General features: G+C 56.0%; 50 protein-coding genes (1 of these 50 running past the window's edge). 3 read left to right on the top strand and 47 right to left on the bottom strand.

The features are described 5' to 3' along the window. The 18 genes from NOS26_RS09360 to NOS26_RS09275 all read right to left on the bottom strand — a co-directional run. On the bottom strand, positions 1-436 hold the 5' portion of the coding sequence (locus NOS26_RS09360; RefSeq protein ID WP_014016838.1) for a hypothetical protein. Its footprint begins 125 nt before the window's first position; the window shows 436 of its 561 coding nt (coding positions 1-436); the start codon lies at positions 434-436; its stop codon lies beyond the left edge, outside the window. Between the two features lie 397 nt (positions 437-833). Beyond that, positions 834-2,882 (bottom strand): glycine--tRNA ligase subunit beta, encoded by a 2,049-nt coding sequence (glyS, locus tag NOS26_RS09355; protein ID WP_014016839.1) that lies wholly within the window; start codon positions 2,880-2,882, stop codon positions 834-836. A 1-nt stretch (position 2,883) separates the two neighbouring features. After that, positions 2,884-3,762 (bottom strand): glycine--tRNA ligase subunit alpha, encoded by an 879-nt coding sequence (glyQ, locus tag NOS26_RS09350; protein WP_014016840.1) that lies wholly within the window; start codon positions 3,760-3,762, stop codon positions 2,884-2,886. A 401-nt stretch (positions 3,763-4,163) separates the two neighbouring features. Then, a complete protein-coding gene (locus NOS26_RS09345) occupies positions 4,164-4,586 on the bottom strand; it encodes a F0F1 ATP synthase subunit epsilon (protein ID WP_014016841.1) in 423 nt (140 codons plus the stop codon). A gap of 3 nt (positions 4,587-4,589) precedes the next feature. Next, entirely contained in the window at positions 4,590-6,008 is a 1,419-nt protein-coding gene (atpD, locus tag NOS26_RS09340) for a F0F1 ATP synthase subunit beta (protein WP_014016842.1), read from the bottom strand. Between the two features lie 42 nt (positions 6,009-6,050). Further along, positions 6,051-6,914, bottom strand: a complete 864-nt coding sequence (atpG, locus tag NOS26_RS09335; RefSeq protein WP_014016843.1) for an ATP synthase F1 subunit gamma — start codon at positions 6,912-6,914, stop codon at positions 6,051-6,053. Between the two features lie 3 nt (positions 6,915-6,917). Further along, the gene (gene atpA / locus NOS26_RS09330; protein WP_014016844.1) at positions 6,918-8,453 is read right to left on the bottom strand and encodes a F0F1 ATP synthase subunit alpha; all 1,536 of its coding nucleotides are present in this window, start codon (positions 8,451-8,453) and stop codon (positions 6,918-6,920) included. Further along, positions 8,453-9,019, bottom strand: a complete 567-nt coding sequence (gene atpH, locus NOS26_RS09325) for an ATP synthase F1 subunit delta (protein ID WP_014016845.1) — start codon at positions 9,017-9,019, stop codon at positions 8,453-8,455. Before atpH ends, atpA begins: the two co-directional genes overlap by 1 nt. A gap of 4 nt (positions 9,020-9,023) precedes the next feature. Further along, complete coding sequence (gene atpF, locus NOS26_RS09320) at positions 9,024-9,521, bottom strand: F0F1 ATP synthase subunit B (RefSeq protein WP_014016846.1); 498 nt, start codon at positions 9,519-9,521, stop codon at positions 9,024-9,026. Between the two features lie 38 nt (positions 9,522-9,559). Next, positions 9,560-9,817 (bottom strand): F0F1 ATP synthase subunit C, encoded by a 258-nt coding sequence (gene atpE / locus NOS26_RS09315; protein WP_014016847.1) that lies wholly within the window; start codon positions 9,815-9,817, stop codon positions 9,560-9,562. A 42-nt stretch (positions 9,818-9,859) separates the two neighbouring features. Then, entirely contained in the window at positions 9,860-10,531 is a 672-nt protein-coding gene (gene atpB, locus NOS26_RS09310; protein WP_014016848.1) for a F0F1 ATP synthase subunit A, read from the bottom strand. 19 nt (positions 10,532-10,550) lie between these two features. Further along, complete coding sequence (locus tag NOS26_RS09305) at positions 10,551-10,919, bottom strand: hypothetical protein (RefSeq protein ID WP_014016849.1); 369 nt, start codon at positions 10,917-10,919, stop codon at positions 10,551-10,553. A 19-nt stretch (positions 10,920-10,938) separates the two neighbouring features. Then, positions 10,939-11,214: an AtpZ/AtpI family protein gene (locus tag NOS26_RS09300; protein ID WP_255917615.1), complete on the bottom strand. Its 276-nt coding sequence runs from the start codon at positions 11,212-11,214 to the stop codon at positions 10,939-10,941. A gap of 179 nt (positions 11,215-11,393) precedes the next feature. Further along, positions 11,394-12,542 (bottom strand): non-hydrolyzing UDP-N-acetylglucosamine 2-epimerase, encoded by a 1,149-nt coding sequence (wecB, locus tag NOS26_RS09295; RefSeq protein WP_027895666.1) that lies wholly within the window; start codon positions 12,540-12,542, stop codon positions 11,394-11,396. A 39-nt stretch (positions 12,543-12,581) separates the two neighbouring features. Continuing rightward, positions 12,582-13,619 carry a glycosyltransferase family 4 protein gene (locus NOS26_RS09290; protein WP_255917614.1) on the bottom strand — a complete coding sequence of 346 codons (1,038 nt, stop codon included), beginning with the start codon at positions 13,617-13,619 and terminating at the stop codon, positions 12,582-12,584. A gap of 27 nt (positions 13,620-13,646) precedes the next feature. Further along, entirely contained in the window at positions 13,647-15,005 is a 1,359-nt protein-coding gene (locus tag NOS26_RS09285; RefSeq protein ID WP_014016853.1) for a PFL family protein, read from the bottom strand. An 11-nt stretch (positions 15,006-15,016) separates the two neighbouring features. After that, positions 15,017-15,289: an ACT domain-containing protein gene (locus NOS26_RS09280; RefSeq protein WP_255917613.1), complete on the bottom strand. Its 273-nt coding sequence runs from the start codon at positions 15,287-15,289 to the stop codon at positions 15,017-15,019. A 243-nt stretch (positions 15,290-15,532) separates the two neighbouring features. Next, positions 15,533-17,170 carry a phosphoglucomutase gene (locus NOS26_RS09275; protein ID WP_255917612.1) on the bottom strand — a complete coding sequence of 546 codons (1,638 nt, stop codon included), beginning with the start codon at positions 17,168-17,170 and terminating at the stop codon, positions 15,533-15,535. A 178-nt stretch (positions 17,171-17,348) separates the two neighbouring features. Here NOS26_RS09275 and NOS26_RS09270 point away from each other — a divergent pair, with 178 nt between their 5' ends. After that, positions 17,349-18,104: an exodeoxyribonuclease III gene (locus NOS26_RS09270; protein ID WP_027895667.1), complete on the top strand. Its 756-nt coding sequence runs from the start codon at positions 17,349-17,351 to the stop codon at positions 18,102-18,104. 27 nt (positions 18,105-18,131) lie between these two features. Next, the gene (locus NOS26_RS09265) at positions 18,132-18,635 is read left to right on the top strand and encodes a hypothetical protein (protein WP_027895668.1); all 504 of its coding nucleotides are present in this window, start codon (positions 18,132-18,134) and stop codon (positions 18,633-18,635) included. Positions 18,636-18,719: 84 nt separating this feature from the next. On the opposite strand, the gene NOS26_RS09260 is transcribed toward NOS26_RS09265, so the two are convergent. The 21 genes from NOS26_RS09260 to NOS26_RS09160 form a co-directional block, all read right to left on the bottom strand. Then, complete coding sequence (locus NOS26_RS09260; protein WP_036204100.1) at positions 18,720-20,621, bottom strand: glutamine synthetase; 1,902 nt, start codon at positions 20,619-20,621, stop codon at positions 18,720-18,722. Between the two features lie 164 nt (positions 20,622-20,785). Continuing rightward, the gene (locus NOS26_RS09255) at positions 20,786-21,232 is read right to left on the bottom strand and encodes a GatB/YqeY domain-containing protein (RefSeq protein WP_014016859.1); all 447 of its coding nucleotides are present in this window, start codon (positions 21,230-21,232) and stop codon (positions 20,786-20,788) included. A gap of 26 nt (positions 21,233-21,258) precedes the next feature. Continuing rightward, a complete protein-coding gene (rpsU, locus tag NOS26_RS09250) occupies positions 21,259-21,438 on the bottom strand; it encodes a 30S ribosomal protein S21 (protein ID WP_020311403.1) in 180 nt (59 codons plus the stop codon). Between the two features lie 98 nt (positions 21,439-21,536). Next, entirely contained in the window at positions 21,537-22,661 is a 1,125-nt protein-coding gene (gene hemW, locus NOS26_RS09245; protein ID WP_255917611.1) for a radical SAM family heme chaperone HemW, read from the bottom strand. Next, positions 22,658-24,460 carry a translation elongation factor 4 gene (gene lepA / locus NOS26_RS09240; protein WP_027895671.1) on the bottom strand — a complete coding sequence of 601 codons (1,803 nt, stop codon included), beginning with the start codon at positions 24,458-24,460 and terminating at the stop codon, positions 22,658-22,660. Before lepA ends, hemW begins: the two co-directional genes overlap by 4 nt. Before the next feature lie 18 nt (positions 24,461-24,478). Further along, positions 24,479-25,558 carry a tRNA 2-thiouridine(34) synthase MnmA gene (mnmA, locus tag NOS26_RS09235; protein ID WP_255917610.1) on the bottom strand — a complete coding sequence of 360 codons (1,080 nt, stop codon included), beginning with the start codon at positions 25,556-25,558 and terminating at the stop codon, positions 24,479-24,481. Further along, positions 25,555-26,703 (bottom strand): cysteine desulfurase family protein, encoded by a 1,149-nt coding sequence (locus NOS26_RS09230; RefSeq protein WP_255917609.1) that lies wholly within the window; start codon positions 26,701-26,703, stop codon positions 25,555-25,557. Before NOS26_RS09230 ends, mnmA begins: the two co-directional genes overlap by 4 nt. Before the next feature lie 387 nt (positions 26,704-27,090). Then, a complete protein-coding gene (locus tag NOS26_RS09225) occupies positions 27,091-29,226 on the bottom strand; it encodes a DNA topoisomerase III (RefSeq protein ID WP_255917608.1) in 2,136 nt (711 codons plus the stop codon). A 157-nt stretch (positions 29,227-29,383) separates the two neighbouring features. Continuing rightward, complete coding sequence (locus tag NOS26_RS09220; RefSeq protein WP_255917607.1) at positions 29,384-31,030, bottom strand: ATP-dependent endonuclease; 1,647 nt, start codon at positions 31,028-31,030, stop codon at positions 29,384-29,386. A gap of 127 nt (positions 31,031-31,157) precedes the next feature. Beyond that, a complete protein-coding gene (gene malQ / locus NOS26_RS09215) occupies positions 31,158-34,556 on the bottom strand; it encodes a 4-alpha-glucanotransferase (protein WP_255917606.1) in 3,399 nt (1,132 codons plus the stop codon). 211 nt (positions 34,557-34,767) lie between these two features. Continuing rightward, entirely contained in the window at positions 34,768-36,204 is a 1,437-nt protein-coding gene (gene glgA, locus NOS26_RS09210; protein ID WP_014016910.1) for a glycogen synthase GlgA, read from the bottom strand. A gap of 31 nt (positions 36,205-36,235) precedes the next feature. Then, the gene (gene glgB, locus NOS26_RS09205; RefSeq protein WP_255917605.1) at positions 36,236-38,344 is read right to left on the bottom strand and encodes a 1,4-alpha-glucan branching protein GlgB; all 2,109 of its coding nucleotides are present in this window, start codon (positions 38,342-38,344) and stop codon (positions 36,236-36,238) included. A 22-nt stretch (positions 38,345-38,366) separates the two neighbouring features. Continuing rightward, positions 38,367-40,796 carry a glycogen/starch/alpha-glucan phosphorylase gene (locus NOS26_RS09200; protein WP_027895677.1) on the bottom strand — a complete coding sequence of 810 codons (2,430 nt, stop codon included), beginning with the start codon at positions 40,794-40,796 and terminating at the stop codon, positions 38,367-38,369. Positions 40,797-40,824: 28 nt separating this feature from the next. Next, positions 40,825-41,946 carry a glucose-1-phosphate adenylyltransferase subunit GlgD gene (gene glgD / locus NOS26_RS09195; RefSeq protein ID WP_022497908.1) on the bottom strand — a complete coding sequence of 374 codons (1,122 nt, stop codon included), beginning with the start codon at positions 41,944-41,946 and terminating at the stop codon, positions 40,825-40,827. A 2-nt stretch (positions 41,947-41,948) separates the two neighbouring features. Further along, positions 41,949-43,109, bottom strand: a complete 1,161-nt coding sequence (locus NOS26_RS09190; protein WP_027895679.1) for a glucose-1-phosphate adenylyltransferase — start codon at positions 43,107-43,109, stop codon at positions 41,949-41,951. 355 nt (positions 43,110-43,464) lie between these two features. Next, a complete protein-coding gene (locus NOS26_RS09185; protein WP_014016915.1) occupies positions 43,465-43,707 on the bottom strand; it encodes a DUF4911 domain-containing protein in 243 nt (80 codons plus the stop codon). Further along, the gene (locus NOS26_RS09180; RefSeq protein WP_014016916.1) at positions 43,700-44,938 is read right to left on the bottom strand and encodes a U32 family peptidase; all 1,239 of its coding nucleotides are present in this window, start codon (positions 44,936-44,938) and stop codon (positions 43,700-43,702) included. The genes NOS26_RS09185 and NOS26_RS09180 overlap by 8 nt, the downstream gene beginning before the upstream one ends. Positions 44,939-44,942: 4 nt before the next feature. Continuing rightward, a complete protein-coding gene (locus tag NOS26_RS09175; RefSeq protein ID WP_036220747.1) occupies positions 44,943-45,536 on the bottom strand; it encodes an O-methyltransferase in 594 nt (197 codons plus the stop codon). Next, a complete protein-coding gene (mltG, locus tag NOS26_RS09170; protein ID WP_014016918.1) occupies positions 45,533-46,591 on the bottom strand; it encodes an endolytic transglycosylase MltG in 1,059 nt (352 codons plus the stop codon). The genes NOS26_RS09175 and mltG overlap by 4 nt, the downstream gene beginning before the upstream one ends. Positions 46,592-46,599: 8 nt before the next feature. Next, complete coding sequence (locus NOS26_RS09165) at positions 46,600-48,438, bottom strand: DUF4127 family protein (RefSeq protein ID WP_014016919.1); 1,839 nt, start codon at positions 48,436-48,438, stop codon at positions 46,600-46,602. Positions 48,439-48,582: 144 nt separating this feature from the next. Beyond that, on the bottom strand, positions 48,583-49,245 hold the full coding sequence (locus NOS26_RS09160) for a trimeric intracellular cation channel family protein (RefSeq protein WP_014016920.1): 663 nt from the start codon (positions 49,243-49,245) through the stop codon (positions 48,583-48,585). Between the two features lie 66 nt (positions 49,246-49,311). Here NOS26_RS09160 and tadA point away from each other — a divergent pair, with 66 nt between their 5' ends. Further along, positions 49,312-49,767 carry a tRNA adenosine(34) deaminase TadA gene (gene tadA, locus NOS26_RS09155; protein WP_014016921.1) on the top strand — a complete coding sequence of 152 codons (456 nt, stop codon included), beginning with the start codon at positions 49,312-49,314 and terminating at the stop codon, positions 49,765-49,767. 349 nt (positions 49,768-50,116) lie between these two features. Here tadA and galU read toward each other — a convergent pair whose 3' ends face one another. From galU to NOS26_RS09115, 8 genes are all read right to left on the bottom strand, one after another. Then, on the bottom strand, positions 50,117-50,989 hold the full coding sequence (gene galU / locus NOS26_RS09150) for a UTP--glucose-1-phosphate uridylyltransferase GalU (protein ID WP_014016922.1): 873 nt from the start codon (positions 50,987-50,989) through the stop codon (positions 50,117-50,119). Next, entirely contained in the window at positions 50,970-52,085 is a 1,116-nt protein-coding gene (gene glf, locus NOS26_RS09145) for a UDP-galactopyranose mutase (protein WP_014016923.1), read from the bottom strand. The genes galU and glf overlap by 20 nt, the downstream gene beginning before the upstream one ends. Before the next feature lie 137 nt (positions 52,086-52,222). Then, positions 52,223-53,206, bottom strand: a complete 984-nt coding sequence (locus NOS26_RS09140; protein WP_255917604.1) for a P1 family peptidase — start codon at positions 53,204-53,206, stop codon at positions 52,223-52,225. A gap of 14 nt (positions 53,207-53,220) precedes the next feature. Then, positions 53,221-53,748 (bottom strand): dCTP deaminase, encoded by a 528-nt coding sequence (dcd, locus tag NOS26_RS09135; protein ID WP_014016925.1) that lies wholly within the window; start codon positions 53,746-53,748, stop codon positions 53,221-53,223. Between the two features lie 27 nt (positions 53,749-53,775). Beyond that, complete coding sequence (locus tag NOS26_RS09130) at positions 53,776-55,062, bottom strand: tetratricopeptide repeat protein (protein ID WP_255917603.1); 1,287 nt, start codon at positions 55,060-55,062, stop codon at positions 53,776-53,778. A gap of 172 nt (positions 55,063-55,234) precedes the next feature. Then, on the bottom strand, positions 55,235-56,236 hold the full coding sequence (locus tag NOS26_RS09125; RefSeq protein WP_014016927.1) for an electron transfer flavoprotein subunit alpha/FixB family protein: 1,002 nt from the start codon (positions 56,234-56,236) through the stop codon (positions 55,235-55,237). Between the two features lie 13 nt (positions 56,237-56,249). Beyond that, positions 56,250-57,032: an electron transfer flavoprotein subunit beta/FixA family protein gene (locus NOS26_RS09120; RefSeq protein ID WP_014016928.1), complete on the bottom strand. Its 783-nt coding sequence runs from the start codon at positions 57,030-57,032 to the stop codon at positions 56,250-56,252. Positions 57,033-57,191: 159 nt separating this feature from the next. Next, complete coding sequence (locus tag NOS26_RS09115; protein WP_255411642.1) at positions 57,192-57,632, bottom strand: DUF234 domain-containing protein; 441 nt, start codon at positions 57,630-57,632, stop codon at positions 57,192-57,194. Positions 57,633-57,671 lie beyond the last annotated feature (39 nt).

Genomic DNA, 57,671 nt, shown 5'->3' with positions numbered 1-57,671 from the left:
AGAGTTCGTGGTAATAGGATTTCTTGCCGTCCGTCCAGCCGATGGCATAGCTATTCTTGGTCTTGATGTTGGTCGTCAAGGTCGGCGAACCATTCATGCCCAAAGCCATGTTGTAGAGTTCGTCGATGGTAAAGCCCATGGTGTTCTTGGCAGCATAGGTCATGTAGACGGCATCGTCTTTGGGGTCCTGGAAATAGCAGCCGTCGCCGTCGGCATTCATGTCAGCTGTCGTAGCCGCTCTGGGGATATCGACGGCATACTGATAGGCGCTGTTATAATACTGATAGTACTTCTTGTCTTTTGTCGTCATGACCTGGACGACTTCATAGCTGTCGGCACTGGCACTCTTGATGCTCACTTTTTCTTCAGCCATAACTGTCGAGCCGGCAATGCAGGTAAGGGCAGCAGCCAACATGACGAGATTCTTGAATTTCATAATGATCACTCCTTTATAGTAGGTGCGGAAAAGGAGCTGTCGAGTGAAGACAGCTCCTGCAATACTCCCTATTATTATATCATATTTTTCATTTTTGGCCATGGAATTTCCGCTTTATCACAGGATTCGCGGCGGGTCGTCGAAGGTACAATCAACCTCTCCGGCCCATTGGACCAGCTCTGCTGACTGAGAGTTTGCTTTTTACGAGCCGAGGGTTACTCGAGGCGATGTTGTCCACCTGAGTCTGTCGCCGCGCAGCGCTACATCCGTAGGGGCCGTCCTGTGAAGGCGGCCCGCTACGCGCTGAGGGTATCCCGAAGCGTCGTTGTTCATTTGAATTTGTCGCCGCGCAGCGGCATCTGAGTCCGAGACGAACCACTAGCCACTAACCACGAAATTACGCCAATTTCTTGATGTCGCCTAAGGGCTGGATGAGGCTGTACGTCAAGGCCAGGAGATGGAGGCGGTTTTCTTTGACAGCTTCATCTTTGTGCATGACCAGGACGTTGTCCAAGAAATCGTTGATAGCCGCAATGCCTTCGGAAAGGACTTCGGCTACGCCTTCGTAGTCATAGACAGCGTATTTCTGCGGCAAGTTGACCTGCATAGCCTGGCAGGCGCTGTAGAGGGCTTTTTCTTCTTCTGTTTCGAAGAGGTCCGGGTTGACGCCGGTATTGTCGGCGCCTTTGATCATGTTGCTGACGCGGGTGAAGGCCTGCAAGAGGTCGGTCTTGCCCATGATGTCGGCATCGATGAGGGCCTGGGCACGGCGGGCTTCTTCGTAAGCGTTGAGCGTATCCGAAGCCAGGACGCAGTCGATGATGTGGTAATCCATGCCTTTATCCTGGAAGATGTTCTTCAGGCGCAGCGTGAAGTAATCGTCGAGCTGGCCCATGACTTTGGCTGCGTCTTCCCCTTCTACGCCGAGGAGGCTGAGGACGAAGGCAAAGACTTCATGGCAGTTGAGGTTCCAGCCGGCATCCATGAGGATGTTGAGGATACCGATGGTCTGGCGGCGCAGGGCGAAGGGGTCCTGAGAACCGGTCGGAATGAAGCCGCGGCTGAACATGCCCGTAATGGTATCGAATTTATCGGCAATACCCAAGACCTTGCCCATGTCGGTCTGCGGCAGGACGTCACCGGCAAAACGCGGCTGGTACTGTTCGTTGATGGCTTCGGCAACGCCTTTATCTTCGCCGTCGATGAGGGCATATTCCTTGCCCATGACGCCCTGGAGTTCCGTAAATTCCATGACCATCTGCGTAGCCAGGTCGGCTTTCGCCAGGAGCGAAGCGCGCTGTAATTTGGCATCGTCCAGGCCGAGGTCGAGTTTATGATTGAGGAAGACCGTAATCTTTTCCAGGCGCTGGGCTTTGTCGTAAAGCGTGCCCAGGCCATCCTGGAAGACGATTTTCTTCAGTTTTTCCGTGTAATCGACGAGGTGATGTTTCTTATCTTCTTCAAAGAAGAACTTGGCATCATCCAGGCGGGCGCGGAGGACGCGTTCGTTGCCGTGCTGGACCGTTTCCAGATGGTAATCGTTGCCGTTGCGGACGGTCAGGAAGAGGTTCATGAGCTTGCCGTCTTTATCGCGCATAGGGAAATAACGCTGGTGGTCCTTCATCGGCGTGATGATGGCCGCTTCCGGCAGTTTCAGGTAATCTTCATCAAATTCGCCGCAGAGAGCTGTCGGATATTCGACGAGGTAGACGACTTCTTCCAAGAGGTCGTCGTCCATGATGATGGTACCGCCCTTTTCGTCAGCCAGCTTCTGCAAGCCGTCGAGGATCATCTGTTTGCGGACTTCCGGGTCGACGATGAGGAAGTGTTCTTTGCACGTTTCTTCGTAAGCTGCCGGGCTTTCGATTTCGAAATCACCCGTGCCCAGGAAGCGGTGGCCGCGGCTGACCTTGCCCGACTTGACGTTGGCCAGTTCAAAGGGGATGACGTCTTTATCGAAGAGTGCGACGAACCAGCGGATAGGACGGACGAAGTGGAAGTCCAGGCTGCCCCAGTGCATGCTCTTGGGGAAATTGAGGCCCGTGACGATACCCTTCATAAGGTCCGGCAAGAGGCCGGCTGTGTCAGCGCCGACACTGGTGACGTTGGCATAGACATAGCCGTCTTCGACGACGAGGTCCTTGACGTCGATTTTCTGACCCCGGGCAAAACCCATGGCGGCTTTGGTCGGATTGCCGTCGGCGTCGTAAGCGATCTTGACCGACGGGCCTTTATGTTTAGCCGATACGTCGGCCTGTTTTTCAGCGACGCCCTTCATGATGAGGGCGATGCGGCGCGGCGTACCGAGGGTACGGATCGATTCGTAGGCGATATGGGCTTCGCCAAAGGATTTCCCGGCCAGGTCCTTGACCTGGGACAGGATACTCGGCATATAATGAGCCGGGATTTCTTCAGTACCGATTTCAAGTAACAAATCTTTGCTCATCTTATTTTTCCTCCTTGTTAAGCATCGGGAAGCCTAATTTTTCACGCTGTTCCAAGTACGCTTTGGCGCAGGCCCGGGCCATGTTGCGGACGCGGCCGATGAAAGCAGCTCGTTCGCTGACGCTGATGGCGCCGCGGGCGTCGAGGAGGTTGAACGTGTGCGAGCATTTCAATACGTAGTCATAAGCCGGAAGGACGAAGCCGGCTTTGATGACCCGCATCGCTTCTTTTTCGTATTCATCGAAGAGGTGGAACAAGAGGTCGGCATTGCTCAATTCAAAAGCATACGTCGACTGTTCGACTTCGTTCTGATGGAAGATATCGCCGTAGGTGACGTCTTCATTCCATTTGAGGTCATAGACATTTTCGACGCCCTGGATGTACATAGCCAGGCGTTCCATGCCGTATGTGATTTCCGACGAGACCGGAGCGACGTCGATGCCGCCGACCTGCTGGAAATAGGTGAACTGCGTGACTTCCATGCCGTCGAGCCAGACTTCCCAGCCCAGGCCCCAGGCGCCGAGGGTCGGCGATTCCCAGTTATCTTCGACGAAGCGGATGTCGTGTTCGGCCGGGTTGATGCCCAGTGTTTCCAAACTCTTCAAATAGAGTTCCTGGATGTTGTCCGGCGACGGTTTGCAAATGACCTGGAACTGATGATGCTGGTACAGGCGGTTCGGGTTGTCACCATAACGGCCGTCAGCCGGGCGGCGCGACGGTTCGACGTAAGCGACATGCCACGGTTCCGGTCCGAGCGTGCGCAGGAACGTAGCCGGGTTCATGGTCCCTGCCCCTTTTTCTACATCATACGGTTCATAGATGATACAGCCCTGAGAAGACCAAAAGCTCTTCAATGCAAATATCATGTCTTGAAAATTCATCTTGTTCCCTCCTAAATACAAAAAAGTCCCTGTAACACATGACATGTTACAGGGACGAGTATACTTACCCGCGGTTCCACCCTGGTTGGTCGAAAGACCCGCTTGATTCACCGGCCATACACATCAAAAGACTTCCGGCCGCGGCCTTCAGAGCGCCTTCCGCATCGGCAGCAGGCTCACACTGTCCCTGCTTCGCTGAGGATGATACGTACTTACTCTCCTGCATCGCCTATGTATTTGTACGTCCCCTATCATAGCAGAGATAGAGGAAAAAGTCAATAAAAAGGAGCCGTCTTAAGAGACAGCTCCTTTTTAGGTTTGATGTATGATGTTTGACGTGAGGGCTTTTAAATTTAAAACATTCTTCATCAAACATCAAACTTTCAACATCAAACCTGACTTTATTGCTTGCCGTATTTTTCGGCGACATCCAGGCGGCGCAGGGCTCTTTGCAGGGCCGCTTCGGCGCGGGCCGTGTCGATGTCGGCAGCGTGTGCAGCCAGGCGGTCTTCGGCGCGTTTTTCCGCCGATTTGGCACGGTCTACGTCGATGTCCTCCGGTTTTTCCGAAGCCGGCGTGATGACCGTGACCGTATTGTCATGGACTTCCAGGAAGCCCGACGCTACGGTGACGTACTGGCGCTTTCCGCCTTTGTCATAGCACAAGGGCCAGATCGACAGGGACGCGATGAGCGGCGCATGGTTGGGCATGATGCCCAGGTCACCGTCCAGGGCGCGGACGAGGACGAAATCCACGTCTTCATGGAGTACGGCAGCATCGGGTGTAATGACTTCCAGATGGAGTGTCTTTCCTGCTTCTGCCATAGACTATTCCCCTTTCAGTGTCTTAGCCTTTTCGTATGCTTCTTCGATATTGCCGACCATGTAGAAGGCCTGTTCCGGCATGTCATCGCATTTACCGGACAAGATTTCCTTGAAGCCTTCGATAGTTTCTTTCAGCGGTACATAACGGCCTTTCTGACCGGTGAACTGTTCAGCGACGGCGAAAGGCTGGCTGAGGAAACGCTGTACCTTACGGGCACGGGCAACGGTCAGCTTATCTTCTTCGGACAGTTCGTCGATACCCAGGATGGCGATGATATCCTGCAGGTCTTTATACTTCTGAAGGATTTCCTGGACGGCACGGGCCGTGTTGTAATGGTCGTCGCCGATGACATGGGGGTCGAGGATACGCGACGTCGAATCGAGAGGATCGACGGCCGGGTAAATGCCCAATTCAGCGATTTCACGGGCCAGGACGGTCGTAGCATCCAAATGAGCGAAGGTAGCGGCCGGAGCCGGGTCCGTCAAGTCGTCGGCAGGGACGTAGACGGCCTGGACGGACGTAATGGAGCCGTCTTTGGTCGACGTGATGCGTTCCTGCAGGGCGCCGACGTCGGTGCCCAGGGTCGGCTGGTAACCAACGGCCGACGGGATACGGCCGAGCAGAGCCGAAACTTCGGAGCCAGCCTGGATGAAACGGAAGATGTTATCGATGAACAGCAAGACATCCTTGTGTTCTTTGTCGCGGAAGTATTCTGCCATGGTCAGACCGGTCAGGCCGACGCGCATACGGGCTCCAGGCGGTTCGTTCATCTGGCCATAGACGAGTGCCGTCTTGTCGATGACGCCGGATTCCTTCATTTCGTTCCAAAGGTCATTGCCTTCACGGGTACGTTCACCGACGCCGGTGAAGACGGAATAGCCGCCGTGGCCGGTAGCTACGTTATGGATGAGTTCCATGATGAGGACGGTCTTGCCGACACCGGCACCACCGAAGAGGCCGATCTTGCCGCCTTTGGCATAGGGGCAGATGAGGTCGACGACTTTGATCCCCGTTTCAAAGATTTCCGTTTCCGTCGCCTGGTCCTGGAATTTCGGGACCGGACGATGGATTGGCCAGTAATCATCGGCTTCGACTTTGGCGTCGACTTTATCGACAGTCTGGCCGAGGACGTTGAAGATACGGCCCAGGACCCCTTTACCGACGGGGACCTTGATAGGACCGCCCGTATTTTCAGCAGCCATGCCGCGGACGAGGCCGTCCGTCGAGTCCATGGCAACGCAGCGGACGACGTCGTCGCCCAAGTGCTGCATGACTTCTACAACCAGGTCGATCTTCTGGTCGCCTTCGCCACCGGTGATATGGATGGCGTTGTAAATGGCGGGCAAGTCTGCTTCCGAGGCAAACCGCACGTCGACGACCGGGCCGATGACCTGGACGACTTTCCCAATATTATTACTCATGAAGAGGTTCTCCTCTCTTTCAGAATCGTTGACAGACGGGCCTTACTGCAATGCGTTGGCGCCGCTGACAATTTCCGTCAATTCGTTGGTGATACCAGCCTGACGGACTTTATTGTACGTAACAGTCAGTTTATCGATCAGTTCGCCTGCGTTGTCCGTAGCCGACGTCATGGCCGTCATGCGGGCACCGAGTTCACTGGCAGCGGACTGAAGGAGGCTGTTGTAAATGAACAGATCCAGATACTGCGGCAGCAGGGCATCGAGGACGAGCTTGGCATCTGGCGCGAAGAGATATTCTTCCCGCGGGCCGGATTCTTGCTGGCCTTCCTGCTGGGAAATGGGCAGCATCTTGACGATTTTCGTGTCCTGGGACAAGGCCGATTTGAAGTGCGTATAAATGACGTAGACTTCATCGACTTCGCCAGCCAGGAATTTCTGCGTCGCCAAGTGGGCAATCTGCTGGGCGTGGCTGAACTGGGGCTTATCCGAAAAACCGGACCACTTCTTTTCCGGCACCAGGTGCAAGTGCTTGAGGTACTCAATGGGCTTGCGGCCGGCGACGAGAAGCATCGATGCGTCGCGGGGCTTGTCCTTGAGGACCGAGACCATGGCCTTGTTGACATTGGAATTGAAGGCGCCAGCCAGGCCTTTGTCGGAACCGATGACGATGTAGCAAGTCTTCTTGACTTCGTCATGCGGCGTGAACAAGGGATTGCCAGCGTCAGGCGAAGCCGCAGACAGACGCTGCAGCATGCCTTCCATCTTTTCGGTATACGGGGCGGTAGCCAGTGCCCGATCCTGTGCACGGCGCAGTCGCACGGAAGAAACCATCTTCATGGCCTTAGTGATCTGCTGGGTATTGGTGACGGATTTAATACGTCTGTTTATTTCGCGTGCACTCGGCATAGCTTATTCCTCCTCTTTGATCAGTTCGTGAGAAGCGCCGTACTGCTTAGTGTATTCAGCGATGGCTTTCTGAAGCGTTGCTTCTGCATCTTTGCCGAGTTCCTTCGTCGACTTGATGCTTTCGCCGACTTCGGGATAGTTGCTGTGCATGAATTTAATGAAACCGTCTGCAAACTGCGAGACTTCCTCAACCTGGACGGGCATGAGGTAGTTCTTGACGGCCAAATAAATCTGCATGACCTGGTCTTCGACAGGCATGGGATGGTACTGCGGCTGAATGAGGAGCTGCATCGTCCGTTCACCGGCGTCGATCTGGGCTTTCGTGCTCTTATCCAAGTCGGAACCGAACTGAGCGAAAGCAGCCAGTTCACGGTACTGAGCCAGGCTCAGGCGGAGCGTACCGGCAATCTTCTTCATGGCCTTGATCTGGGCAGACCCGCCGACACGGGATACGGAGAGGCCGACGTTGATAGCCGGGCGGATCCCGGAGTTGAAGGCTTCTGTTTCCAAGAAGATCTGGCCGTCTGTGATGGAAATGACGTTGGTCGGGATATAAGCCGACAAGTCACCGGCCAGGGTTTCGATGATCGGCAAGGCCGTAATCGAACCGCCGCCGAGTTCATCCGACAATTTAGCAGCTCGTTCGAGGAGACGGGAATGTAAGTAGAATACGTCGCCCGGATAAGCTTCACGTCCTGGCGGACGACGGAGGAGCAGACTCATGGCACGGTAAGCCTGAGCGTGTTTGGACAAGTCATCGTAGACGCAGAGGCAGTCCTTGCCCTGGAGCATGAAGTATTCGGCCATGGAAACGCCGGAATACGGAGCCAGGTACTGGAGCGGTGCGCCGTCGGAAGCCGTAGCGGCGACGACGATGGTATAGGCCATGGCGCCGTTTTCTTCCAACGTGCGGACGACACGGGCTACGGTCGAAGCTTTCTGGCCGATAGCGACGTAGACGCAGATGACGCCCGTATCCTTCTGGTTCAGAATCGTATCGATGGCGATGGCCGTCTTGCCGGTACCACGGTCACCGATGATGAGTTCACGCTGGCCACGGCCGATAGGGACCATGGAGTCGATAGCCTTGAGGCCTGTCTGGAGCGGTACCTTGACCGGCTGGCGGTCAGCGATGCCGAAGGCCTTGACTTCAATCAGGCGCGATTCTTTGGTCTTGATTTCCCCTTTGCCGTCGATAGGCATACCCAAGGGGTTGACAACGCGGCCGATCATGGCTTCACCAACAGGGACACGCATGACGCGGCCTGTACGGCGGACCGTGTCGCCTTCCTTGATGAGGGCGTCATCGCCGAGCAATACGGCGCCGACGTTGTCTTCTTCCAGGTTCAGGGCCATGCCGTAAACGCCGTGCGGCAGTTCCAGCAGTTCCCCGGACATGGCTTTGTCCAAACCGTAAATGTGGGCAATGCCGTCCCCGACTTCCAGAACGGTGCCGACATCGTCGACGTTCATTTCCACATTATAATCTTCGATTTGTTTCTTGATTATAGCCGTTATTTCTTCTGGCTTCATTTTCATTATTCGTCCGTCACCCCATTCGTCACGTCAGCCTGGAGCAGTTTATGCTGCATATCGCGCAGCTGCCGCCGGAGGCTGCCGTCTATTAATTTGTCGCCGATCTGGATGACCATGCCGCCGATGAGCGACGGGTCGACGTAGTACAGCGGTTCGATGTGCTGCCCCGTCATGGCTTCCAGGCTGGCAACTAATTTTGTTTCTTCTTTCTTGGACAGCGGTTTGACGACGCGGATCTTGGCCACTTCGATGTGCTGGGCCTTGCGGGCCAAATCGATGAACCCGTCGATGGCAAGCAACAGGGCCGCTTCGCGGCGCCGGTCGATCATGACGTACATGAACTGCAGGACGATCGGCGACAGGCTGTCTTTGAAAATCTTTGCAAGTGTGTCTTTTTTAGACTGCGGCGGTACGAGGGGATGATTCAGGAATTTCCACAAATCGGGATTTTCCTGGAACGTGTCCCGCACGCCTTTCAGTTCTGTTCCGAACTCAGTAAGCTTCTTCTGTTCGCTGGCGATGTCGAACATCGCCTGGCTGTATTTGCTGTAGATCGTTTCGGGTATCATAAGATCAGTTCCCCTTTACGCGGTGCGTCTGGAGCTGGTCGATACAATCGGCTACCAGTTTTGCGTTCATGTCAGGATCCATGTTTTTCTGGAGCAGTTTTTCTGCCACAGCCATAGACAGTGTGACTACTTCATTACGCATTTCCCGGATAGCCGCTTCCCGTTCGTTGGCGATTTCCGTCTGGGCGATCTGTTTTTCCCGGGCGATCTGGGCGCGGATGGCTTCCAGCTGGGCCTGGGCTTCCTTGTCGGCCTGCTTGACAGCTTTGTCGACAATGGCCTGGGCTTCTGCACGGGCATCGCGGATCTGGGCTTCATAATCGGCTTTCATCTTTTCAGCCGTTTCCCGGGCTTTGGCTGCGTTGTCGAGGTCCGACGCAATCTTGTTGCGGCGGTCTTCCAGGACTTTGAGCAGCGGTTTATAGGCGAACTTTGCCAAAATGGCAACTAATACGAAGAAGTTGATGAACTGGAACAGCAAGGTACCATTAATACTAACCAATGTACTTCCCTCCCCGGCTGTAGATTAGAATCCTCGGATTAGAGCAGGCTGACGAACGGATTGGCGAAGACCAATACGATAGCGATGACAGCTGCGATAATCGGCATGGATTCGATCAGGCCGATGGAGATAAGCATGTTTACGAGGAGCTTGCCGCCCATTTCCGGCTGACGGGCTGTACCTTCGAGCATCTTCGAAGCAGCGTGGCCGTCACCGATAGCAGCGCCGAGGGCTGCCAAACCAATACCTAAGCATGCACCAAATGCAGATAATGCCAATACGAGAGCTTTTTCCATAGTAAATAACCTCCTAAGTTGTAACCAGTATCTGAGCTTTCATTATTCTTCCGTAAAGGACGGTGCCAGATACGATGTAGTCAGAATGGTGAAGATGAATGCCTGGATGAGGCCGATGACGAAGCTGAACAGGAGCCAGATCATCGGGACGGCGACAGGCACGAGGAAGTACAGGACTTCCAAGAGGATTTCCCCGGCCAGGATGTTGCCAAAGAGACGGAAGGCCAAGGTCAAGGGCTTGGTGATTTCTTCCATCAGATTGATGATGACAAACGGCGCAAAGGGCTTGAAGAAGTGCTTGAAATGCTTTTTGAACCCCTGGTTCTTCAAGGCCATGAAATGGACCATAAAGGAAGAAACCAGTGCCAGGGCGACAGTCGTATTCAAGTCATTCGTCGGCGAAGCCAGGACATGCGGATTCGGCAGCATGCCCAATTCGTTAGCGAAGAGGATGAACAGGAACATCGTCAGCAAGACCGAGACGACCTGACCGTATTTCGGCCCTAAGGTTTCCTTGAACTGGTCGAGCAATGCTTCGATGACGATTTCCATGGCGTTCTGAAGTCCTGACGGGACGAGGGACCGGCCCCTTGTCGCAGCGACAGTGACGATGATGACCAAAGCTGCGACCAGCCAGGTCATCATGAGCGTATCCAGGTTGACATTCAGACCCAGGAGCTGAACGACCATATGATGCCCTGCATGTAATTCCATACGCAATACCTCCTTTCCTTTACCGTCTGAGACGTGCAGTCAATACATCTGCAAAGACGAGGACGCGGTACGAAAAGATACCGGCCACGGCAGCCCCCAGGGAGATGGACGGGAACTGCAGGATGACGATGACGGCCAGGCAGATGAAGACCAGCCGGAACACGGCACCGCCGCGGATGAATGACGCCGCCTGCGGGGGCGGCAATTTTAAGGCTCGTACCGAACGGCTGCTGAGCATGAAGAAATAAACGATGTTCAAGCCGCTGCCGATACACCAGCCACTCATGTACTGCCACCAGCCGCCGGCAAAAAGGACGGCTGCGACGATACATGTAAAACCAATGAGTTTGTATATTGTTGCCTTTACATATGCATAGAACTCTTCCATAGGCTATCCTCCGTGATGCTCATTTGCCCTGATGCCGGCCATGGCGGTCCTCATCCTGCTGATAGGATAAGGCTTTCTTATACAAGGTCCAGAACCCGGACACGGCACCGATGAGGGAAAAGATGATCAGTCCCCACGGCGACGTCCCGGCATGGACATCGATGAAGCGGCCCATGGCGACGCCGACACAGATACAGACGAAGAGAGACAAGCCCAGGGAACCGGAAATGACGACAATATCCCAAAGCTTCATGTGATTTAATTTGTCATCGTGAGAATCATCATGATGTCTCATATTACATACACTCCTGCTCGGGCGATGGCAGTTTTCCCATAATCGTCAGGTATAGTATGCATATACTGCCTGCAACGATTATTGGCTTATTTTAGCACGGAAAATCGGGAAAAGCAATATAAATTTCAAGAAAATCAAACGTTATAGCTAAAAACAATTCTCAGTATAGCTACAGATAATCAAGACCGGCTGAAATCGTCGGGAAGGCCTTCTTCTCCGGCAAAATCGTGGAGGATGGCCTGGACGATGCGCTGCGAAGCCTTGCCGTCGCCATAGGGATTGACGGCGTTGCTCATGGCATCGTAGGCGGCCTGGTCGGTCAGGAGGCGTTTCGTTTCGGCATAGACGACGTCTTTGTCCGTGCCAATGAGGCGTACCGTACCGGCTTCGACGGCTTCCGGCCGTTCCGTCGTATTGCGCAGGACCAGGACGGGCTTGCCAAGGGACGGCGCTTCTTCCTGGATACCGCCAGAGTCTGTGAGGACGAGGCTGCTCAGGCTCATGAGGTTGGCGAAAGGTTCATATTCCATGGGGTCGATGAGATGGATGCGGTCGACACCGGCCAGTTCTTCTTCGACGACCTTGCGGACCAGCGGATTGCGGTGAACAGGAAAGACGATTTCCGTATCGGGGATCTCTTCGATGATGCGGCGCAGGGCCTTATAGATGTGGCGCATCGGTTCGCCCAGGTTTTCCCGGCGGTGCGTCGTCAAGAGGATGACCCGGTGGTTCTGGAAGTCGACGGATTTCAAGTCGTCGCCGAAGTCATAGTCGCCGGCGACGGTCGTCATCAAGGCGTCGATGACGGTGTTCCCCGTCACATAGATATGAGAAGGGTTCACGTTTTCCTTGAGCAGGTTGGCCTTGGCCGTCGACGTCGGCGCAAAGTGGATGGCCGCGATGGCACCGGTCAGCTTGCGGTTCATTTCTTCCGGGAACGGCGAATAGATGTCCCCTGTCCGCAGACCGGCTTCGACGTGGCCTACCGGGACCTGCTGGTAATACGAAGCCAGGGCGCCGGCGAAGGTCGTCGTCGTATCGCCGTGGACCAGGACCAGGTCCGGTTTTTCCTTGGCCAGGACATCCTTCAGGCCCATAAGGGACTTGGTCGTAATGTCGTACAGTGTCTGTCCCTGGGACATGATATCCAAGTCATAGTCCGGCGTAATCCGGAAGAGATCCAGGACCTGGTCGAGCATCTGGCGATGCTGGGCCGTAACGGCGACGATGGTCTGGATCTTGTCGGCATGTTTCTGTAATTCCAGTACGACAGGCGCCATCTTGATGGCTTCCGGCCGCGTACCGAATACAGTCATTACCTTGATCATAATCAAAAAACCTCCTTATAAGACAACCGATTCCACCCACTACTGCTTGTGGGTAGAATCGGTCGTTGATTTGCGCAATATGCCAATGCGTTTTGCCGAATAGATGATGACGGCAAGAACGACCAGGACAGTCACGATACCCGTCTTATAGTTCACGTTGGCTACAAAGAGGGCTACGATGCCGAGAATCATGCTGACAAAATACATTATTAATACAGCTTGCTTTTGTGTCATGCCCAGGGCCAGCAGGCGATGATGCAGATGGCCCTTGTCAGGCTGGAAAATGGGGACACCGCTCATCTTGCGGCGGATGATAGCAAAGGTCGTATCGAGGATCGGCAGGCCCAGGGCGATGATGGGCACGACGAGGGCTACGGTAGCCGCCGTCTTGACCAGCCCTAATACAGCCGCTACGGACAGGGTATAGCCGAGAAGCATACTGCCCGTATCGCCCATGAAGATCTTGGCCGGGTTGAAATTGTACTGCAAAAAGCCCAGGGCTGCCCCTGCCATGGAGACGATGACCAGGGCCGGCAGGAACTGGTTCAGGTTATAAGCCAAGAGGAACATCGAAATGGATGCGATGAAAGCGACGCCGGCTGCCAGGCCGTCGAGGCCGTCGATGAGGTTCACCGTATTGGTGAAGCCGATAATCCAGAAAATCGTCACGGGAATCGCAATGAGCTCCGGTAAGACGATGATATCACCAAAAGGATTGGTCAGCCATTCGATCTGGATGCCAAAGGCGATGGGTATGCAGGCGGCCAGGATCTGACCGACGAGCTTGACCTTGGCCGGGATATTGCAGATATCGTCCCAGATGCCGACGGCGACGATGGCCGTGCAGCCCAGGAGCATCCCGACCAGTTCATGCTGCAAGGGCACGCAGAACAGGACAGCTGCCATGAAGCCGATATAGATTGCCAGCCCGCCGAGCCGCGGGATGACATGAGTATGTACCTTTCTTGCATTGGGCCGGTCCACGGCGCCGATCTTGATGGCCAATTTCTTGACGCTCGGCGTCAAAGCATAGGAAACGACTAATGCGATTACAAAGGGTACAACATATTGGAGCACAACACACGCCTACTTTCCATTAATCTATCAGTTCGTCAGACTGCGCATGGGCGCCGGGATACGGCCGCCGCGGGCAATGAATTCGTCCGACTTGTATTTATTGACGTTGATGATTGGGCAATGGCCGAGGAGGCCGCCGAATTCAACATTGTCGCCTACGTCCTTGCCCGGTACGGGGATGACGCGGACGGCTGTCGTCTTATTATTGATCATGCCGATAGCCGATTCGTCGGCGATGATGGCCGAAATGGTCGAGGCCGGCGTATTGCCAGGGATGGCAATCATGTCGAGGCCGACCGAGCAGACACAGGTCATGGCTTCCAGTTTTTCCAAGCTCAGGCTGCCACGGCCGACGGCTTCGAGCATGCCCTTGTCTTCACTGACCGGAATGAAAGCGCCCGACAGGCCGCCGACGCGGGACGAAGCCATGAGACCGCCTTTCTTGACGGCGTCGTTGAGCAGGGCCAGGGCTGCCGTCGTACCGCAGGCACCACAGCTTTCCAGGCCCATTTCTTCCAGGATGGAAGCGACGCTGTCGCCGACAGCCGGTGTCGGAGCCAGGGACAGGTCGATGATGCCGAAAGGCATGTTGAGACGCTTCGACGCTTCCATGGCGACGAGCTGGCCGACGCGGGTGATCTTGAAGGCCGTCTTCTTGATGGTTTCGGCGACGACGTCAAAGGGCTGGCCTTTGACCTGTTCCAGGGCGACTTTGACGACGCCCGGGCCGCTGACGCCGACGCTGATGCACGAATCGCCATTGGTGACGCCGTGGAAGGCGCCGGCCATGAAGGGATTGTCTTCGACGGCATTGGAGAAGACGACGAGTTTGGCGCAGCCTAAAGCATCCTGGTCTTTCGTCCGTTCGGCCAGGTCCTTGAAGACGCGTCCCATTTCAGCGACAGCGTCCATGTTGATGCCGGCTTTCGTCGAGCCGACGGCAACGGAACTGCAGACGAGGTCGGTCACAGCCAGGCTTTCGGCGATGGAGTCGATGAGGATGCGGTCGCCTTTGCTCATGCCCCGTTCGACGAGGGCCGAGAAACCGCCGATGAAGTTGATGCCGATTTCCTTGGCCGCTTTGTCGAGGGTCCGGGCGACGTCGACGTAACTCGTCAGGTCGCTGGCCCCGGCGACGAGGCTGATAGGCGTTACGGAAACGCGCTTATTGATGATGGGCACGCCATATTCACGGGAGATGGCTTCCCCCGTTTCAACTAAGTGTTCACCGTATTTCGTAATCTTATCGTAAATATTGTTGCACAAGGTCTTGCCGTCGCTGGCGCAGCAGTCGAGGAGGCTGATGCCCATGGTGATGGTGCGGACGTCAAGGTTGTTCTTCTGAATCATCTGATTCGTTTCAAGTACGTCTTGGATTGTCAGCATATCATATCTCCTTAGCCTACACGATGCATTGCGTCAAAAATAGCCTGGTTCTGCGCCCGGATTTCAACGCCCAGGGCATCGCCCTTCTGTTTGAGCAAATCCTGCAAGGTATCTAAGGTGATGTCGGAATTGTCCATGTCGACGATCATGGCCATGTTAAAAATGCCACCCAAAATGACCTGATTGATCGTAAGGATATTGACTTTATTTTCTGCCATGATCTGGCTGACGGCGGCGATGATACCGGTACGGTCCACGCCAACTACGGTGATTACAACTTTCACAGCTGTCCACTCCTTTTTGTTATTAAATTCCATGCTTCCCTATTATAGCACAGGTAGCGTACTGATTTCCACTGTCTGCATACGAAATGATAGAATTGACGACAAACTGCCCTATACGGGGGCCTATCGCACGAAGGGTCCTGCCATCATGCCGAGTTTGATGTTTGAAGCTTGACGTTTGATGTGACGGTTTCTAATTTCACTCCATCTACATCAAACGTCAAACATATAACACCAAACAGACTATTTATTCAGGGCCTTGCTGATGAGGGCCTTGCCTTCTTCCAGGAGCTTGCCGGCCTGGTCTGGCGAGACGAAGCTTTCGGCATACAATTTGTACAGGTCTTCCGTGCCGGACGGGCGGGCGGCGACCCAGCCGTCATCGGTCGTGATCTTAACGCCGCCAATGGCGAAACCACCGTAGGGGGACTTGGAGAGGACTGCCGTAATGGGACTGCCGCACAACGTCTTTTCTGTGACGTCGTCTTCCGTAAGAGCGCTGATCTTATCTTTTTCTTCCAGCGTAGCTGGCGCATCGCTGCGCATGGTATAAGGCCGGCCCAGTTTTTCGCAGAGGTCATTATAATATTCGATGGGCGACTTGCCCGTAACGGCGCGGATTTCCGCAGCCAAGAGGCACATGATCATGCCGTCCTTATCGGTCGTCCAGACGCTGCGGTCTTTGGCGATGAAGGAACCGCCGGCACTTTCTTCGCCGGAAAAGGCGATTTTGCCCTCCGTATAGAGGGGACCGAAATACTTGAAGCCTACCGGTACTTCATAGAGGGGGATATCGAGGAGCTTGGCTGCCCGGGCCAGCATATCCGTCGTGACGACGGTCTTGGCGATGCCCAGGCCTTCAAAATTTCGATGCGTCATAAGGTAATGAGCGGCGACGGTCAGGAAGGCATTGGCCGAGATCATGCCTTCTGCGCCGGAAACGATACCGAAGCGGTCGTAGTCCGGGTCATTGGCCAGGATGAGGTTGTAATCGGCGGCCTGGCCGGTAACGGCCGACATGACATAGGCCGATGAGCAGTCCATGCGGACCTTGCCGTCGTGGTCGTAATTCATGAACGTGAACTGCGGATCATACGTATCGTTGACGAAGTCCAGGTCGAGACGATACACATCGGAAATCTGGTGCCAGTAATTCATGCCCGACCCGCCCAGGGCATTGACCAGGATGCGCAGCTTGGCATCGCGGATGGCGTCCATGTCGATGATGGATTCCAGTTCTGCCACGTAAAGGCCCTTGTAGTCGTAAGGGACGACGAACGCGCTGTCTTTGGCCTGGTCATAGGCCATCATCCTGACGTCCTGGTTATGGCCTGCCAGGAGACGGTTGGCTTCCGTTTCGATGGCCTTGGTGATGTCCGAGCCGGCCGGCCCGCCGGTAATGGGGTTATACTTGATACCGCCGTGTTCCGGAGGATTATGGGATGGCGTGATGATCAAGCCGTCGGCCAGGCGTTCTTCGCGACGGCGGTTGTAGCGCAGGATGGCCCGCGATACCGACGGCGTCGGTACGAAATCGCCTTCGCTATCGACGTAAGCCGTGACGCCGTTGGCTGCCAGGACGGACAAGACCGTTTCATAAGCCAGTTTCGATAAATAATGGGTGTCTTCGCCGACGAACAGGGGCCCTTCCGCGCCGAACTGTTTGCGGAAGTTGCAGACGGCCTGGGTAATGGCCGCGACGTGGTCCTCGGTAAAGCTGCCGTTGCCGGCCTGGCCGCGATGGCCTGACGTGCCGAAGCGGACCTGCTGATGAGGATCCGTCACATCGGGATGCGTCGAATGATATGCCGCAGCGATGGCGTTCAAATCAATGTAGTCTTCTCTTCTTACTTTAGTACCTGCCAATTCATGTACTGCCATACTATCACCTGCTTCATTGTTTTGACAATCGTACAGCGATTTTATACAATAAGGACGAGTATGCGCGGTTCCACGCCACGCTATTCCATGGCTGTACGTCATCATTGTTATAGTTTACATTCATTATAACAAAAAATGTATCAATATCCTAGATATATAAGGAAGAAAGGTGATTTGCATGACAAAATTTATTTCCTGGAACGTCAACGGCCTGCGGGCCGTCATGAAGAAAGGCTTCCTGGATATCTTCCAGGCCCTCGACGCCGACGTCTTCTGCCTGCAGGAAACGAAGCTCCAGGCCGGCCAGATCGACCTGGACCTGCCCGGGTATGAACAATACTGGAACTACGCCGACCGCAAAGGCTACAGCGGCACGGCCATCTTCACCCGCCTGGCCCCCCTGTCCGTCCGCTACGGCATGGGCATCGACGAACACGACCACGAAGGGCGCCTGATTACCCTGGAATTTCCCGATTATTACTTCGTGACCTGCTATACACCCAATTCCCAGAGCGAGCTGGCCCGCCTGCCGTACCGCATGAAATGGGAAGACGATTTCCGCCAATACCTGCTGGACCTGCACCAGGAAAAACCGGTCATCGTCTGCGGCGACCTCAACGTAGCCCATGAAGAAATCGACCTCAAGAACCCCAAGACGAACCGAAAGAATGCCGGCTTCTCTGACGAAGAACGGCAGAAGATGACCGACCTATTGGCGGCGGGCTTCACCGATACGTGGCGCTACTTCTACCCCGATGTGACCGGCGTGTATTCGTGGTGGAGCTACCGCTTCAAAGCCCGTCAGAACAATGCCGGGTGGCGCATCGACTACTTCCTGACCACGAAAGACCTGGACAGCCGCCTGGCCAAAGCATCCATCTATACCGACATCACCGGCAGCGACCACTGCCCGGTCGGCCTGGAATTGAAATAATCCATCCACCCGAAAGGAGAGATTGTTATGTTAAAGAAATTGACTACTGCCCTGCTGGCCTGCACGGCTTTCGCCCTGCCCCAGGCCTTTGCCTTATCCGTCCTGCCCGAAGCCGGTGTCAGCCTCGGCGTCGGCACGAAAGAACAGTACGCCGAAGCTAAAGTCCTGCCGCGGACGACGATTGGCTACAAACGGGCCGACCGCGACCAGTACGGCAACCAGAACGACATCTATGCCAAATACAACGTCATCGGCTCGAAAGTCCAGCTCCTAGGTGGCTGGCGCAACAACATCGACGAACAGTCGAGTTCGACGTCCTTCTACGGCGGCATCGGCATCGCTGCACCGCACATCCTGGGTCTCCAGCCCTATGCGACTTATGTCAAAGGCTCGCATTTCGCCGAAACCCAGGCCGGCCTCAATTACAACATCGCCTTCGGCTGGGGATTGAACATCAATTACCACAATTATATGCCTGAAGACGGCGACAACGAGCACGGCGTCGGCGCCGGCGTGACCTTCCATTTTTAAAGGGCGCAGGCCGCCGCGGTCCAAAGGGACCGAAAAAAGGAGCTGTCGCATTGCGACAGCTCCTTTTTACATCCAAACGATGTATTAGAAAGCGTTATGAGAATATTCGTAATACATGTCAGTGAGCTGATCCATTTTATCACTCATTTCGACCATGAGGTTCGAAGCGGTATCGTAGTCATCAGCAGCCAGAGCCTGTTTGATCTTGGAGAAGATGGACAGGCTCTTTTCCGTGTCACGGCCTAATTCCGTACGGAGAGCGTTGATCTTGGTCCAGCGTTCGACTTCGAGAGCATTGCTGTCACCGTCAGCATGGAGCTGTTCGGCAGCGATGACTTTCGAAAGGTTTTCCGGAATGATACGGTACTGGAGTTCCAGAGCCCAGCGGCTGAGAGCGCCGAGTTTGAAGGATTCCATGATGCGTTTCTGGAAAGCATCGCAAGCGAGGTCGTCCAATTTTTCTGGATACGTCGAGAGGGCTTTGAAGTTTTCCCAGACCGTGCGCGGAGCTTTGCCGAACATGGCATTGCGTTCTTCGTCGTTGAAGTTTTCGAAGACGTCGACTTCGGAACGATAAGCGCGGTCTTTTTCCAGATAATCGGCATCTTCGCCCGGTTTCTTAGAGAGTTCAGCTAAGAGTTCAGCCGTCGATTTGCCACTGGAGAGTGCATATTTGATACCATCCAAGGCGCCGAGATAGCACATGGCAATGGCAATGAACGTATTGGTGAACGGGTTCGGAGCACGAAGTTCGAAACGCGTAGCTGCCGGGCTGGCAATATCGCGAATGAGGCCGGCCAGGACGGAACGGTTACGAGTCGGAACGTCCGGTGTTTCCCCGCCGAGAGCCGTTACGATGCAAACAGGAGCTTCAAAGCCCGGTTTCAAACGGTTCAAGGAGTCCGTCGTCGACGATACGAAGGGGTTGATGACTTCGTAGTGTTTGAGGATACCCATGATAGCGCCATAACCAAGAGCCGAAAGGAATTCGCTCTTCATGTCGTCCGGGTTGAAGAGGTTGACGAATTTGCCGTTCTTCATGATGGCACCGATACCAAAATGGGTATGTTCGCCAGAACCGGCAACACCGTGGATCGGTTTAGCCTGGAAAGTAACTTCGAGGCCGTTTTCACGGAAGACTTCGCGGACGATGATACGGGCAGCGATTTCGTTATCTGCTGTCTGTACAGGGTCGCTCGTATATTTCCAGTCGACTTCGAGCTGTTCCAGGACGAAGGTCAATTTACCGGAATCATCGATTTGTGCTTTAACGCCGCCGACTTCTTTATGGCCCATTTCCGGAGCAAAGCCGTATTTTTCCAAGCGTTCAACGGTCTGTTCAAGTGCCGTACGGACGACACCGTGTGTACGCTGCCAATACTGTTCCTGCATCTTCTGGGATGCCGAAAGGAGACGAGTAGCGACATCCTGGCTCGGCGTCTTGACCCAGAATTCCAATTCTGTAGCCGTCGTGAAGACGATCTTTTCGATATCGTCCGGATTGATGGACGTGCCTTTAATGCCGTATTTTTTAACAAGAGCCAAAATCTGGTCGCCTACGTAATCGCAGGTATTGCGAAGGATGGAACGAGAATCGATAAAGCCCGTAGCATGGCGGAGGAAGCTCGGAATACGGAGCGTGCCGACAGGTTTGCCCGTTTCTGGATCGATATTGCCGTCATTGTAGTCGATGAACCAGTTGACGCTCGGGTCGGCTTTGATGTCAACACGGGCATTGGACAAGGTAGCAATGCCCGGCAGGACGACGGAAGAACCGTCTGTCTGGAAAGCCGTTGCATTGAAGAATTTATCGTATTCATCGAAGAATACACTAATAGGAATCTTTTCGTCCGTATCGTTGCCGGCGAGGTCGATGCCTACGAGAGATACAAATTTAATTTCCGGGTGCTGTTCGAGTAAGGCCAGCACACCTTCTTTACCATATTGACCTGCAGGGATTACATATACTAAATCATCTTTAGTCATCATGACTCCTCCTTTGGGTGAAAAAAAAGACTCCGCCCCTGTGGTTAAGGTTCGGAGTCTTCTTTGACTCTTGTTTCATGACTTATTTTATTTTCAAATCATGTTAAAATAATACAATCAATCAGTCTATTTGTCAATAGATTTTTTATAAAAATCTAACAAAACTAATTATTTTGTAAAATTTCTCGAACAATCTGTGAAACAAGCTTGCCGTCAGCCTTACCTTTGACTTTCGGCATGACGAGCTTCATGACGTCGCCCATCTTGAGACCGCTCTGACCGGCAACGGCATCGTTGACGATCTGGCGGATTTCATCGGCTGTGAGCTGTTTGGGCATGTACTTTTCCAGTACGGCCATTTCTGCCTTCGTTTCTTCGACGAGGTCGCTGCGGCCTGCCTTTTCAAACTCAGCCAACGATTCCTTGCGCTGTTTCATTTCTTTGGCAATGACGGCGCCGACGCCAGCGTCATCGAGTTCGCATTTGCCGTCGATTTCCGTGTTGCGGATGGCCGAACGGACCATGCGGATGACGGACAAAGCCGTTTTACCAGCTTCTTTGGCTTTCATAGCCGCTTTCATGTCCTGAAGCAGTTCTTCTTTAAGAGACATGCTATCACCCTTCTTACATTTGACGATTATGCTCTGTACTTCCGTTTCCGTGCTGCTTCGGATTTTTTCTTTCTCCGTACACTCGGTTTTTCGTAGTGTTCACGTTTCCGTACTTCGGAAAGAACACCTGCCTTTTGGCAAGAACGTTTGAAGCGGCGAAGTGCGCTGTCTAACGTTTCGTTTTTACCAACTCTGATTTCTGCCATTCTATTATCCCTCCCTCCAAGGTATGATAGGGAGTGCTTTTACTGCACACAATGAAATTATACTCAGATTGGCGTCATTTGTCAACAATTTCTGAAGTTCATCGTATAAATTTACTGAATACATAATTGCCATAGCCTAAACCTTCTTCACTGAGGCAGCAGCCCTGTGCCGTGCGTTCCAGAAGGCCCTGGCGGACGAGCTGGTCGATGACGGGACCGAAGTCGTCTTCGATGGCTTTCCCGAAGCGGCGGGCATAATCGCCGTAGTCGATGCCGGCGCGGCGGCGCAGGGCCAGGAAGCAGTAATCTTCGACGGCCCGCTCGGCGTCGATGGCGACGGACTCGGCGACGACACTCCCCTTCCCGGCCTTTTGGATATAGGCCGGGATGTTGGCCACGTTGGCCCAGCGCATCTTCCCGTCGAAGGAATGGGCCGACACGCCGAAGCCGATGTAGGGCTCATAGGTCCAGTACTTGCTGTTGTGGCGCGACTCGAAGGGGCCTTTGGCATAACTGGAAATCTCGTAGTGATGAAAACCATAACGGTGCATGGCGTCGTGGACCGTCCGGGCCATGGATTCCGTCGCCTCGTCTGGCGGCAGCTGCCAATCCCCTTTCTCCAGGCCGGCTTTGAGCTGCGTCCCCTCTTCGACGATGAGGCTGTAAATGGACGCGTGGACGACGGGCAGCTGAGACAGGCGCTCCACGTCGCGGCGGACATCGGCCAAGGTCTGGCCCGGCAGGCCGTACATGAGGTCCAGGGACAGGTTGTGGATGCCGGCATCGTAAGCCGCCTGGATGGCCCTTTCCCCCTGGGCCGCCGTGTGGACCCGGCCCAGGAAGGACAGCATGGCGTCGGAAAAGGACTGGACGCCCAGACTCAGGCGGTTGACGCCGCAATCGGCCAGGGCTGCCGCCTTGTCATAGCTCAGGCTGTCCGGATTGGCTTCCATGGTAATTTCTGCATCGTCAGCGATGCGGAAGGTCCGCCTCAGCGTCTCCAGGATGCGGCCGATTTCGCCGGCCGCCAGCAGGGACGGCGTACCGCCGCCGATGTAGATCGTATCGGCTTCTTCCCCGGCATAAGGAGACGCGGCGATGTCCCGGCACAGTGCCTGGACGTAGCCGTCGCGATAGCGCTCCAGGCCGGCATAGGACGGAAAGTCGCAGTACAGGCATTTATGGCGGCAGAAAGGGATGTGGACGTACAGGCCCAGCGTCATTCTTCGTCGACTTTGAGGACAGCCATGAAGGCTTCCTGCGGGATTTCGACGGTGCCGAACTGTTTCATGCGCTTCTTGCCTTCCTTCTGTTTTTCCAGGAGCTTGCGCTTACGGGAAATATCGCCGCCATAGCACTTGGCCAGGACGTCCTTGCGCAGGGCTGCCACGTTTTCGCGGGCAATGATCTTATTGCCGACAGCTGCCTGGATGGGGATCTGGAAGAGCTGGCGCGGGATGAGGCTGCGCAGTTTTTCGACCAGGGCGCGGCCGCGGCGGGCGGCAAAGTCCTTGTGGACGATGACGCTCAGGGCATCGACGACGTCGCCATTGATGAGGATGTCCATCTTGACCATGGGCGAAGCCTGGTAGCCGTTGAGCTCGTAATCGAGGGACGCATAGCCGCGGGTCGCCGACTTGAGGACGTCGAAATAGTCGTAAAGGATTTCACACAGCGGCAGGTTGTAGACCAAGGAGACGCGCGTATCGTCAAGGTAATCCATGGTGACGTATTGGCCGCGGCGGTTCTGGGAGATTTCCATGACCGTGCCGACCATGTCCTTGGGGATGATGATCGTCGTCTTGACCAGGGGTTCTTCGATATGGTCGATTTTGGTCATATCCGGCATCTGCGACGGATTGTCCACTTCGACCATCGTCCCGTCCGTGCAGTAGACGTGGTAAATAACCGACGGTGCCGTCGTGATCAGGGACAGGTTGTATTCCCGTTCCAGCCGTTCGCGGACGACATCCATGTGCAAAAGGCCCAGGAAACCGCAGCGGAAGCCAAAGCCCAGGGCCGACGATGTTTCCGGTTCAAAGAGGAGGGCTGCATCATTGAGGTGGAGCTTTTCCAGGGCATCGCGGAGATTGTCATAGTCATTCGTTTCTACCGGATAGAGGCCGCAATAGACCATGGGCACGGCCTTGCGGTAGCCCGGCAGGGCTTCTTTGGCCGGATTGTCGGCCAGGGTGACCGTATCGCCGACGCGGCAGTCGCGGACGTTCTTCATGCTGGCAGCCAGATAGCCGACGCTGCCACATTCCAGGGACGGGACGGGATGCATCTGGGGCAGGAAGACGCCCGTTTCGATGACTTCAAATTCCTTGCCCGACGCCATCATGCGGATGCGCTGGCCCGGCTTGATGCTGCCTTCCATGATGCGGATGTTGGCGATAGCCCCTTTGTAGGCATCGAAATGAGAGTCGAAGATGAGGGCCCGCAAGGGTTTGTCCCCTTCGTCAGCCGGTGCCGGGATGCGCTGGACGATAGCTTCCAGGACCTTGTCGACGCCGTAGCCCGTCTTGGCGCTGATCATGATGGCGTCCGACGCGTCGAGGCCGATGACGTCTTCGATTTCCTTGCAGACCCGGTCGGGGTCGGCACTGGGCAAGTCGACCTTATTGATGATGGGAATGATTTCCAGATCGTGTTCCAAGGCTAAATAGACATTGGCCAGGGTCTGGGCTTCGACGCCCTGCGTGGCATCGACGATGAGCAGGGCCCCTTCGCAGGCCGCCAGGCTGCGCGATACTTCGTAATTGAAGTCGACGTGCCCCGGCGTGTCGATGAGATTCAGGGTATACTGTTTGCCGTCTTGGGCATCATAAATGAGACGGGCTGACTGGGCTTTGATGGTGATGCCCCGTTCCCGTTCGAGATCCATCGTATCGAGGAGCTGGTCTTCCATTTCCCGTTTGGGCACGGTGCCGGTCATTTCCAGCATCCGGTCGGCCAGCGTCGATTTGCCATGGTCGATATGCGCGATAATTGAAAAGTTTCTAATATGATCTGTAGACACGGTAGTCCTCCTCTTTTTTTATTGGATGACGCCGCCGCCCAGGACGCGTTCGCCTGTGCCGGCGTCATAAAGCACCAGGGCCTGGCCGGCCGTGACGGCGCGCTGGGCGTCGTCAAATTCGACCCGCAGGCTGTCGCCGTCGGGATAGACCGTGCAGGCCGCTTCCCGGGCGGCATAGCGTATCTTGCCCAGGGCCCGGAAGGGAGCGTCCGGCGTCTCTTCGACCCACGTCGCTTCACAGGCATGGACCGTCTTCGAGAATAAGTCCCGTTCCGAACCGACGATGACTTTATTATGAGCTACGTCCAAGGCCGTTACATAATAAGGGCCGCCGGGACCGCCGAGGTTCAGGCCCCGGCGCTGACCGATGGTATAGGCGGCAATGCCTTTATGGCGGCCGATGACATGGCCTTCTTTATCGACGAAGTCGCCGGGCTTGAAGATGCCCTTCCGTTCGTGCTGCAAGAAGCCCTTGTAATCGTTGTCCGGAATAAAGCAGATATCCTGGCTTTCGGGCTTATTGAAGACCGGCAGGCCCCATTCCTTGGCCAGTTCCCGCGTATGGACCTTTTCCAGGTCGGCCATGGGGAACAAAATATGTGGCAACAAGTCCTGTGTCAGTTGATAGAGGACATAGGACTGGTCCTTGCGGCGGTCTGTGCCGCGGAGCAAGGAATAGATTCCCGTCGCTTCGTCCTTTTCGATGCGGGCGTAATGACCGGTCGCCAGGAAATCAGCGCCGAACTGGCGAGCTTTCTCCCAGAGCAGGCCGAACTTAATGAATTTATTGCAGGCAATACAGGGATTGGGCGTCTTGCCGTGGACGTAAGCATCGATGAAATAGTCGATGACGTCGCGCCGGAAGATATCGCGGAAATCCAAGGTATAATGGGGAATCCCCAGGACCGAGGCGACGGCTTTGGCATCGTCGACGGAACTGAGGGAGCAGCAGGCGTGGACGTTATCGATGGTGCAAGCCGGATCTTCTTCCCACAGGCGCAGGGTAATGCCGATGACATCATACCCTTGCTGCTTCAAGAGACCGGCTGTGACCGAACTGTCGACGCCGCCGCTCATAGCTACGGCAACTCGTTTCATAATGATTCTCCTCTGCTTTTACGGACAGCGTCGCCAATGATGGCAACGGCTCGTTTTATTTCATCTAACGTATTCTCTTTGCCTACGGACAAGCGGATACTGCTGCGCAGCCACTTCTCTTCGATTCCCATAGCCTGGAGGACATGGGATGCCTCGACGGCGCCGGCTTCGCAGGCCGAACCGGCAGAGACGGCCAGTCCCTGGAGATCGAGGGCGATGAGCAAGATGGCGCTGTCCACCCCGTCGACGCTAAAGTCGATGATGTTGGGCAAGACGTGATTGCGCCGGCCATTGAGGTGGAACCGGGCATCGCCTTTGATGAGCCTGTCATAGACGGTATCGGTCAGGCGCCGCGCCCCCAGGACGCGGTCGTCCCGTTCGGCTTCCAGGAGTTCCGCAGCCTTGCCGAAGCCGGCAATGGCTGCGACGTTCTCCGTCCCCGCCCGCAAGCGGTGTTCCTGCGGGCCGCCGTAAGCTTCAGCTGCCACATTCAGGCCGTGGCGGATGTACAAGGCGCCGACGCCTTTGGGACCGTAAATCTTATGGCTGCATACGGTCAGCATGTCAATGCCCTGCGCTAAGGGCCGAATGGGTACGTAGCCAAAGGCCTGGACGGCATCGACGTGAAAGGCGATGCCCTTCTGCCGGGCCAGGGCACCGATGGCGTCGACAGGCTGGACCATGCCCGTTTCATTATTGGCGTACATGACAGAAATGAGGACTGTATCGTCGCGCAGGGCCTGGGCCACGGCGTCTGCCGTAACCCGGCCGTCGGCTTCGACAGGGACATAGGTCACATCGTACCCCTTTTGTTCCAGGGCCTGGAAGGTCCGCAGGACAGCGTGGTGTTCCACAGCCGTCGTGATAAGATGGCCGCCGTCGGGGAAATTGGCCCGCAGGAAGCCGAGGATGGCCAGATTGTCCGCTTCTGTGCCGCCACTGGTGAAGACCAGGTCTTCGCCCTTGACGCCCAGGCAGTGGGCCACCTGGCTGCGCGCCGTCTGGACGGCAGCCCGGGCCTGCTGGCCGAAATAATGAAGGCTCGACGGATTGCCGTAAGCCGTCGTCAAATAGGGCATCATGACGTCCAGGACGCGCGGGTCCATAGGCGTCGCAGCCGCATTATCTAAATAAATTCGTTTCATTGATGATTCTGACTCCAAAGTTGACAAAATAGCTATAAAAAATAGCCTATTATTTATAATACCATAGGCCTGTGTTCGTGGCTAGTAGGGACCGTCCTGTAAAGGCGGCCCGTTGTGGGAATCTCGTGGTTCGTGACCCGTGGCTCGTGACTCGTGGTTCGTGGCTCGTGACTCGTGGTTCGTGGCTCGTGACTCGTGGTTCGTGGCTCGTAGGGGCCGTCCCAAAGGGCGGCCCGTTTGTGGGAATCCCGCAGGATGCGGACTGCGGACTGCGTTATCCACAGGATTCGCGGCGGGCTCCCCACGCGGGAGCCCCTACAATGCGGTTTGCGTTATCCACGGGATTCGCGCGGGCGCCCGGTTATGGGCGCCCCTACGGCCTCTACGCTAATGTTTAGCGTAGAGGCTGGGCACGCCGTCGACGTCGGCGCATTTGGTGTTGCAGCCTTCCTGGCTGCAGACCCAGAACGGGCCATACGGGCCAGTCCGTTTCTGGAAGGTCCCTTTATGGCAGCGCGGGCAGGGATAGGGCGACGGCTTGGCGTCGGGCCGTTTCTTTTCTCCCTCGACGGGCTCGGTGTGGCGGCACGACGGGTAATTGCTGCAGCCGTAGAAGTCGCCGTATTTGCCGTGGCGCTTGACCATGGCGCTGCCGCAGACGGGACAGACCTTGATGCCGGCCAGGTGCATGACGACTTTCCGTGCTGCCGTGACTAAGGTATCCAGGAAGGACAACTGGTCGTGCAGGAAGTGGTTGAGGTCATCCTTGCCCAGGCTCATCTGATAGAGCCGTTCTTCCCAGACCGCCGTTTCGTCGGGATAGAGCATTTCATCCGGCAGGGAATCGACGAGGAGATACGCGTCGTCTGTGGGCTTGAGGTACTTCTTCTTCCCTTCTGTCGTCAGGAATTTGCGCTGGATGAGTTCCTGGATGATCGTCGCCCGCGTCGCTTCGGTGCCGATGCCCTGGACTTCTTTCAATTTCTTCTTCAGGCTTTCATCCTTGACGTACTTATAGATTTCCTTCATCGCTGCCAGGAGCGTCGACGGCGTAAACCGCGGCGGCGGCTTCGTCGCTTTCTTGTCGACCTGGCCGTTCTGGTAGTGGACGCCGTCGCCCTTGCGGACCGCCGGCAGGGTCCCCTTTTCTTCGTCTTCCTCGTCATGCTTATCGCTCTGATAGAGGACTTTCCAGCCCGGCACGGTGACGGTCTTGCCGTGGGCGATAAAGGTTTCGTCAGCGGCTTCGATGACCATGCGCGTCTGGTCGTATTCATGGATGGGATAGAACTGGGCCAGATAGGCCTGGGCGACGAGATAGTAGATATGCTGCTGCATAGACGTCAATTTATCGAAGGGGCAGGCTACGGTCGTCGGGATGATGGCGTGATGGGCCGTGATCTTGCTGTCGTTCCAGGCACGGCTGCGTATCTTGCCGTCGGCACCGGCCGCCCATTCCGCCAGCTTCCCCGCTTCCAAGGCACCGATGTTCTGTAAGATCCGCGGTACATCCTTGCGCTGGTTCACCGGCAGATATTCGCAGTCCGACCGGGGATAGGTCGTCAGTTTCCGTTCGTACAGTTCCTGGGCCGTATCGAGGACCTGCTGCGGCGTGTAGCCATACCGCTTGCCGGCCAGGACCTGCAGGGACGACAGGGACAGGGGCAGGCGCTGGGCCTCTTTCTTCTTGGTCTTCTTGTTCTCGACAATCGTACCGTCAGGCCGAGCCTGGAGGCGTTCGAGGATGGATCGGGCCGTCTTTTCATCGACACAGCGCCCTTCCGGATCGAGGCCGCCCTGGGTATCGCGGGGCTGCCATTGGGCGCGGATGACGCCGTTCTTATGAAGGAAATCGGCTTTGACGACGTAATACGTGACGGGCACGAAGTTGTCCAGTTCCCGCTGGCGGCGGACGACGAGGGCCAAGGTCGGCGTCTTGACGCGGCCAATGGGAAAGACGACGCGGTGCCCCTGGCGGCGGGCAGCCAGGGTATACGCCCGGGACAGGTTCATGCCGATGAGCCAGTCGGCGCGGCTGCGGGCCAGGGCCGATTCCTTGAGGTGGACGAAATCACCGTTGCTGCGTAAATCGTCGAGGGATTCGTGGATGCTCTTTTCATCGAGGGCATTCAGGAGGATCCGTTCGACAGGCTTCTTATTGCCGACGTAGTCGAGGATCTCGTCGATGAGCAGCTGCCCTTCCCGGTCCGGGTCCCCGGCGTTGACGATGGTATCGACGTCGGGACTGGCGATGAGGTCCGTAATGACCTTGAACTGGTCCTTGCTGGCCGGACTGACCAGGAGCTTCCACTTTTTAGGGATGATCGGCAAGTCATCGGCATTCCAGCGCTTGTACTTGGGATCATAGTCCTGGGGTTCAGCCTGCTGCAAGACGTGGCCATAAGCCCAGGTCACGATGCCCCCACCCGTGCGGATACAGCCGTTCCCCCGCTGATGCGGCTCTGGCAGGCACTTCGCCAGTTCCCGGGCCATGCTCGGTTTTTCGGCAATAAAAAGTTTCATAAAGCATCTCTCTTTCTGAAATAGACTGTACCTTATATCATACCATGGCTCGTGGCTCGTGGCTAGTAGGGGCCGTCCCAAAGGGCGGCCCGCTTGTGGGAATCCCGTCGAATCGTGGATCGTGGTTCGTGGTCCGTGGGACCGCGGCGGCCTGCGTTTATACGGCTTTTGTGACTTTTGCCAGCTGGCCGGCGGCTTCGATGGCGCGGACGAAGGATGGCGGGATGTCTTCTTTTTTCAGGGACTGGCCGATGAGGCGGCCGAGGATGACGCCTTTATTGCTGTAGAGCCAGGCGAAATAATAGATGTACAGGGCTTTCTTATTGCGCGGATTGACGTGCCACAGAAGGCGGGCCGGATAATCGTGGAAGTTGACGTCCAGTTTGCGGCAGGCCTTCTTGATCATGTCCGTCGTGGCCCGGGCGTGTTCGCCGCAGGCCGTATTGATGATGCGGTCCAGGTCGCGGCGCTGGCCGTGGTCGATCATGGTCTTGGCCAGGTCCATTTCAAAGCAGATTTCATCGGTGAAGTAGACGCCCCGTTCGCTCTTGTGGCTGCCCTTGACGTCGGCGTCGTAGAGGGCGACGACGGGAATCTTGAAGTATTCCAGGAGCTTCTTGATCTTGGAAATGGAACTTTCGCCGCGGGCATTGATGAGGCAGATGCCGTAGTAATCGAAAGGCAGGTCCAGGGTCTTGCCGAAATGCTGGAAGCAGCCGTATTCCGTTTCCCCTTCGACGATGAGGACGCTCCGCGAATACAGGGCTTCTTTGACTTCCGGGAAGTGCATGATCAAGTGTTTCTCGATTTCTTCGCTGAAATGGAAGCCGGCACCGCAGGCCGCTTTGACCAGGCCCTGTTTATTGCGGTACAGGCGGATGATGTGGCGATAATCGTCGATGAGGGAATCCGTCGAATGGGTGACGATGAACAACTGGCCCCGCAGACCGTCGAGGCCGAACAAATCCTTGAGGAGCGTGCAGAACTGCGGGTCTTCATTGTTGAGGAGCTGCTGGTAATAATGCAGGACCGACCGCTGCATATAGGGATGGAGGTGCATTTCCGGTTCATCGATGGAAATGACCAGGGGCAGATAGCGCTTACCTGCTTCGTCGACGATGACATTGTGTTCCAAGGGCACGGCGCGGCTGATGGACATCAGGTAGACCTGGGTGATGATGCACAAGGCGGCCAGGGAAATGAATTTCATATTGTCCGCCCTGGGCCGGTCCATGCGGCATAAGAGACGGGACAAGAGGAAAATGTTGATGAAATACGACGAGTCCATGGTGCCGACGGCGACTTCGTGGTGGATGAAGGCCTTGGCTTCGTCCGACAGGCCATCCCAGTGAGCCTCGCCCCAGTTCGACAGCTTCTGTTCCAGGGCCCGGTAAATGCGCGGCGGCACGCGCTGTTCTTCCGGTACAGCCGCCGAATAGGATACGTAGCGCAGGCGGCGGATGAGCTCTAACGGCAGTTCTTCGCCGCTGTTGTCATCGTAGAGATGAGGATACATATCGCTGACGCGCATTTCCATGCGGACGCGCACACTCTGGCGGCGTTCGTCCGGCGTATCGGCGAAATGTTCCCGTTCACTCTGCAGCAGGTGCAGGTCCATGGTGATGACGATAGGCCGGGTCACGTCGGCATAATCGTCTTCTTCGACGTTGCGGCCATCACTCATATAGGAAATGAGGCGCAGCAGGCCGCTCTTGCCGATGGCGTTTTCCCCGACGATATAGTTGGCCTTTTCGTGAAAAGTCATTTCGACATCTTGCAGATTCCGGTAATTTTGAATACGCATATAAGTAAGATACACAAAATCACATCCTTTACAACGTTCTTTACTATACGTATTCGACAAAAAATGCGCTGCTCCCTTCTTTTTGAGAGCAGCGCGTTATTCCTTTTATGTATCATTCATCGTTTGATCAACGTCCGCTTTCGCGGCACACTTTAGCCAGCCAGCGGGCGATGTCGAAGGTCAGCTGCCCGTCTTTGAGCTGCCAGTGCCAATTACCTTCCGCTACACCTGGTGTATTCATGCGTCCCGACGACGGCAGGGCCAGGAGGTCCTGCATGGGGATGATGACCGTTTCGGCCCGGCGGCGGCAGGTATAGGCGATGAGGGCGCCGACGATTTCCTGCGGAGCCGCTTCATCAGACAGGCCCAGCATCTGGCGGACGTGGAGCTGCTGGCTCGGCGTCAGGTCGTCTTCATACCAGCCGCGGATGGTGTTGTTGTCATGGGTCCCGGTATAGGCGATGCAGTCCGGTTCCGTATCGAAGGCCAGGCGGCCGTCGGCCCGGTCCTTGAGGTGGAACTGGATGACTTTCATCCCCGGCAGGTGCAGGGCATCTTTCAAGGTGCACACGTCGTCGGTAATGACGCCCAGGTCTTCGGCGACGAGGCGGAGCCTGCCGATTTTCTGATAGACCGCCCGGAAGAGGTCGAGGCCGGGGCCCTCTTTCCAGGCGCCGCTCTTAGCCGTTTCCGAACCGGCCGGCACCGCCCAGTAGGCGGCAAAGCCGCGGAAATGGTCGACCCGGACTTCGTCGACGAGGTCCATCATGCGGCGGAAGCGGTCCGTCCACCACTGGTAGTTGTCCGCAGCCATGGCCTGGTAATCGTAAAGGGGATTGCCCCAGAGCTGGCCATCGGCACTGAAGTAATCGGGCGGGACGCCGGCGACAGATGACGGATTCCCCATTTCGTCGAGGTCGAACTGGTCCTGGTGGGCCCAGCAGTCGGCACTGTTGTGGGCGACGAACATGGGCACATCGCCGAGGACGGACACGCCGTTTTTGGCGGCATAGGCCCGGACATCGTGCCACTGGCGGCTGAAGATATACTGCATGAATTTGACATGCGATACGGCGCCGGCCAGTTCCCTGCCGTACTGAGCCAGGGCTTCCCGGCTGTGATGGCGGATATCTTCGGGCCACTCCGTCCAGCAGCGGCCGCCGAAGAAGTCGCGGACAGCCCGGAACAGGGCGTAGTCGTCGAGCCAGTAGGCATTCTTTTCACAGAAAGCCCGGAACGGTTCCCAGGGAATGGTCAGGTCCGGATCATGGGACATATCCCAGAGAATCTTGGCCTTATAAGCTGCCAGGCTGTGCCAGGACGCCGTCTTTTGCCCCTGGGCCAGGAAATCGTCCAGCGCTTCCTGCCGCAGCCAGCCCCAGTCGCGCAGGACTTCCAGGGAAATGAGGGCTTCGTTGCCGGCAAAGGCCGATTCCGACAAATACGGCGAATCGCCCATGAGGGGCGGCGTCAGGGGCAGGATCTGCCAGACCCGTTGGCCGGCGGCTTTGAGGAAATCGACGAAGCGGTATGCCGCCGGTCCCAAGACGCCGTTGCCACAGGCTGCCGGCAGGGACGTCGGATGCAGGAGGACACCGGCCCGCTTGGTCCCGGCCTCCTTCCCCTGGAGGATGACTACTTTCAGGGGCGGCAGGGTCAGGGTCAGGCGGCTGTTCACCGTCGTGACCGGCGTCATGCGCGGATGGAGGGCATTGGTCAGTTTCCCGTAAGCCAGGCCGTCCGTATAGATACTGATTGTCCGCAGGGCCGACGGATTGCGGTTCATAGCGATGATGAAGAAGCCATCTTCGGCGGTCTTGCCGAAGACATCCCGTCCCCCTTCGATGACCCGGGCAAAGGCGAAGACGTCGCCGTCGGCATAGAGGGGGATGAAGCGGCCCGTCTGTAAAGCGTCGTGTGCTGTGCGCAGCCGCGTCAGGGCCTTGGTCCAGGACAGCAGGTCCAGGTCTTCGTGGCCCCAGGGATAGGTCCGGCGGTTGTCGGGATCCTTGCCGCCGGTGACGCCGACTTCATCGCCGTAATAGATGCAGGGCGCACCGGGCATGGTCATCTGCCAGGCCGTCAACAGCTTCAGGCGCTTCTTGCCCGTTTCTTCGGCCGTCGCCACGTCGGTGCCGCCGGCCTTGGTGAGAACCGTCAGGATGCGTTCGATATCGTGGCTGCCGATGAGGTTGAGCATGGCATAGAAATTTTCGGGCGGATAATTTTCAATGAGCCGCGTCAATTCAGCATTCATGCGCCGCGCATCTTTGACACCGGTCATGAAATCCAGCATGATGGCCCGCTGGGCGTAATTCATGGCACTGTCGATGTCATAGCCGCAGAGGTACTCCCGCTGCTCACTGTAACTGACCTTGTTCGAAGCATCTTCCCAGACTTCGCCGATGAGGATGGCGTCGGGCTTTTCCTCTTTCAGCGTATGGTAGAACTGGCGCAGGAAGGGCACGGGCAATTCATCGATGACGTCCAGGCGCCAGCCGCTGATGCCTTCGTTCAGCCAGTATTTGAGGACGCTGTCTTCGCTGTCGATGATGAAATCCATATAAGACGGCGTCGTCTCTTCGACATCGGGCAGGTCCGATACGCCCCACCACGATTCATAGTCGTCGGGATACTGCTTGAAGCGGTACCATTCATAGTAAGGCGACTCCTTCGACTGATAGGCGCCGACGCCGGGATAGTTGCCGAAGCGGTTGAAGTAAATGCTGTCGGCCCCGGTATGGCTGAAGACGCCGTCAAGGATGATGTGGATGCCTGCTTCTTTGGCGGCCTGGCAGAAAGCGGCAAATTCTTCATTCGTCCCCAGCATGGGGTCGACGCGGAAGTAATCGGCCGTACCGTAGCGGTGATTGCTGGAACTTTCAAAAATCGGGTTGAGGTAAATAGCCGTAATGCCCAGTTCCTTCAAGTAAGGCAGCTTTTCCCGGATACCGGCGAGGTTGCCGCCAAAAAAGTCGTAATAGACGATGTCTCCCTTGCCTTCGCGCTTGCAGTAATAAGGCACGTCGTCCCAGTCGCTATGGATGACGGCCCCTTTCTTGCCGTACAGGCGGCCTGTCGTATGGGTCCCGTGGCGGAAGCGGTCCGGGAAAATCTGGTAGACGATGGCATGTTTGAACCAGTCCGGCGTATGGGCGTCCTTATCGTAGACCGTGACCTGATAGGCCGGCGGCACCTCGGGATATTTGGCCCCTTCCCCGCCGAGGCGGTCGTAGTTATTGCCGTAATAGACGGTCTCATGGCCATCGTCGACGATGAAATAATACCAGACCAGGCAGCCCTTGGTCGGCATGGTGACGCAGCCCGTGAAGATGCCGTCTTGGTACGTCATGGGCACAAAGGATTCACCGACATTGCTCTGCCACAGGCGGATGCGGGCCCGGCAGTTCCGGGCATCGCTGCCGCCGGCCCGGAGGCGCAGGATGAGCCGGCTCCCGGAGGGAACGGCACCAAAAGACGAGCGGTAATAAAATTCATGAGAGTTGTGGTACAATCGTAAGTCCATAAGCGGTCCTTTCGTGGCGATTAGTGGCTAGTGGCTAGTGGCTAGTGGTTAGTGGTTAGTGGCTAGTGGTTAGTGGCTAGCCGTTAGCCAAAAAGGCCTGCCGGACAACGACAAGCCTTTTATCGTTCGTCGTTGTTCGTTCGTCGTTCATCGAAGAAACTAAAAAACATTCCCTGCGATGAACGATGAACTACAAACGAAAAACGCGATTTTATTGTTGTAATACTTTTTTGTACAGATTCAGGTACGCTTCGGCCGAGCGGTCCCAGCTGTAATCGCTGGTCATGGCGTTGCGGACGAGGATATCCCACAGGGCCGTGTCTTCGTAGTAGCCCATGGCCCGTTTCGTCGTGAACAGGAGTTCATGGGCGTTGAAGTTCGGGAAGGTCAGGCCATTGCCCTGTTTGCTGTATTTATCGAAGGGATGGACCGTATCCTTGAGGCCGCCCGTTTCGCGGACGATGGGGATGGCGCCGTAGCGCAGGGCGATGAGCTGGCTCAGGCCGCACGGTTCGTACCGCGATGGCATGAGGAACATGTCGGCAGCGGCATAGACCTTATGGGCCAGGGCTTCGTTGAAGGTGATGTTGGCCGATACCTTCGTCGGATGACGGCGGGCCAGTTCGCGGAAGGCGTTTTCATAGCCGGCATCACCCGTGCCGACCAGGACCAGCTGGACGTCGTCGTCGACGAGTTCATCCATGATGCGCGTGACCAGGTCCAGGCCCTTGTCTTCGACAAGGCGCGTGACCATGGCGATCAGGGGGACGCCGCGCTTGATGCGCAGGCCCAGTTCGGCCCGCAGGGCGTCTTTATTTTCCCGCTTGCCGGCCCGGGCATTGGCGACGGAATACTGGCGCTTGATGTACGGGTCCGTTTCCGGATTATAGACGTCGACGTCGAGGCCGTTGATGATGCCCGTCACCTTTTCCCCATTGTCGCGGATATAGCCATCCAGGCCTTCGCCAAAGTAAGGATAGGTGATTTCCTGGGCGTACGACGGGCTGACCGTCGTGATGTGGTCGGCGTAGACCATGCCCGATTTCATATAGTTCACGCAGCCGTCACATTCCAGGTTGCCCTTATCGAAGAGTTCCTGCGGCAGGCCGATGATGTCGCGCATGATCGACGGCGGATAGATGCCCTGGTATTTCAAGTTGTGAATGGTATAGATCACTTTGATGCCCTTGTAGAAATCATCATGCCAGAAGTCTTCTTTGAGGAAGACCCCCATGAGGCCCGTATGCCAGTCGTTGCAGTGGATGATGTCCGGCTTGAAGCCGATCTTGGGCAGCATGGTCAGGACGGCGCGGCAGAAATAGGCGAAGCGTTCATCGTCATCGCCGTAGCCGTAAAGGCCATCGCGCTTGAAATACCATTCGTTGTCGATGAAATAGACGGTCACGCCGTCCTGCTTGATTTCTTCGACACCGTAGTAGAGCTGGCGCCAGGCCAGGTTCACGATGCCTGTCGTCACTTCTTTCATCTGCTTCTTCGCTTCTTCGGCGATGCGGCTGTATTTCGGAATGACCAGGCGGACGTCCATGCCCTTCTTGGCTAAGGCCTTGGGCAGTGCGCCCATGACATCGGCCAGCCCGCCTGTTTTAATAAATGGCACTGCTTCTGAGGCCACAAATAATACATTCATCGTATATCCCCCACTTTCCCTATATACCGTATCAGACGTCTGCTTCCTTTTTGGCAGGACGCCCAGGTCTTCTCTTTCTCGTTGCAGCAGTCTTCTTTTCAGACGCTGCCGTTTTGGCTTTCCCTTTTCCACGGGTCGTTGCCTTCTTTCCCGGCGCCTTGGCCGTTTTCTTGACGGTCCCGTCAGCGGCCTTATCGGTTTTCACCGTCCGGCGGCGCCGCGGTTTCGTCACTGCTTTTTTTTTAGCACTTCCAGTGAGCTGCAGGTAAATCGTCGCCAGCGGCGGCAGGGTCAGTTCCAGGGACTGGTCCATGCCGTGCATGGGCACATTCTGGGCTTCAAATTCACCTTCGTTGAGGACGTTGGACCCGCCAAAGGCCGTCGCATCGCTGTTGAAGACTTCGACGTACGTCCCTTTCCGGGGGACGCCAAAGCGATATGAATGGCGGACGACAGGCGTAAAGTTGCAGACGACGACGGTCATATCCGATTCGTCCTTACCGGTACGGTAAAAGGCGATGACGCTGTTGTCGCAGTCGTCGCAGCTGATCCACGAGAAGCCCGACCAGTCGCAGTCTTCTTCCCATAATTCCGGATGGTTCACATAGTACGTGTTCAGGCTGCGCACGTAGTCGTGCATGGCCTGGTGCATGGGATACTTGAGGAGGTGCCAGTCCAGGCTATCATCGTATTTCCATTCGATGAACTGGCCGAACTCGCTGCCCATGAACAGGAGCTTCTTGCCCGGATGGGACATCCAGTAGCCGTAGAAGGCGCGCAGGCCGGCGAATTTCTGCCAGTAGTCGCCAGGCATCTTGTCCAGGAGAGAATGTTTGCCGTGGACGACTTCATCATGCGACAAAGGCAGGATGAAGTTTTCTGAAAAAGCGTAACACAACGAAAAGGTAATCAGGTTGTGATTGTCCTTGCGGAACAGCGGGTCCAGCGACATGTAGCGGAGCATATCGTTCATCCAGCCCATGTTCCATTTGTAATTGAATCCCAGGCCGCCGACGTCGACGGGCTTGGTCACCAGGGGCCAGGCCGACGATTCTTCGGCAATCATCAGGGCCTGGGGGTATTCCTTGAAGACGGCCGTATTGAGATGGCGCAGGAAGTCGATGGCTTCCAGGTTTTCCCGGCCGCCGTATTTATTGGGCTGCCAGTCGCCGTCAGCATGGCCGTAATCGAGGTAGAGCATGTTGGCGACGGCGTCGATGCGCAGGCCGTCGATGTGGAACTGGCTGAGCCAGAAGAGGGCACTGGAAATGAGGAAGGACTGGACTTCCGTCCGGCCATAGTCGAAATTCATCGTGTCCCATTCCTTATTTTCAGCCAGCATGGGGTTGCCCGATTCATAGCACGGCTCGCCGTCAAAATGGCGCAGGCCGTGGGCGTCGCGGCAAAAATGGCCCGGTACCCAGTCGAGGATGACGCCGATGCCGTTGCGGTGGCACAGGTCGACGAGATACATCAAATCTTCCGGCTTGCCATAGCGGCTGGTCGCCGAGAAATAGCCCGTCCCCTGATAGCCCCAGGAGCCGTCGAAGGGATATTCGCACAGCGGCATGAGCTCGATGTGGGTATAATTCATCTGTTTGACATAATCGACGAGCTGGGGCGCTATGTCGCGGTACGACAGCATTTCCCCGTCTTCATCGCGGCGCCACGAGCCGAGATGGACTTCATAGGTCAGCATGGGCTTGCGGTACGAATCGTAAGCACTGCGGCTGTCCATCCATTTCTTGTCGCGCCACGCATAGTGGAGTTTCGTCAGTTTCGATGCCGTATTGGGACGTACTTCCGACCAGAAGGCGTAGGGGTCGCTCTTCAAGATGCGTTCCCCCGATGCCGTCGTGATGGCGTATTTGTAGATGTCCCCTTCCTGGAGGCCGGCAATATGTGTAACCCAAATGCCATTGCCGCAGCTGCTCCGTTCCATGGGGTTGGCATCAGCGTCCCAGTGATTGAAATCACCGACGACGCTGACCTGCTGCGCATGAGGTGCCCAGACGGCAAAGCGCACACAAGGCTTGCGGCGCAGGACCGTGAAATGGGCCCCGAACAGACGATAACTGGCGTAGTTCGTACCTTGATGATACAAGAAGGTACTGTACTCGTCGATTGCACTGAGTTTCATATCTTATCCTCCTGATTCTTAGTTAGTGTTTGACCGGCTTGATGCGCCAAATGTCATCGGCGTACTGCTGAATTGTCCGGTCACTGGAGAAATAGCCGGACTGGGCAATATTGACGACGCTCGAATGACACCACTGCGGATGATTCCCATAGCGCTTGGCGATTTCCTGCTGAGCCTGGCAATAGGATTTGAAGTCCTTGAGGACGAAGTATTCATCGTTCTTATCGAGGAAGGACGAATAGAGCATGCCGAAGTGTTCGCCACTGATGGAGCCGTCGACGAGGGCATCCATGAGGCGGCGGATGTCGGCGTCGCCGCTGTACATCTGCCACGACGAGTAGCCGCCGTGGATGTAGTAATTCATGACTTCATCAGCCCGCAAGCCAAAGATGACGCAGTTTTCGTCGCCGACCTTCTGGTGGATTTCGACGTTGGCCCCGTCCAGGGTCCCCAAGGTGATGGCCCCGTTCATCATGAACTTCATGTTGCCCGTCCCCGACGCTTCCTTGCCGGCTGTCGAAATCTGTTCGCTCACGTCGGCTGCCGGGAAGAGGAGCTGCCCTAAGGACACGTTGTAGTTTTCCAGGAACAGGACCTTCATCTGCTTGCTGATCCGGCGGTCGGAGTTGACCATATGGGCGACGACGTTGATGAGGCGGATCGTTTCCTTGGCTTCGCCGTAGCCGGCAGCGGCCTTGCCGCCAAAGAGGAAGGTCCGCGGTGTAATCTTGAGTTTCGGGTTATCCTTCAAGAGGTAATACAGGTGAAGGATGTGAAGGATGTTCAGGGTCTGGCGCTTATACAAGTGGATGCGCTTGATCTGGATGTCGAAGATCGAGTCCGTCCGCACGTCCGTATCATAGCGGTCGCGGATGTAACGGGCCAGGATATCCTTGCGTTCCTTCTTGACCCGCGTCAGCTGTTCCTGGAAGGACGGGTCATCGGCAAAAGGCATGAGGTCCTGGAGCTTCGACGGCGTCCGGCGCCAGCCGTCTCCGATGGCTTCGTCGATGAGCGAGGCCAGCTGCGGATTGGCTTCGATGAGCCAGCGGCGATGGGAAATGCCGTTGGTCTTATTGGAGAAACGGTGCGGGAAGCACGTATAGAACTGGTGCAGCGTCGAATCCTTGAGGATCTGCGAATGGATTTCGGCGACACCGTTGACGCTGTGGCTGCCGAGGACGGCCAGATGGGCCATGTGGACCTGTCCATCCCAGAGGACGGCGACGTCGCGGGCCCTCGATTCATCGCCGGGATAGAGGCTGCGGACTTCTTTGAGCCAGCGGTTGTTGATTTCTTCGACGATGAGGTAAATGCGCGGTAGCAGTTCCTTGAACATCGGGATGGACCATTTTTCCATGGCTTCCGGCAGAATCGTATGGTTCGTATAGGCTACGGTGCGGACGGTGATGTTCCAAGCCGCATCCCAGGACACGCCTTCTTCATCCATGAGGATGCGCATCAGTTCCGGGATGACCAGGGCCGGATGGGTGTCGTTGATGTGGATGGCCACATAGCGGTCGAATTTATAGATACTTTCGTGGTATTTCTTCTTATAATGGCGGACGATGCTCTGGAGGCCGGCCGATACAAAGAAGTATTCCTGCATCAGGCGCAGGCGGCGGCCGTCTTCATTGCTGTCGTCAGGATAGAGGAAACGGGAAATCTGCTGGACGCTGTCCTTATAGCGGAAGGCCCGGCGCCGGTCGCCGAGGGACAGTTCCTGGTAGAGCTGTTCCCGCGAGTATTCAGCGCGCCACAGGCGCAGCGTGTTGACCGTGTTGTTGTGATAGCCGATGATGGGCACATCATACGGGACGGCGCGGACAGACGAATACTTTTCGTGGACACATTCCAGGCTGCCGTCTTCGTCAGGGCGCATGTAGGCATTGCCGCCGAAGCGGACATAGACAGCCTTGTCGACTTTCTTGACTTCCCAGGGATAGCCGTTGACCAGCCAGTTGTCAGGCAGTTCTACCTGCTGGTTGTCGACGATGCGCTGGTTGAACAAGCCGTACTGATAGCGGATGCTGTTGCCATGGCCCGGCAGCTGCAGCGCCGCCAGGGAGTCGATGAAGCAGGCAGCCAGCCGCCCCAGTCCCCCATTCCCCAGACCCGGATCGCGTTCGGCCGGGATGACCTTATCCAGGTCCCAGCCCAGATCTTCCAGGCCCTGGCGACAGATGTCGTCCATATCGATGCCCAGGAGATTCGATTCCAAAAGGCGGCCGATGAGAAATTCGATGGAGAAATAATAGACTTGTTTGACCTTCTGTTCGGCATAGATTTCATTCGTGCGGATCCAATCTTCACTTACCAGATCGCGGATCATGTAGGCGATGGTCTGATAGACTTCATTCAAGGTCATGTCCCGCAGATCTTTTTCCCACAAAATGTGAGCTTTCTCGGTAAATAACTTTTTGAATTCTTCCTTATCCTGCCATTTTTTCATATTGTCTCTAACCCCTTTGTAGTCGCGTTCAGCGGACTGAACGTTTACCAATGCACAACGGGTTGTCGTGGCTGCCGCTCAATACGGCTTCCGGCTGGATGATCGTATTCTTATCGCATACGACGTAGTCGAGCTGGGCGTCATCGCCGACGACCGAGTGCTGCATGATGATACTGTTGCGAATGACAGCATTCTTTCCCACCTTGACTCGGCGGAAAAGAATCGAATTCTCTACGCGGCCTTCGATGATACAGCCATTAGCTACGAGAGAATTGGTGACATGCGATTCTTCCATGTACTTGGCCGGCGCTTCATCCTTGATCTTGGTATAGATACGATGGTCCTTGTCTTTCAGGAGCAGTTCATGCCAGATGCGGCTGTCGCGCAGGTCCATGTTGACCTGGAAGTAGGAATGAACAGAATCAATCCGTTTTGCATATCCTTGATAATTATAGCCGAAAATCCGCAGACGGTCTACATTCCGCTGGAGTACATCCGTAATAAAGTGGTTATATCCCTGGGCATAGGCCCGGCGTATGCAATGTTGGAATACGTCGCAGTCGATGAGGATTCCCCGCTGGTATAAGTTATCTCCGGCCTTGACTTCCGGCTTGGCTTCGATGGACAGGACCCGGTCCTTGCAGACGTCATCGATGGTCAGAATATAGCCTTCGCGGTCGAAGTCATACTTCTGCTGCTGGTAGATGAGGGTGACATCGGCATTGTGATGGCGGTGGAAATGGAGGACTTCGTCGTAGTCGATGTTCTGGACCATGTCACAGCCCGACAAGAGGGCGTAACGCTTGTTGGCCCGTTTGACGAAGACCAGGTTCTTATAATACGCGGCGATGTCCCCTTCTACGGGATGTTCGATGTCTGCCCGTTCTTCCGGCAGGTAGAACAAGCCGTCGCCCTTGTGGGCCAGGCCCCATTCCTTGCCGGACCGGATGTGGTCCAGTACCGACCGGGACTGGCTGGAGAGCAGGAGTCCGACGTTTTCGATGCCGGCGTTTACCATATTGGAAAGCGTAAAGTCGATGAGGCGGTATTTGCCGCCAATGGGCAGCGTCGACAACGGGCGCGTATCGTTGATTTCCTGCAAGGGATGGTCTTCGCGCATATTGATGAGGCCGATCATATTGCTATTCATAACTAGTGTTCCCCTTTCGCTGTGACTTTTTCTGGTTTCAATTCCCCTTTGCGGCCCAGTACGGCGACAGAGCCATCTTCATTGTGGAGGACAGCGCCCGGATAGATGTGGCACCGTTCGCCCAGGATAGCCTTGTCGATGACGGCATTTTCTTCGACGACCGTCCCCGGCATGATGACGGAGTTCGTAACTTTCGCCCCTTCTTTGATAGTGACGCCATAGAAGATGACCGAATTGCTGACGGTACCGAAGATTTCCGAACCTTCGGCGATGAGGGAACTCTTGGCCGAGCCCTTGGGACCGATGAGATGCGGCGGGAAACTCTGGTTGCCCGAGTAGATGCGCCAATGGCTGTCGCGCAGGTCGATCGGCGGTTCGTCGGCGATGAGGTCCATGTTGGCCTGCCACAGGCTGTCGATGGTGCCGACGTCCTTCCAGTAGCCTTCAAAGGGATAGGCATAGAGGGGAATCTTGTCGCCCAGCATGGCCGGGATGACGTTCTTGCCGAAGTCGTGTTCCGATTTTTCATCTTTGGCGTCGGCTTTGAGGTACGATTCCAGGACGTCCCGGTCGAAGATGTAAATGCCCATGGAAGCCAGGTTGCTTTCCGGTTTGGCCGGTTTTTCCTGGAACTTGGTGATGCGCATGTTTTCGTCGGCTACCATGATGCCGAAGCGGCTGGCTTCATCCCAGGGGACGCGGATCGTGCCGATAGTGGCCTTGGCGTGATGTTTCTTGTGGAAATTGAGCATCTTGTCGTAGTCCATGGAATAGATGTGGTCGCCGGACAGGATGAGGACGTAATCGTCGCCGACCATTTCCACGAAGTTCAGGTTCTGATAGATGGCATCGGCCGTGCCGCGATACCAGTTGGAGCCGCCGTCGCTCTGATATGGCGGCAGGACATAGGTCCCGCCCTTGGTCGAGTCGAGGTTCCACGAACTGCCGTTGCCGATATACCAGTTCAGTTCCAGCGGCTGGTACTGGGTCAGGATACCGACCGTATCGATGCCGGAATTGCGGCAGTTACTCAAGGGGAAGTCGATGATGCGGTATTTTCCGCCGAACAAGAGGCCCGGTTTAGCCTGATCTTTGGTCAGGACGCCCAGACGGCTCCCTTTCCCGCCGGCCAGAATCATGGCCAGGCAATTAGATTTTTTCATAGAAGCTCCTCCTTACTTGACTGGGACCCGGCCGCTTCGCTTATGGTTTCAGTATGTATGATAATGGACATCGTATCATCAGACGGCGGGTCTTGGATTCAATAGCGTACTGTATACGCATATAATATACGCTATAAAGTATTTTGTGATTATATCATTAATTATACACCAATTCTGTCAAGAATTTAAAGGGCTAACCGCCAAAAAATGGATAGTAAAAACAACTATTTTACATGTTACAACAAGGACTGCTATTTTTTAAAATACAATGTTTTGAAGAGCAAAAAAAGCGCTGCCGTCAAGGGCAGCGCTTTTCACTAAATCGTATAACTATAAATTCTGTAAATTTTATACACTACTGTTGTCCAGCTGCGGCGAGCGCTTCCTGGCGGCTCAGGATCCGGACCGGGATGGGCAGGGATTGGAGTACCTCTTTTGTCTCCCCTGCCGTGTCTTTTGTCGTCCTGACAAAGCCCAGTCCCTTCCTGCCATCCAGGGCCGTGACGACGCCCAGGTAGTCACAGCCTTCGATGATGCGGTTGATGAAGGTCATTTCTGCCGGAGGGGCCTGGAAGTAGACCCAGTCTTCATCAAACATGGCTCTTCACCTGGCGGCGCATCATGGAATACGGTTCCAGCCGCTGCGGTACGGCCAGGCCGACGAGCTGCTGGGCGTGGCGGGCGGCGTCGAGGTCCTGCCCGTCTTCGTCGACGATGCGGTCGATAGTATAGCGGACCAGCTGGCCTTTGGGCTGGAGAAATTCGACAGTCTGGCCCAGCTTGAAGTGGTTCCGCTGTTCCACCCAGGCCAATCCCTTTTCTTCATCGTAGGACTTGACCAGGCCGATAAATTCATGGGTCTGGGTATTGCTCGACTGGCTGTAGACCTGGTCGGCCGCCGTCGGCCGGGAAACGGAGAAGCCCCGGGTATAGGGCCGGTGGGAAATCTTTTCCAGTTCGTCGAGCCATTCCTGGCGGACCGTGAAGTGTTCCGGATCGGCTTCGTAGGCATCGAAAGCCTGGCGATAGACCTTGGTCACCGTGGCGACGTAATGGATGCTCTTCATGCGCCCTTCGATTTTCAGGCTGGAAAGGCCTGCGTCGTAGAGGTCCGGCAGATACGGCAGGAGGCAGAGGTCCTTGGAGTTGAAGATATACGTTCCCCGTTCATCTTCGACGACAGGAAAATACTGGCCTGGCCGCTTTTCTTCGACGACGTTGTACTTGAAGCGGCAGCACTGGACACATTCACCGCGGTTCGAGTCGCGGTCGCCGTGGGTGAAATAATTGCTCAGCAGGCAGCGGCCGGAATAGGAAATGCACATGGCGCCGTGGATGAAGCCTTCCAGTTCGACATCGGGCACTTTGGCGTGGATTTCCTTGACGTCGCGGAGGCTCACTTCGCGGGCCATGACGACGCGCGATGCGCCGTTGTCATGCCAGAATTTCGTCGACGCCCAGTTGGTCGTATTGGCCTGGGTCGACACGTGGACAGGCAGGTCGGGCACGAGCTGCCGGGCCATGGCGAAGATGCCCGGGTCAGCGATGAGGATGGCGTCGACGCCAATGTCGCGCAGGTACACGAGGTAATCCGGCAGGGCCTTGAGGTCGTCGTTGTGCGGGAAGATATTGACCGTCACGTGGATGTGCTTGCCCCGGGCATGGGCGTAGTCGACGGCTTCCTTCAGTTCTTCATTGGAAAAGTTGTCGCTGAAAGCCCGCAGGCCGAAGGACTTCCCTCCCAGGTAGACGGCATCGGCACCGTATAAAAAGGCCATCTTCATTTTATCCATACTGCCGGCCGGAGCCAGCAATTCCATTTTTCCCATTCTCTTATCCTTTCCATTGCGAAACGGTCATGCCGTCGCCATTTTCAAAAAATACAGTCTCGAAACGGGACCGGTCGCCGACGAGGTCCATGAACTCCCGCAGGCGGGTTACAGCCGTGCGGTGCTTATGCGGCAAAGTCCCTTCGAGGTAAAACATGTCATGGTAATCGATGTTGTCGGCTGCGACGATGGCACCGGGCAGGAGCTTGGGCAGGAGCTGCCGCAGCTGGCGCACGTACTGCCCTTTCGGCCCGTCGAGAAAGACGAAGTCCCACGGACCGGGCAAAGCCCCGGCCAGTTCCGTCCCGTCGCCGTGGAGGGCCGTGATGACCGAGGCATACGGCGAGCGCCGGAAGAACCGGCAGGCCAGGTCGTAGCGCTCACGATCAAGTTCAATCGTCGTAATCGTCCCGCCCGGTGCCAGGAACGGCGCCATCTGCAAGGCCGAATAGCCGATGCAGGTGCCGATTTCCAGGACCCGCGACGGCCGGCACGACGCCACGATGCCCGTGAACAAGGGAAGTTCGCTGTCGCGCAGGATGGGCAGGTCCTGTTCCCTGGCACAGGCTTTCATTTCTTCAAACAAGGCGTCCATCATGGCATGTGCTCCTGGACGTTCTTCATGTGTTCTTCATAAGTAGCGGCAAAATAGTTGTGGCCGTCCTTATCGGCGACGAAATAGAGGTACTTCGTCGGCGGCGCTTCCAGGATGGCTTCCATACAATCCATGCCGGGATTGCCGATGGGACCTGGCGGCAATCCTTCATAGCGGTATGTGTTGTACGGCGAATCATACTGGGTCTCATTGATGCTGTAAGCTGCCTTATGCGTGCCCATGGCATAGGAAATACTGGCATCGGACTGGAGCTTCATGTGGATCTTCAGGCGGTTCTCGAAGACCGACGCGATGAGGGGCCGGTCCTTTTCGTATTTCGCTTCCTTTTCGATGAGCGAAGCCAAGGTGACGAACTGGTAAATCGACAAGTTCTGCTTGGCAATGCCCGCTCTCATGGCGTCCGTCAAGTGGTCGTCGAAGTTCTTGATCATCATGGCTATGACGTCGTCTGCCGTGGCGTCATAAGGGATGAAATATGTATCGGGGAACAAGAAACCTTCCGTCGGGAAGGTCACTTTGCGGTTTCCCTTCATATACGGCAGGAGCTGGTCCGACGAGGAAGCGGCCTTGAGGAAATCGGCTTCGCTGATGCGGCCGTTGGCGGCGACGGCTTTGGCGATTTCCCGGACCGTATAGCCTTCGGGGACGACCAGCCGGTCCGCTTCGGACTTGCCGCTGGTCAGCTTGTCCAGCAGGGCATGGAGGCTCATGCGCGAATCGAGGGTATACTCGCCGGCATGGATGTCCCCGGCCTGGCCGGTAACGGTCGCTACGGCGCGGAACCACAAGGGGCTGGCGATATAGCCCTTATCGGTCAGGATATCGCCGACTTCGGAAGCCGTCATGTCGCTGCGGACATGGACGTAGCCGCTCTTATAGGGCAGGAGGAAATTCGGGCCGAAATAGCCATAAGCCACGGCAGCGGCGCCGAGGCAGATGAGGCCGGCCAAGACGGCAACTATACGGCGGCCTTTCTTTTTGCGGGGAACGCGTCGTCCCTGATGAAGTTGTGTCGTTGTCTGTTTCTGTTGTTCCATAGGCTCTCTTATTTCTGTGCAGCCCAGGTACGGCTCTGCTGGGCTTTTTCTTCACTGTGATTGATGGCCTGGGCCTGTTTTTCCTGTTCATACCGGGCCTGGGCGGCAGCTTTGGCTGCCTGGAGCTGGGCCTGGACGGCCGGGTCGGCCTGGCTGACCGTCCCGTCGGCATTGACCGTCCGGGACGCATCGAGCTTAGCCTGCGCTTCCGAAACCTCATTGGCCAGGGACTGGAGTTCGCGGCTGTTCATGTCATGGCGCACGTCGGCTTCCAGGGGGACTGTCGGCGCCGGCTTGACATCGACGTAGACTTCGAACAGGCGCTGCCACGGCAGGGTGACATCGACGGTCTTGGGGTCGATGCCGAGATACGTCGACGCATAGCGCTGGAGCTGTTCCTTCGTGCGGCTCTGGAGCTCTTCGTTGAGCGTCGGGTAGTACTGGGTGACGACGCCGGCTTCCAGTTTCTGCTGCATCCGGTAGATGTAGTCGCGGACATTGGCCTGATAAGCCCAGTTGTCCAGGTACTGCGTCGTCAGCATGTCGCGGTGGGCATCGGCCGTCATGTACTTGGACAGGACGCCCTGAGCGATACCGTAGCCAACGGAGTTGCTGGCCGTATTCCAGCCGTTATAGGCGGCCAGGCGGTACATCATCTGATCCTGATAGAGGCCGTAGACCAGGGTGTTGTCGGAACCGTTGGAAAAGGCCATGTCGACGATGCTGACGGGGATGCCGAGGTTGACGGCCTTTTCGATCTGCGTCAGGAAATCCCGCGTCGACTGGAGCATGATCGGGAAGTTCTCGAAGTTGGCCGATTCCGTCGTCGACGTCGTCAGCGGCGTATTGACAGCCAGCAACAGGTCCGGCCGTTCGTTGTCGACCATAGTGCCGCCGATGGCTTCGACGTGGGACGCAATGGTCTTGCCAATGGCCTGGCCGTCGTAGCGGGGCACAGTCTTTTCACCGCCGCCCAAGGGATAGATGACGGTGATTTTGGGATGATAATTATTGAAATCGTTGCTGGCCCGGGTGATGAGCAGCAGGCCCAGCTGGTCGGCACCGGGGAAGGAGCCGAAAGCCGTCTTGGGGATGCCGTCACCGGCCATTTCCAGGTACTTCGATTCCAGCGACGACTGGGTGCTAACGGAATTGTCATCGTGGCCCAGGCTGTAATAGGTAAAGACACCTTTGCGGGCATCGTCGATGAGGCGGTAATTGATGCTCATGTTCTTGCGGCGCCGGTTATACCAGTCCTGCAGGTATTCCATCGGTACGCGGCGCATGATGGCGAACCAGTCGTTCCGTTCCTGCGGATTCAGGCCTTCTTCGTCCATCTTGGCCTGGAGCGACGCCAGCTGATAGATGTCGGACCCCATGGTCAGGTAATAGTCCGGTTCTACGCCTTTGCCGCCAGCCCAGGGACTGCGCATGACCGTACTGAAGACATAAATGGGTACCTTCTTGTGCGATTTATGCAGGGCTTCGACCTTTTCCAGGCGCGCCGTCAGCGTTTCCATGGGCAGATTATGCTTGCGCGAATCGACAAGGCCGCCATAGACCAGGGAATCGATGGACAGGACCATGGCGTCGGCCTTGCCGGCATTGGCATCGACCCAGGCCATGAGCTTATCCGGCGAACCGTGGAAATTCATGCCCGACAAATACTGGGCCGGCGGCGTCAGGACATCATAGCCGGCCGCTTCGGCCGTACTGACCGTATATTCATAATCGACAGGCCGGTCATCCTGGGGTACATATAAAATCGTCTTTGCCAGTGCAGCCGGCGAGGCACATAAAAAGAAAGACGCTACGGCCAGGCTGACTGCTTTCTGTAACAGATTCACGTTATCACTCCTAGTATGAAGAAAAAAAATTGTACCCTTTATTATATCACGGGCCTGGGGAAATTTGTAGAGGCCGTGGCCTGTGGTTCGTAGCTAGTTGCTAGTGGCTAGTGGCTAGTGGCGGTTCGCCTTACCCAGGCTGCCCTACGCCCTCCGATGGCGGACGCGGCGGATCCTGGGGATATTGAGGTGCAGGCGGATGGCGACCAGGCGGATGGCGACGGTGACGGAAAAGCTGACGATAGCCCCGACTTCCAGGGGTACTTCAAAGGGGATGACCGCCCCGTAGAGAAAAATACTTCCCAGGAGGGACGCCGTCGCGTAGACCTCCTTGCGCAGGACGCCGGGGATGCGGCCGGCCAGGACGTCGCGGATGACGCCGCCGCCGACGGCCGTCAGGACGCCGAGGGTGATATCCAGGATCCAGTAGTCGGGATAGTAGAAACAGCCCAGGAGGGTCCCGGTGACCGTAAAGGAACCGAGACCGATGGCGTCGCAGACGAGATACCAGATGGAGAGCTTGCCGACGACGCGGCGCCACATGCGGATATTGAAATAGCGGACGATAATCGTGATGACGGCCATGGAGCCGAGGATGATCCATAGATAAATACTGTTCTTAAAGGCTGCCGGCGGGATATTGCCGATGAGGATATCGCGGATGATACCGCCGCCGACGGCTGTCGCCGCACTGAGGACGAAGATGCCGAACAGGTCCATGCGCCGGGAAATGGCCGCAAAGACGCCGGATACGGCAAAGGCCGTCGTCCCCAACAAGTCGAAAATCTGCCACCAAATGGCATCCATAATAGTTTCCCCTTCCCTGTTTTCGTGTTATGATAGACGTAAATTTTTTTACCAAGGAGATTCAACATGACCAAAGATGAATTTTATATGGGCAAAGCCCTGGCTGAAGCCAAGACGGCCTATGCCGTCGGGGAAATCCCCATCGGCGCCGTCATTGTCTATGAAAAGAAAGTCGTCGCCCGGGCCTATAACCTGCGCGAAAGCCTGCCTTGTGCTACGGCCCACGCCGAACTCTTAGCCATTGAAAAAGCCTGCCGCGCCCTGAACCGCTGGCGCCTGACAGGCTGTACTCTTTATGTGACCGTCGAACCGTGCCCCATGTGTGCCGGTGCCATCGTCAACAGCCGCCTGGACCGGGTCGTCTACGGCTGCGACGACCCCAAAGCAGGTGCCGTGCGGTCCCTGTTCCACCTCGTCGACAACGACTGCCTCAACCACCGGACCGAGGTCACAGCCGGCGTCCGCGCCGAGGAATGTGCGGCCCTGATGAAAGATTTCTTCCGCCAAAGACGGAAGAAGTAGTGGCTCGTGGCTAGTGGCTAGTGGTTCGTGGTTCGTAGGGGCCGTCCTGTGAAGGCGGCCCACTCATGGCTCCCCTGATAGGGGAGCTGTCAGCGCAGCTGACTGAGAGGTTTTTCAAGGCAACCTCTCCGGCCTTACGGCCACCTCCCCTATTAGGGGAGGCATAATCCGCATGGGTTATCCCAAGCCATTCTGGCCCGTCAGGTGCCGACCAACAGAAGGCGCAGGACGGCTGCCAGAACGGACAGCCGTGGCTCATGGTCCGTGGCTCCCCTGATAGGGGAGCTGTCAGCGCAGCTGACTGAGAGGTTTTCAAGGCAACCCCTCCGGCCTTACGGCCACCTCCCTATCAGGGAAGGCTGGTACGCAGGTATTCCCGGAAGGCGTCTCCCAGGTCTTCCCGGCGCAGGGCGTATTCGACAGTAGCTTTGAGGAAGCCCAGTTTATTGCCCGTGTCGTAGCTGCGGCCGCTGAAGGTATAGGCGTAGACCGCTTCCCGGTCAGCCATGAGGCGCAGGGCATCAGTAAGCTGGATTTCGCCGCCCTTCCCCGGCTGGACACGGCGCAGGATTTCAAAGATATCCGGCGTCAAGATATAACGGCCTAGCGCAGCCAGGCGGCTCGGTGCTTCGTCGACAGCCGGTTTTTCAATCATATCGATGAGCTTGACGACGCGGTCGTCGTCTGTCGGCTGGCCCTGGACGATGCCGTAGCGCGACACCAGTTCCTGCGGCACTTCCTGGCAGCCGAGCATGGTCGCCCCTAAGCGGCTGAAAGCTTCCATCATCTGCTTCAGCGCCGGTTTCTCCGGATTATAGATGACGTCGTCGCCCAGGAGGACGGCAAAAGGTTCATTATCGATGAACGATTCGGCACAGCGGATGGCGTCGCCCAGTCCGCGCATGTGTTTTTGGCGGATGTAGTGGACGTTGATCGACGAAATATCCTGAACCAGGTGCAGCAGCTGGTCTTTCCCCTGCTGACGCAATTGCAGTTCCAAATCGATATTGGTGTCGAAATGGTCTTCAATGGCCCGCTTGCCATGGCCGGTGATGATGAGTATTTCTTCGATGCCGCTCTGCAGGGCTTCTTCGACGATATACTGGATGACCGGTTTATCGACAATGGGGATCATTTCCTTGGGGATGGCCTTGGTGACCGGCAAAAAGCGTGTCCCATAGCCTGCCGCCGGGATGACGGCCTTACGAATTTGTTTCTGCATGATATCCTTCCCTTTCTACCGCAGCCAGGGCACTGGCAATGACGTCGTCCATGTCGTAATATTTGTATTCTGCCAGGCGGCCGCCGAAGATGACGTTGTATTCATGGCGGGCCAAGGCTGCATATTTACGGTACAGTTCCTGGTTGGCTTCATCGTTGACCGGATAATACGCTTCCTGGCCGGCCTGCCATTCGGCCGGATATTCCTTAGTGACATACGTCACAGGCTGTCTGCCAAATTCAAAATGCTTGTGCTCGATAGTCCGCGTATATGGCGTTTCCCGGTCGGTGTAATTCATGACTGCCACACCTTGATGGTTGACTTCGTTATAACGTTCTGTTTCAAAATGTAAGCCCCGATAAGCCAGATGGCCCAAGCGGTAGCCAAAATACTCGTCAATCGGGCCAGTATAGACGACTTTGCGGGCTACATCCAGGTATGACGCCCGTTCCCGGTTATAATCGACACCGGTCCGCACTTCGACACCATCCAGGAGGGCGTCGATGAGGACGTTATAACCGCCTTTGGGAATCCCCTGATACTCGTCGTCGAAATAATTGTTGTCAAAGGTATAGCGTACGGGCAGGCGCTTGATGATGAAGGCCGGCAATTCCTTACAGCTCCGGCCCCACTGCTTTTCCGTATAGCCTTTGATCAGTTTCGCATACACATCCGTGCCGATGAGGGAAATGGCCTGTTCTTCCAGGTTCTCCGGCTCCGTGATGCCCGCTGCCCGGCGCTGGCCTTCGATTTTGGCCGCTGCCTGTTCCGGCGTGATGATGCCCCACATCTTGGCAAACGTATTCATATTGAAAGGCAGGTTGTACAGTTCGCCCTTATAATTGGCAACAGGCGTATTAATAAAATGATTGAATTTAGCGAACTGATTGACATACTCCCAGACCCGCAGGTCCGACGTATGGAAGATATGGGCGCCATAGCGATGGATATGGATGCCGTCCTTTTCTTCACAATAGACATTGCCGCCGACCTGGTCCCGCCGTTCCAGGACCAGGCACTGCCGGCCGGCCTTATGCATCTCGTGGGCAAAGACACAGCCAAAGAGGCCGCTGCCGACGATGACGTAATCATACATAAAAACACTCCTCTTTCACCAGAATATAGGCAGCACATTTTCTGAAAGCGCTCCCCTGTTAGTTTGAAGTTTGACGTTTGAAGTTTGACGTGATGGTCATAATTATTTTTTTACATCAAACATCAAACATCATTACATCAAACATCCTGGCACGCCTCGATGCCATACAGGCTTTCAGCCTGGCAGACGGCGCGGCGGATGGCCTTTTCTACAACGTAGGCCGCGATGGTGCCGGTCAGGCTCAATTCAGCCGAAACGCTGCCGACACTGGCTGCATAGAGGGAATCGCCGTCAGCCGTCGTATTGACGGGACGGATGGCGCGGACGATGCCGTTGCTGCCCAGGGCGGCGATTTTCTTGAGCTGGGCCTTGTCGAACCGCCCATTGGTGACGACAGCGCCGATAGTCGTATTGGTCGTCGTCCCGACGGCGCGCTGGGAAAAGAGGGTCGGCGTCTGGCCTGCTTCTTCCAGCATGACCCGCCGCGTGTCGGCAAAGCCCTGGCCGTCGCGGCTGCGCATGCCGGCCAGGATCTGCCCCTGTTCGTCGAGGACATCGCCGACGGCGTTGACGGCGACGACGGCACCGACCTGGAGGTCGCCGACCTGAACGGCATAAGCGCCGAGACCGGATTTCATCATAGAGTCCGGACCGCAGAGCTTGCCGACCGTCGCCCCCGTGCCGGCGCCGTAACAGCCTTCACGGAAGTCCCCCGTTTCCGCTGCCTGACAGGCCGCATAGCCCATAGCCGCATCGGGACGGACGTTGTCGCCGCAGCCCAGGTCATAAATGCACGACTCGACGACGAGGGGCACCTTGCAGATACGCGTATCGAAGCCGATGTGCTGTTCTTCCAGGTACTGCATGACCCCTGTCGAGGCATTGAGGCCAAAGGCACTGCCGCCGCTGAGCAGGATGGCGTGGATGCCCGACGCAGCCGCCATGGGACTGAGGAGTTCCGATTCCCGGCTGGCCGGGCCGCCGCCGCGGACATCGACGGCGCAGGGCGCGCTATCGGGAAATACCAAGACCGTGCAGCCCGTGCCGCCTTGGCGGTCCTGGGCATTACCCAGGCGGAACCCGTTCGTCCGGGCCATGGCTAACATATCTATTTCTTTCATGATGACACTTCCCTTTATTTCATTTTTTCAAAGTCTTTCCAGAGCATACTCGGCTGGATGCCCGTATTGTTCTGGTATTTACCGTGTTTATAGGTATCGTATTCCCCGTCGATATCGTGGTAGTAAATCTGGCAGATTTCGACATTGGGATAAATGCGGATAGGCTGGACGCAGAAGATTTCCAGCGTCCAGTAGCCGGCAAAGCCGACGTCGCCGAACCCGGCCGTGACGTGGATGAAGACGCCCAGGCGGCCGACAGACGACCGGCCTTCGAGCATGGGGATATAGCCATCGGTACGGGTATATTCGTTGGTCCGCCCCAGGTAGAGCTTGTTGGGCTGCAAGACGTAGCCCGACTTGGGAATATAGATGGTCGAAGCCGGATTGGGCTTGGCCATGTCTAATTCATTATGGTCATAGACCATGAGCTCGTTGTGCAGGGACAGATTATAACTATTGGGATTGACCCGTTCCGGATGGAAGGGTTCAATGATGATTTCCTTACCTAAATGCTTGACAATTTCCTTGCCTGATAAAATCATGAGTGCCACTCACTTTCTCTAGTAAATTCAACTCTTATGATATAGCAAAACCGGCTCGATGTCCACGGCGCGATGGGCCGGTTTTTCTTTCCCTGTCTCAAAGAAGTCTTCTACGTAGAAAGTGACTCTCTCCCCTTCTTGCGGGCGGACGCGGTACAGCGACGACGTGCGGAAATAGTACTGACTACCCTCACGGTCCTTGAGGAAGCCGGCCTTGCCACCGGGAAGGATCCGCTCGATACGCCCTTTATGGCAGGTCTGTCCGGCATGTTTCCCGGCCATCCAGAATTGATGCAGGCCGTCCATCAAGTCCCGCCGGTTCGGTTCGGGAAAGGCATAGCTGTCGACTTTAGCAATGAGTTCGGCTTTGACCTTCCAGTGCTGGTCCTGCCGCACGTCCCGGGCCAGGAGATAATGATAATAGGCCATTTTCTCATAGCCGCCCATATTCTCCAGGGCCTGGGCGAACTGGACCAGGAAATTGACTTTGCCCTTAAATTCACCGCCGGCCAGAAAAGCCGACGCCCCGTAGCGGCGCATAGCCGCACTATCGCCTTCCGCCTGGGACGCAAAGAACAGGCCGCGATAGAGAATCCAGTGCTGCTTATATTTCAGCAGGTTCTCCAGGCGCTGCCGCCCTTCTGCGACCTGGCCCTGGCGCAGCTGACAGAGGGCGATGCGGTAAGAGAACCAGATATCATTGTCGTGATGGAGCTGGGGAAAATAGTTCAAGGCTTGCTGGCACAAGGTGATGCAGTCGTCATACTTTTTTTCCTTGACCAGGATGCGGCTCATGAGGGAGTACCACCGTTCCCGGTCCGATGCAATGACCCGTTCCCGCCCTTTCAAGGTCACCGTCTTTTCCTGGTCCGGCAGCTGGTCCGGGTCGAGTCGGCGCAAATAGGCGCCCATGAGAGCGGTCTGGCCCGGCTTGTTCTTGAGAACATCGACCATGCGCCATACGGCCAGGGCATACGGACTGTACGCTTCCTGCCGGCTGTACTTCAAGATAGCATCGACAGCGCGGCGGAAATCGGCTGGCGAATGGGTCCGTTCATCGAACTTCTGGATATACAGATAATACAGGCACCAGCAGTAAATCCCGTGCAGATTGGTAAACTCGGGAAAAGCCATCATACCAGCCCGGGCGATTTCCCGGCCTTTCCGGTACTGCTTCGTCTTGCGCAGGGCATAGGCATAGTAGTAATAATCCCAACACGACCAAGACCCATCGGGCGCGGCCTTGCCGTACATCGCCAGGACTTCCTCATAACGGCCGTCGCGGCAGGCCTGGCGGGCAGCAAAAGAATCCATGGAACCACCTCCGTATTTTTTCACAGCATTTCGTATAGATATGGGTATTATAACATGCAAAAAAGGAGCTGTCTAAAAAGACAGCTCCTTTTTTGGGGTTTGATGTATGATGTTTGATGTGCGTTACTAAATTTAACTGCATTGCTTCAAACATCAAACTTCAAACTATTTCCTAGCCACGAATCTTTTTGATCTGTTTTTCCAGTTCCGGCATGACTTCGAAGAGGTCGCCTACGATACCGTAGTGGGCGAACTTGAAGATCGGTGCATCCGGGTCTTTGTTGACGGCGATGATGAGGCCCGCATCCTGGATGCCCAGTTTGTGCTGGATAGCACCGGAAATGCCCAGGGCGATGTAAATCTTCGGAGCGATTTTCTTGCCCGTAATGCCGATCTGCCATTCATAAGGCGCCCATTCTTTATCGACGAGGGGTTTGGAAACGCCGAAAGCTGCGCCGATGCGCTGGGCAAAGGCCTGGACCGCTTTCATACCGTCTTCGGTCTGGACACCGCGGCCGGCACCGACGACGATATCAGCCGTCGTGATAGTCAGTTCTTCCGCTTCTTTTTCGACCGGTTCAAAACCCGTTACCGTGACGGACGGAGCGACACCGGTGAAATCGACGCTTTCCTTGACGATTTCGCCAGTCCGGGACGGATCTGCCGGCGTGCCGTGGAAAATCTTGTCGCTGATCGTAGCCAGCTGCGGCCGCGTCGTCGTCTGGATCTTGACGAAGAGCTTGCCCGTATAAGCCGGACGGATCCAGGTCAGCGTGTCATCGTCGCCTTCAAAGCGGACGTCCGTGCAGTCAGCGACCAGGCCGACACCGAGCTGAGCCGACAGGCGGCCGCCGAGGTCGCGGCCATCGGGAGACCCGCCGATGAGGATGACACTGGGTTCATATTTTTCAGCCAAAGCGGCGATGGCTTTGGTGTACAAGACGGAATCATAAGCAGCCAGCGCGCCGTCTTCGACAGCGGCAACGGCATCGGCCCCGTAGGAAATAGCTTCCTGGCTGGCTTTCGCCGTATCAGCACCGGCGACAAAAGCGACGACTTTCTTGCCCTTGGCATCAGCCAGCTGACGGGCTTTGCCCAACAATTCAATGCTCAACGGGCTCAGGGCACCGCCGGCGATTTCGATATATACGCAGATATTCTGTTTCAATTCCATAATTCAGCCCTCCTTACAGCAAGTTCTTGGCAGTCAGATCTTTGACGAGATTAGCCGCAGCGTCTGCCGGCGTAGCCCCTTCAATCATGACGCCGACCGGATTCGGTTCCGGTGCAAACAGTTCCGTGACTTTCGTCGCCGAACCGGATGTCCCGACACTTGCTGCATCGAGGCCCAGGTCTTCCACTTTCCAGACATCAAAGACGGCTTTCTTGGCAGCCATTTTCCCGCGGATCTTCGGAGAACGCGGCGTATTGCTCTTTTCCGTAACCGATACGACAGCCGGTACCTGTGCCTGGACGGTTTCGATGCCGTCGTGGTTCAGGCGCGTCGCCGTGATCGTCGTGCCTTCGACGCTGACCGAGTTGGCATAGGAAATGAGGGCCATGCCCAGGCGCTGAGCGATAGCCGGCGGAATCTGCCCGGTGTCGCCGTCGGTCGAGCGCTTGCCCGTAAAGACCAGATCGGCACCACCCAATTTTTCAATGGCCTTGGCCAAGACCAGGCCCGTTGCCAGCGTATCGGAACCAGCCATGCGTTCGTCCGAAACGAGGACGCCCTTATCGGCACCGACAGCAATGCCGTCACGCATCATTTCCCCGGCCAGGGCGTTGCCCATGGTCAGGAGCGTGACCGTACCGCCAACGGCTTCCTTGACAGCTACAGCCGCTTCAATGGCGTGTTTATCAACGGGGTTGAGCATCGACGGTGCGCCGACACGGACCAAGTTGTTATCTTTTGCGATTTCAATATCAGAAATCGCAGGAACTTGCTTTACCAAAACTACAATATTCATAAGTAGGCCTCCTTTTTTACGTCTTCTTATGTCACCTATTATACTCCATATTCAATAATTTATCAACGGATAATTGTTTTTATTTACGAATTCTATATCCAATTATTTTTTCTTTATATTTTCCTACACCGTAGCCTGCAAGGTCAAGAAAGTCAGCCATTAACAGCTTTCAAACAAATCGTCCAGCGTATAGAGGATGACATCCGGTCTGGGAGTCACCTCATAGCCGGCACGAGAAAAGAAGCCATAACGATAACAATCCATCCCAGTCTGCCGGACCTGGCGGATTTCGGTTTCAATCATGGCATCCGTAATGGGCGTCTGCCGGAATTTGGCTTCGTAAAAGATGTAGCCTTTATCATCATGCGTAACGACATCGAATTCCCCATTCTTATGCTCTTTTGGCAAATCGTAAGAATAGGTCCCGATGGCATCGAAGATTTCCGGCAGACGTCCCTGCCGGTTCTGGCGGATCAGAAATTGCCGGCACAGCGATTCAAACCGCTTCGGTACGAAAACCCGTGCGAAATCGTCTGCAATATACCGGTCAAAAAAAACGTCCGGCGCCATGATTTGCCGTTGCGAACTATAAGGAAAGATATACCGATATTGAACCTCTCCCGCTTATAGAAGCGAGAG

The organism is Megasphaera sp. SC8-1 (assembly GCF_024436295.1).
In the GTDB taxonomy this organism is placed as follows: domain Bacteria; phylum Bacillota; class Negativicutes; order Veillonellales; family Megasphaeraceae; genus Megasphaera; species Megasphaera elsdenii.
This window is presented reverse-complemented; position numbering and strand designations above follow the sequence as displayed.

Bases quoted from the DNA above. Each gene is read 5' to 3' on its own strand.
- glyS (WP_014016839.1), bottom strand. From the start codon at position 2,882: ATGAGCAAAGATTTGTTACTTGAAATCGGTACTGAAGAAATCCCGGCT.
- glyQ (WP_014016840.1), bottom strand. From the start codon at position 3,762: ATGAATTTTCAAGACATGATATTTGCATTGAAGAGCTTTTGGTCTTCT.
- NOS26_RS09345 (WP_014016841.1), bottom strand. From the start codon at position 4,586: ATGGCAGAAGCAGGAAAGACACTCCATCTGGAAGTCATTACACCCGAT.
- atpD (WP_014016842.1), bottom strand. From the start codon at position 6,008: ATGAGTAATAATATTGGGAAAGTCGTCCAGGTCATCGGCCCGGTCGTC.
- atpG (WP_014016843.1), bottom strand. From the start codon at position 6,914: ATGCCGAGTGCACGCGAAATAAACAGACGTATTAAATCCGTCACCAAT.
- atpA (WP_014016844.1), bottom strand. From the start codon at position 8,453: ATGAAAATGAAGCCAGAAGAAATAACGGCTATAATCAAGAAACAAATC.
- atpH (WP_014016845.1), bottom strand. From the start codon at position 9,019: ATGATACCCGAAACGATCTACAGCAAATACAGCCAGGCGATGTTCGAC.
- atpE (WP_014016847.1), bottom strand. From the start codon at position 9,817: ATGGAAAAAGCTCTCGTATTGGCATTATCTGCATTTGGTGCATGCTTA.
- atpB (WP_014016848.1), bottom strand. From the start codon at position 10,531: ATGGAATTACATGCAGGGCATCATATGGTCGTTCAGCTCCTGGGTCTG.
- NOS26_RS09305 (WP_014016849.1), bottom strand. From the start codon at position 10,919: ATGGAAGAGTTCTATGCATATGTAAAGGCAACAATATACAAACTCATT.
- NOS26_RS09300 (WP_255917615.1), bottom strand. From the start codon at position 11,214: ATGAGACATCATGATGATTCTCACGATGACAAATTAAATCACATGAAG.
- wecB (WP_027895666.1), bottom strand. From the start codon at position 12,542: ATGATCAAGGTAATGACTGTATTCGGTACGCGGCCGGAAGCCATCAAG.
- NOS26_RS09285 (WP_014016853.1), bottom strand. From the start codon at position 15,005: ATGCTGACAATCCAAGACGTACTTGAAACGAATCAGATGATTCAGAAG.
- NOS26_RS09275 (WP_255917612.1), bottom strand. From the start codon at position 17,170: ATGGCAGTACATGAATTGGCAGGTACTAAAGTAAGAAGAGAAGACTAC.
- NOS26_RS09270 (WP_027895667.1), top strand. From the start codon at position 17,349: ATGACAAAATTTATTTCCTGGAACGTCAACGGCCTGCGGGCCGTCATG.
- NOS26_RS09265 (WP_027895668.1), top strand. From the start codon at position 18,132: ATGTTAAAGAAATTGACTACTGCCCTGCTGGCCTGCACGGCTTTCGCC.
- NOS26_RS09260 (WP_036204100.1), bottom strand. From the start codon at position 20,621: ATGACTAAAGATGATTTAGTATATGTAATCCCTGCAGGTCAATATGGT.
- NOS26_RS09255 (WP_014016859.1), bottom strand. From the start codon at position 21,232: ATGTCTCTTAAAGAAGAACTGCTTCAGGACATGAAAGCGGCTATGAAA.
- rpsU (WP_020311403.1), bottom strand. From the start codon at position 21,438: ATGGCAGAAATCAGAGTTGGTAAAAACGAAACGTTAGACAGCGCACTT.
- hemW (WP_255917611.1), bottom strand. From the start codon at position 22,661: ATGACGCTGGGCCTGTACGTCCACATCCCTTTCTGCCGCCATAAATGC.
- mnmA (WP_255917610.1), bottom strand. From the start codon at position 25,558: ATGAAACGAGTTGCCGTAGCTATGAGCGGCGGCGTCGACAGTTCGGTC.
- NOS26_RS09230 (WP_255917609.1), bottom strand. From the start codon at position 26,703: ATGAAACGAATTTATTTAGATAATGCGGCTGCGACGCCTATGGACCCG.
- NOS26_RS09225 (WP_255917608.1), bottom strand. From the start codon at position 29,226: ATGAAACTTTTTATTGCCGAAAAACCGAGCATGGCCCGGGAACTGGCG.
- NOS26_RS09220 (WP_255917607.1), bottom strand. From the start codon at position 31,030: ATGCGTATTCAAAATTACCGGAATCTGCAAGATGTCGAAATGACTTTT.
- malQ (WP_255917606.1), bottom strand. From the start codon at position 34,556: ATGGACTTACGATTGTACCACAACTCTCATGAATTTTATTACCGCTCG.
- glgA (WP_014016910.1), bottom strand. From the start codon at position 36,204: ATGAATGTATTATTTGTGGCCTCAGAAGCAGTGCCATTTATTAAAACA.
- glgB (WP_255917605.1), bottom strand. From the start codon at position 38,344: ATGAAACTCAGTGCAATCGACGAGTACAGTACCTTCTTGTATCATCAA.
- NOS26_RS09200 (WP_027895677.1), bottom strand. From the start codon at position 40,796: ATGAAAAAATGGCAGGATAAGGAAGAATTCAAAAAGTTATTTACCGAG.
- glgD (WP_022497908.1), bottom strand. From the start codon at position 41,946: ATGAATAGCAATATGATCGGCCTCATCAATATGCGCGAAGACCATCCC.
- NOS26_RS09190 (WP_027895679.1), bottom strand. From the start codon at position 43,109: ATGAAAAAATCTAATTGCCTGGCCATGATTCTGGCCGGCGGGAAAGGG.
- NOS26_RS09185 (WP_014016915.1), bottom strand. From the start codon at position 43,707: ATGTTTGATGAAGACTGGGTCTACTTCCAGGCCCCTCCGGCAGAAATG.
- NOS26_RS09180 (WP_014016916.1), bottom strand. From the start codon at position 44,938: ATGGGAAAAATGGAATTGCTGGCTCCGGCCGGCAGTATGGATAAAATG.
- NOS26_RS09175 (WP_036220747.1), bottom strand. From the start codon at position 45,536: ATGATGGACGCCTTGTTTGAAGAAATGAAAGCCTGTGCCAGGGAACAG.
- mltG (WP_014016918.1), bottom strand. From the start codon at position 46,591: ATGGAACAACAGAAACAGACAACGACACAACTTCATCAGGGACGACGC.
- NOS26_RS09160 (WP_014016920.1), bottom strand. From the start codon at position 49,245: ATGGATGCCATTTGGTGGCAGATTTTCGACTTGTTGGGGACGACGGCC.
- tadA (WP_014016921.1), top strand. From the start codon at position 49,312: ATGACCAAAGATGAATTTTATATGGGCAAAGCCCTGGCTGAAGCCAAG.
- galU (WP_014016922.1), bottom strand. From the start codon at position 50,989: ATGCAGAAACAAATTCGTAAGGCCGTCATCCCGGCGGCAGGCTATGGG.
- glf (WP_014016923.1), bottom strand. From the start codon at position 52,085: ATGTATGATTACGTCATCGTCGGCAGCGGCCTCTTTGGCTGTGTCTTT.
- NOS26_RS09140 (WP_255917604.1), bottom strand. From the start codon at position 53,206: ATGAAAGAAATAGATATGTTAGCCATGGCCCGGACGAACGGGTTCCGC.
- dcd (WP_014016925.1), bottom strand. From the start codon at position 53,748: ATGATTTTATCAGGCAAGGAAATTGTCAAGCATTTAGGTAAGGAAATC.
- NOS26_RS09130 (WP_255917603.1), bottom strand. From the start codon at position 55,062: ATGGATTCTTTTGCTGCCCGCCAGGCCTGCCGCGACGGCCGTTATGAG.
- NOS26_RS09125 (WP_014016927.1), bottom strand. From the start codon at position 56,236: ATGGAATTGAAACAGAATATCTGCGTATATATCGAAATCGCCGGCGGT.
- NOS26_RS09120 (WP_014016928.1), bottom strand. From the start codon at position 57,032: ATGAATATTGTAGTTTTGGTAAAGCAAGTTCCTGCGATTTCTGATATT.